Annotated in this window: 47 protein-coding genes and 2 pseudogenes (1 of these 49 only partly in view); 30 read left to right on the top strand and 19 right to left on the bottom strand. The window is 66.2% G+C overall.

Annotated elements, in window-relative coordinates:
* The 6 genes in view from QZL87_RS16885 to QZL87_RS16860 are tightly spaced (at most 44 nt apart) and all read left to right on the top strand, a layout consistent with a single transcriptional unit that may run on beyond the window.
* Positions 1-42: the end of a queuosine precursor transporter gene (locus QZL87_RS16885; RefSeq protein ID WP_295321558.1), read on the top strand. Its footprint begins 606 nt before the window's first position; only the last 42 of its 648 coding nucleotides appear in the window; the start codon falls outside the window, past its left edge; the stop codon is at positions 40-42.
* A complete protein-coding gene (gene argB, locus QZL87_RS16880) occupies positions 39-947 on the top strand; it encodes an acetylglutamate kinase (protein ID WP_295321557.1) in 909 nt (302 codons plus the stop codon). The genes QZL87_RS16885 and argB overlap by 4 nt, the downstream gene beginning before the upstream one ends.
* 44 nt (positions 948-991) lie before the next feature.
* Positions 992-1,291: a YggT family protein gene (locus tag QZL87_RS16875; RefSeq protein WP_295326997.1), complete on the top strand. Its 300-nt coding sequence runs from the start codon at positions 992-994 to the stop codon at positions 1,289-1,291.
* 1 nt (position 1,292) lies between these two features.
* Positions 1,293-2,201 (top strand): bifunctional methylenetetrahydrofolate dehydrogenase/methenyltetrahydrofolate cyclohydrolase FolD, encoded by a 909-nt coding sequence (gene folD / locus QZL87_RS16870; protein WP_295321556.1) that lies wholly within the window; start codon positions 1,293-1,295, stop codon positions 2,199-2,201.
* On the top strand, positions 2,201-2,869 hold the full coding sequence (locus QZL87_RS16865; protein WP_295321555.1) for a hypothetical protein: 669 nt from the start codon (positions 2,201-2,203) through the stop codon (positions 2,867-2,869). Before folD ends, QZL87_RS16865 begins: the two co-directional genes overlap by 1 nt.
* Positions 2,866-3,495, top strand: a complete 630-nt coding sequence (locus QZL87_RS16860; RefSeq protein ID WP_295321554.1) for a MarC family protein — start codon at positions 2,866-2,868, stop codon at positions 3,493-3,495. The genes QZL87_RS16865 and QZL87_RS16860 overlap by 4 nt, the downstream gene beginning before the upstream one ends.
* 132 nt (positions 3,496-3,627) lie before the next feature.
* Here the strand turns inward: QZL87_RS16860 and QZL87_RS16855 are convergent, their stop codons facing one another.
* The gene (locus tag QZL87_RS16855) at positions 3,628-4,317 is read right to left on the bottom strand and encodes an OmpA family protein (RefSeq protein ID WP_295321553.1); all 690 of its coding nucleotides are present in this window, start codon (positions 4,315-4,317) and stop codon (positions 3,628-3,630) included.
* A gap of 215 nt (positions 4,318-4,532) precedes the next feature.
* Here QZL87_RS16855 and QZL87_RS16850 point away from each other — a divergent pair, with 215 nt between their 5' ends.
* Positions 4,533-5,855, top strand: coding sequence for a hemolysin family protein (locus QZL87_RS16850; RefSeq protein ID WP_295321552.1), 1,323 nt, complete (start codon positions 4,533-4,535; stop codon positions 5,853-5,855).
* Positions 5,856-5,905: 50 nt separating this feature from the next.
* Here the strand turns inward: QZL87_RS16850 and QZL87_RS16845 are convergent, their stop codons facing one another.
* Positions 5,906-6,343 (bottom strand): hypothetical protein, encoded by a 438-nt coding sequence (locus QZL87_RS16845; RefSeq protein ID WP_295321551.1) that lies wholly within the window; start codon positions 6,341-6,343, stop codon positions 5,906-5,908.
* Between the two features lie 156 nt (positions 6,344-6,499).
* Here QZL87_RS16845 and QZL87_RS16840 point away from each other — a divergent pair, with 156 nt between their 5' ends.
* Complete coding sequence (locus QZL87_RS16840; RefSeq protein ID WP_295321550.1) at positions 6,500-7,330, top strand: alpha/beta hydrolase; 831 nt, start codon at positions 6,500-6,502, stop codon at positions 7,328-7,330.
* A gap of 38 nt (positions 7,331-7,368) precedes the next feature.
* Here the strand turns inward: QZL87_RS16840 and QZL87_RS16835 are convergent, their stop codons facing one another.
* Together QZL87_RS16835 and purD are read right to left on the bottom strand one after the other, a co-directional pair.
* Positions 7,369-8,184 (bottom strand): hypothetical protein, encoded by an 816-nt coding sequence (locus QZL87_RS16835; protein ID WP_295321549.1) that lies wholly within the window; start codon positions 8,182-8,184, stop codon positions 7,369-7,371.
* A gap of 251 nt (positions 8,185-8,435) precedes the next feature.
* On the bottom strand, positions 8,436-9,713 hold the full coding sequence (purD, locus tag QZL87_RS16830; protein ID WP_295321548.1) for a phosphoribosylamine--glycine ligase: 1,278 nt from the start codon (positions 9,711-9,713) through the stop codon (positions 8,436-8,438).
* Between purD and xseA the strand changes: the two are divergent.
* From xseA to QZL87_RS16810, 4 genes and pseudogenes are all read left to right on the top strand, one after another.
* Positions 9,712-11,209: pseudogene (xseA, locus tag QZL87_RS16825) on the top strand (exodeoxyribonuclease VII large subunit). The gene purD and the pseudogene xseA sit on opposite strands and share 2 nt — an antisense overlap.
* A gap of 293 nt (positions 11,210-11,502) precedes the next feature.
* Positions 11,503-11,715 carry a DUF2093 domain-containing protein gene (locus QZL87_RS16820; protein WP_295321547.1) on the top strand — a complete coding sequence of 71 codons (213 nt, stop codon included), beginning with the start codon at positions 11,503-11,505 and terminating at the stop codon, positions 11,713-11,715.
* Positions 11,712-12,656, top strand: coding sequence for a M23 family metallopeptidase (locus QZL87_RS16815; RefSeq protein WP_295321546.1), 945 nt, complete (start codon positions 11,712-11,714; stop codon positions 12,654-12,656). Before QZL87_RS16820 ends, QZL87_RS16815 begins: the two co-directional genes overlap by 4 nt.
* Before the next feature lie 318 nt (positions 12,657-12,974).
* On the top strand, positions 12,975-16,106 hold the full coding sequence (locus tag QZL87_RS16810; protein WP_295326990.1) for a TonB-dependent receptor: 3,132 nt from the start codon (positions 12,975-12,977) through the stop codon (positions 16,104-16,106).
* Between the two features lie 245 nt (positions 16,107-16,351).
* On the opposite strand, the gene QZL87_RS16805 is transcribed toward QZL87_RS16810, so the two are convergent.
* A complete protein-coding gene (locus tag QZL87_RS16805; RefSeq protein ID WP_295321545.1) occupies positions 16,352-17,377 on the bottom strand; it encodes a hypothetical protein in 1,026 nt (341 codons plus the stop codon).
* Positions 17,378-17,420: 43 nt separating this feature from the next.
* On the opposite strand from QZL87_RS16805, the gene QZL87_RS16800 reads away from it, so the two are divergent.
* The 3 genes from QZL87_RS16800 to QZL87_RS16790 all read left to right on the top strand — a co-directional run bounded on the left by QZL87_RS16800 (position 17,421) and on the right by QZL87_RS16790 (position 19,460).
* Complete coding sequence (locus QZL87_RS16800) at positions 17,421-18,605, top strand: aspartyl/asparaginyl beta-hydroxylase domain-containing protein (RefSeq protein WP_295321544.1); 1,185 nt, start codon at positions 17,421-17,423, stop codon at positions 18,603-18,605.
* A 121-nt stretch (positions 18,606-18,726) separates the two neighbouring features.
* Complete coding sequence (locus QZL87_RS16795) at positions 18,727-19,062, top strand: hypothetical protein (protein WP_295321543.1); 336 nt, start codon at positions 18,727-18,729, stop codon at positions 19,060-19,062.
* Between the two features lie 38 nt (positions 19,063-19,100).
* Positions 19,101-19,460, top strand: a complete 360-nt coding sequence (locus QZL87_RS16790; RefSeq protein ID WP_295321542.1) for a hypothetical protein — start codon at positions 19,101-19,103, stop codon at positions 19,458-19,460.
* A gap of 77 nt (positions 19,461-19,537) precedes the next feature.
* On the opposite strand, the gene clpB is transcribed toward QZL87_RS16790, so the two are convergent.
* Together clpB and QZL87_RS16780 are read right to left on the bottom strand one after the other, a co-directional pair.
* Positions 19,538-22,117: an ATP-dependent chaperone ClpB gene (clpB, locus tag QZL87_RS16785; RefSeq protein WP_295321541.1), complete on the bottom strand. Its 2,580-nt coding sequence runs from the start codon at positions 22,115-22,117 to the stop codon at positions 19,538-19,540.
* Between the two features lie 82 nt (positions 22,118-22,199).
* Complete coding sequence (locus QZL87_RS16780; protein ID WP_295321540.1) at positions 22,200-23,774, bottom strand: leucyl aminopeptidase; 1,575 nt, start codon at positions 23,772-23,774, stop codon at positions 22,200-22,202.
* A 146-nt stretch (positions 23,775-23,920) separates the two neighbouring features.
* Here QZL87_RS16780 and QZL87_RS16775 point away from each other — a divergent pair, with 146 nt between their 5' ends.
* From QZL87_RS16775 to QZL87_RS16755, 5 genes and pseudogenes are all read left to right on the top strand, one after another.
* Positions 23,921-26,077, top strand: coding sequence for an acylase (locus QZL87_RS16775; RefSeq protein WP_295321539.1), 2,157 nt, complete (start codon positions 23,921-23,923; stop codon positions 26,075-26,077).
* 96 nt (positions 26,078-26,173) lie between these two features.
* Entirely contained in the window at positions 26,174-29,155 is a 2,982-nt protein-coding gene (locus tag QZL87_RS16770) for a pitrilysin family protein (RefSeq protein ID WP_295321538.1), read from the top strand.
* Positions 29,156-29,181: 26 nt separating this feature from the next.
* On the top strand, positions 29,182-29,484 hold the full coding sequence (locus tag QZL87_RS16765; RefSeq protein ID WP_295321537.1) for a hypothetical protein: 303 nt from the start codon (positions 29,182-29,184) through the stop codon (positions 29,482-29,484).
* A 615-nt stretch (positions 29,485-30,099) separates the two neighbouring features.
* Positions 30,100-30,558: pseudogene (locus QZL87_RS16760) on the top strand (MFS transporter); the annotation flags it as partial.
* Positions 30,559-30,676: 118 nt separating this feature from the next.
* A complete protein-coding gene (locus QZL87_RS16755) occupies positions 30,677-31,393 on the top strand; it encodes a hypothetical protein (protein ID WP_295327166.1) in 717 nt (238 codons plus the stop codon).
* Positions 31,394-31,967: 574 nt separating this feature from the next.
* On the opposite strand, the gene QZL87_RS16750 is transcribed toward QZL87_RS16755, so the two are convergent.
* The 6 genes from QZL87_RS16750 to QZL87_RS16730 all read right to left on the bottom strand — a co-directional run bounded on the left by QZL87_RS16750 (position 31,968) and on the right by QZL87_RS16730 (position 42,943).
* Positions 31,968-33,506 (bottom strand): amino acid permease, encoded by a 1,539-nt coding sequence (locus QZL87_RS16750; protein ID WP_295321536.1) that lies wholly within the window; start codon positions 33,504-33,506, stop codon positions 31,968-31,970.
* A 105-nt stretch (positions 33,507-33,611) separates the two neighbouring features.
* Positions 33,612-34,682, bottom strand: coding sequence for a penicillin-binding transpeptidase domain-containing protein (locus QZL87_RS19270; RefSeq protein ID WP_362987822.1), 1,071 nt, complete (start codon positions 34,680-34,682; stop codon positions 33,612-33,614).
* A 20-nt stretch (positions 34,683-34,702) separates the two neighbouring features.
* A complete protein-coding gene (locus QZL87_RS19265) occupies positions 34,703-35,833 on the bottom strand; it encodes a transglycosylase domain-containing protein (protein ID WP_362987818.1) in 1,131 nt (376 codons plus the stop codon).
* A 165-nt stretch (positions 35,834-35,998) separates the two neighbouring features.
* A complete protein-coding gene (locus QZL87_RS16740) occupies positions 35,999-41,854 on the bottom strand; it encodes an MG2 domain-containing protein (protein WP_295321535.1) in 5,856 nt (1,951 codons plus the stop codon).
* 241 nt (positions 41,855-42,095) lie between these two features.
* The gene (locus QZL87_RS16735; RefSeq protein ID WP_295321534.1) at positions 42,096-42,473 is read right to left on the bottom strand and encodes a histidine triad nucleotide-binding protein; all 378 of its coding nucleotides are present in this window, start codon (positions 42,471-42,473) and stop codon (positions 42,096-42,098) included.
* A gap of 137 nt (positions 42,474-42,610) precedes the next feature.
* Positions 42,611-42,943, bottom strand: coding sequence for a phosphoribosyl-ATP diphosphatase (locus QZL87_RS16730; RefSeq protein ID WP_295321533.1), 333 nt, complete (start codon positions 42,941-42,943; stop codon positions 42,611-42,613).
* A 165-nt stretch (positions 42,944-43,108) separates the two neighbouring features.
* On the opposite strand from QZL87_RS16730, the gene QZL87_RS16725 reads away from it, so the two are divergent.
* The 4 genes from QZL87_RS16725 (at position 43,109) to QZL87_RS16710 (ending at position 48,450) form a co-directional block, all read left to right on the top strand.
* Entirely contained in the window at positions 43,109-46,198 is a 3,090-nt protein-coding gene (locus QZL87_RS16725) for a TonB-dependent receptor (protein ID WP_295321532.1), read from the top strand.
* Between the two features lie 337 nt (positions 46,199-46,535).
* A complete protein-coding gene (ung, locus tag QZL87_RS16720; protein WP_295321531.1) occupies positions 46,536-47,240 on the top strand; it encodes a uracil-DNA glycosylase in 705 nt (234 codons plus the stop codon).
* Positions 47,237-47,995, top strand: coding sequence for a sulfite exporter TauE/SafE family protein (locus QZL87_RS16715; protein ID WP_295321530.1), 759 nt, complete (start codon positions 47,237-47,239; stop codon positions 47,993-47,995). The genes ung and QZL87_RS16715 overlap by 4 nt, the downstream gene beginning before the upstream one ends.
* Positions 47,992-48,450 carry a YaiI/YqxD family protein gene (locus QZL87_RS16710; RefSeq protein ID WP_295321529.1) on the top strand — a complete coding sequence of 153 codons (459 nt, stop codon included), beginning with the start codon at positions 47,992-47,994 and terminating at the stop codon, positions 48,448-48,450. Before QZL87_RS16715 ends, QZL87_RS16710 begins: the two co-directional genes overlap by 4 nt.
* A gap of 146 nt (positions 48,451-48,596) precedes the next feature.
* On the opposite strand, the gene QZL87_RS16705 is transcribed toward QZL87_RS16710, so the two are convergent.
* Entirely contained in the window at positions 48,597-49,235 is a 639-nt protein-coding gene (locus tag QZL87_RS16705; RefSeq protein WP_295321528.1) for a glutathione S-transferase family protein, read from the bottom strand.
* 102 nt (positions 49,236-49,337) lie between these two features.
* Here QZL87_RS16705 and QZL87_RS16700 point away from each other — a divergent pair, with 102 nt between their 5' ends.
* A complete protein-coding gene (locus QZL87_RS16700; RefSeq protein WP_295321527.1) occupies positions 49,338-50,099 on the top strand; it encodes a competence/damage-inducible protein A in 762 nt (253 codons plus the stop codon).
* Here QZL87_RS16700 and QZL87_RS16695 read toward each other — a convergent pair.
* Positions 50,072-51,307 (bottom strand): MFS transporter, encoded by a 1,236-nt coding sequence (locus QZL87_RS16695; protein ID WP_295321526.1) that lies wholly within the window; start codon positions 51,305-51,307, stop codon positions 50,072-50,074. The two genes, QZL87_RS16700 and QZL87_RS16695, sit on opposite strands and share 28 nt — an antisense overlap.
* Before the next feature lie 72 nt (positions 51,308-51,379).
* Between QZL87_RS16695 and QZL87_RS16690 the strand changes: the two genes are divergently transcribed.
* A complete protein-coding gene (locus QZL87_RS16690) occupies positions 51,380-52,156 on the top strand; it encodes a transglutaminase family protein (protein ID WP_295321525.1) in 777 nt (258 codons plus the stop codon).
* Between the two features lie 325 nt (positions 52,157-52,481).
* Here QZL87_RS16690 and QZL87_RS16685 read toward each other — a convergent pair whose 3' ends face one another.
* The 3 genes from QZL87_RS16685 to QZL87_RS16675 form a co-directional block, all read right to left on the bottom strand.
* Positions 52,482-52,805: a helix-turn-helix domain-containing protein gene (locus QZL87_RS16685; protein WP_362987810.1), complete on the bottom strand. Its 324-nt coding sequence runs from the start codon at positions 52,803-52,805 to the stop codon at positions 52,482-52,484.
* Positions 52,806-53,241: 436 nt separating this feature from the next.
* Positions 53,242-54,162, bottom strand: coding sequence for an ImmA/IrrE family metallo-endopeptidase (locus tag QZL87_RS16680; protein WP_295321524.1), 921 nt, complete (start codon positions 54,160-54,162; stop codon positions 53,242-53,244).
* Complete coding sequence (locus QZL87_RS16675; protein WP_295321523.1) at positions 54,162-54,542, bottom strand: helix-turn-helix transcriptional regulator; 381 nt, start codon at positions 54,540-54,542, stop codon at positions 54,162-54,164. The genes QZL87_RS16680 and QZL87_RS16675 overlap by 1 nt, the downstream gene beginning before the upstream one ends.
* Positions 54,543-54,708: 166 nt before the next feature.
* Here QZL87_RS16675 and QZL87_RS16670 point away from each other — a divergent pair, with 166 nt between their 5' ends.
* Genes QZL87_RS16670 through QZL87_RS16655 form a run of 4 tightly spaced genes read left to right on the top strand, consistent with a single transcriptional unit; the run spans position 54,709 to position 57,249 of the window.
* Positions 54,709-55,065, top strand: a complete 357-nt coding sequence (locus QZL87_RS16670; protein ID WP_295321522.1) for a multiubiquitin domain-containing protein — start codon at positions 54,709-54,711, stop codon at positions 55,063-55,065.
* Between the two features lie 5 nt (positions 55,066-55,070).
* Positions 55,071-55,466, top strand: coding sequence for an E2/UBC family protein (locus QZL87_RS16665; protein WP_295321521.1), 396 nt, complete (start codon positions 55,071-55,073; stop codon positions 55,464-55,466).
* Between the two features lie 20 nt (positions 55,467-55,486).
* Positions 55,487-56,872 (top strand): ThiF family adenylyltransferase, encoded by a 1,386-nt coding sequence (locus QZL87_RS16660; protein ID WP_295321520.1) that lies wholly within the window; start codon positions 55,487-55,489, stop codon positions 56,870-56,872.
* Positions 56,869-57,249 (top strand): DUF6527 family protein, encoded by a 381-nt coding sequence (locus QZL87_RS16655; protein WP_295321519.1) that lies wholly within the window; start codon positions 56,869-56,871, stop codon positions 57,247-57,249. The genes QZL87_RS16660 and QZL87_RS16655 overlap by 4 nt, the downstream gene beginning before the upstream one ends.
* A 116-nt stretch (positions 57,250-57,365) precedes the next feature.
* On the opposite strand, the gene QZL87_RS16650 is transcribed toward QZL87_RS16655, so the two are convergent.
* Complete coding sequence (locus tag QZL87_RS16650) at positions 57,366-57,662, bottom strand: DUF2285 domain-containing protein (protein WP_295321518.1); 297 nt, start codon at positions 57,660-57,662, stop codon at positions 57,366-57,368.
* Between the last annotated feature and the right edge of the window lie 9 nt (positions 57,663-57,671).

Below are 57,671 nucleotides of genomic sequence, written 5' to 3'. Positions count from 1 at the left end.
GTCGCCATCGGCCGCAACCTTGATGCAAAGACTGCTGGATGACGCCCGTGACCGACCCCTCGAAAATGCCCGACCTGCTCGCCAAGGCCGAAACGCTCGTCGAGGCGCTGCCCTATCTGCAACGCTATGCCGGCGAGACCTTCGTGATCAAATATGGCGGCCACGCGATGGGTGACCCCGAGGCGCAGCGCGACTTCGCCGAGGACGTCGTGCTTCTGAAGGCGGTCGGGATCAACCCCGTCGTCGTCCACGGCGGCGGGCCGCAGATCGGCGCGATGCTGAAACAGCTCGGGATCGAATCGACCTTCGTCGGCGGGCTGCGCGTCACCGACGCGGCGACCGCCGAGGTCGCCGAGATGGTCCTCGCGGGCAAGATCAACAAGGAGATCGTCAGCTGGATCGCCGGGCTGGGCGGCCGCGCGGTCGGCATTTCGGGCAAGGACGCGAATCTCGTTCTCGCCGAAAAGGTCCGCCGCACCGAGCCTGACCCCAATTCGGGGATCGAGCGCCACGTCGATCTGGGCTTCGTCGGCGAGCCCGTCGCGGTCGACCCGACGATCCTCGTCAACCTGACCAACGACCATTTCATCCCCATCGTCGCCCCCGTCGCGCTTGGCGCCGACGGCGCGACCTATAATATCAACGCCGACACGATGGCGGGGGCGATCGCGGGCGCGCTCGGCGCAAAACGCTTCTTCCTGCTTACCGACGTCGCCGGGGTGCTCGACAAGTCGGGGGCGCTGCTTACCGATCTCGACCGCGCGGCGATCGACGGGCTGAAGGGCGACGGTACGATCACCGGGGGCATGATTCCGAAGGTCGAAACCTGCGTCGCGGCGGTCGATGCGGGGGTCGAGGCGGCGGTCATCCTCGACGGCCGCATTCCGCACGCGATGCTGCTCGAAATTTTCACCGCCAGGGGTGCGGGGACGCTCATTCACCGCTAAGACCAAGCTATCGACCTTTCGGCCGGAGACCTTCCTTGTATTTCATGCTTCTCGATATATTGTCGATCCTGCTCAACATCCTGTGGTGGATCATCATCGTCCAGGCGGTGATGTCGTGGCTGATCGCGTTCAACGTCATCAACACGCACAATGATTTCGTCGGGCAGCTCTGGCATGTGCTCGACCGGATCACCGAGCCGCTCTATCGCCCCTTCCGTCGCATCATGCCCGATTTCGGCGGCATCGACCTGACGCCGATGGTGGTGCTGATCCTGCTCATCATCCTCCAGGGTCCGGTGATGGCCTATCTCTACCGGCTCGGCATCCAGGCCGGGATGGCCTGACATGACCGCTTCGATTCCCGCGACCAAGATCATCGACGGCAAGACCTTCGCCGCAGGGCTGCGCGCGCGGATCGCCGAGGCGGTTCCGGCCTTCCGCGCGGCGACGGGACGCGCGCCGGGGCTCGCCGTGGTTCTCGTCGGCGACGATCCGGCGAGCGCGGTCTATGTCGGATCGAAGGGCAAGGCGACGGTCGCCGCCGGCATGGAAAGCTTCGAGCATCGCCTGCCCGCGACCGCCCGCCAAGAGGAGGTCGAGGCGCTGCTCGCCACGCTCAACGCCGACGAGGCGGTCGACGGCATCCTGCTGCAACTGCCGCTGCCCGGCCATCTCGACGAGCAGGCCGCGGTCGCGACGATCGATCCCGACAAGGACGTCGACGGCCTGACTCCGGTCAGCGCCGGGCGGCTCGCGCTTGGCATAGCAGGCATGGTGCCCTGCACCCCCTATGGCTGCCTGCTGCTGCTGCAGGACCGGCTCGGCGACCTGTCGGGCAAGGATGCGATCGTCGTCGGGCGGTCGATCCTGGTCGGCAAGCCGATGGGACAGTTGCTCCTCGGCGCCAATTGCACGGTGACGATGGCGCACAGCCGGACCCGCGATCTGCCCGATCTCGTCCGCCGCGCCGACATCGTCGTCGCCGCGGTCGGCCGCGCCGAGATGGTCAAGGGCGACTGGATCAAGCCCGGCGCGATCGTGATCGACGTCGGCATCAACCGCTTGCCGCCCGCCGAGGGCGCTGCGAAGGGCCGGCTCGTCGGCGACGTCGATTATGCCGATGCCGCGAACGTCGCGGACGCGATCACGCCGGTGCCCGGCGGGGTCGGCCCGATGACCATCGCCTGCCTGCTGCGCAACACGCTCGTCGCGGCGCATCGCCGCGCGGGGCTTGCCGATCCGGAGGGCTTTTGATGCGCCTGCCGCTCGTCGCCGCGCTTGCACTGACGCTCGCGGGCTGCGCGGGGTCGTCCGACGAGTTCCGCAACCGCCCGCTCGCCGCCAACCCCAGCGCCTTCATCGCCGCCGAAATCCGCTTCGCGCAGCTCGCGCAGGAAAAGGGGCAGTGGACGGCGTTCCGCGAAACCGCGCATCCCGACGCCGTGATGTTCGTGCCCGAGCGGGTGATGGCGCGCGACTGGCTGAAGTCGCAGAAGGATCCCGCCGAGGCGGTGCGGTGGCAGCCGCACGCCGTCTATGTCAGCTGCGACGGCAATAGCGGCGTCACCACCGGCGCCTGGCAGAAGGGTCCGGCGAACGGCTTTTTCACCACGGTCTGGACCCGCGATAAAAAGGGCCGGATCAGCTGGGTTCTCGACCATGGCGATGCGCTGGCGACGCCCCGCGAAGCGCCCGAATTCATCGCCTCGAAACTGGCGGCCTGCGGTTCGCGGCCCGCGGTGCCGATCGAGGCGGCGGGCGCGGGCGAGGACAGGGCGGTCGGCCTGTCGGCGGACCAGACGCTGAGCTGGACCTCGACCGTCCGCGCCGACAAGTCGCGCCGCGTCACGATCCGCCTGTGGGACGGCAAGGAAATGGCGACCGTCATCGATGACCGGGTCGCGGCGCCGAAACAGCCATGATCGACCTCTTCATCTCGGCCTTCGTCACGCTGTTCGTCGTCATCGACCCGCCGGGCTGCGCGCCGATCTATGCCAGCCTGACCACCGGCGCGAGCGCGGCGCAGCGCCGTTCGATGGCGATCCGCGCGACGATCATCGCGGGGCTGATACTCGTCTTTTTCGCGATGTTCGGCGAAGCCTTGCTCAGCTTCCTTCACATCGACCTCGACAGTTTCCGCATCGCGGGCGGGATCATGCTGTTCATCATTGCGATCGACATGGTGTTCGAGAAGCGCACCGAACGCCGCGAACAGCGCGCCGAAAAGGTGATGGCAACCCCCGAAATCGAGGATGTGTCGGTGTTTCCGATGGCGATGCCGATGCTGGCGGGGCCGGGGTCGATCGCCTCGGTGATGCTGCTCGTGTCGCAGAACAACGGGCTCGAGCGCGCCTTCGTCATCTTCGCCGCCTTGCTGCTCGTGCTGCTGCTCACGCTGGCCGCGCTGCTGTCCGCGGGGCCGCTGATGCGGCTGATCGGCAACAAGGGCGAGGCGGTGATCACGCGCCTGCTCGGCGTGCTGCTCGCGGCGCTCGCGGCGCAATTCGTGATCGACGGGCTGAAGGCGAGCTTCCCGAGTTTGGCATAGCCCGTCTTGCGAAAAGCCCTGCGCTCCCGCGAAGGCGGGAGCCCATCTCCGGTCGGTGCTATTTTGAACCCACAGGAGATGGGTCCCCGCCTTCGCGGGGACACACGGCTTTTTGCCGATGCGCGGTGATCGTCACTGCGCCGCGTTGACGTCGGCCTGGGTGACCGGCGCGATGCGGATTTCGACGCGGCGGTTGCACTGATAATCGGCTTCGCTCTGCTCGGGCGAGCATTTGAGCTGCGATTCGCCATAGCCGAGCGTCGCCATGCGCGCGCGCTGGATGCCGCGGCCGGCGAGATAGTCGGCGACCGACGCGGCGCGGCGTTCGGACAGGCCCTGGTTATAGCTGTCGCTGCCGGTCGAATCGGTGTGGCCGTAAACGTCGATATAGGTGCTCGGATATTCGGCGAGCGTCGAGGCGACATTGTCGAGCGCGCTGCGGAACTGCGACTTCACCATCGCGCTGTTGAGGTCGAAGGTCACGTCGCCGGGCATGTTGAGCACGAGCTGGTCGCCCTGGCGCTCGACGTCGATGCCGGTGCCCGCGGTGCGCTCGCGCAGCTTCTTTTCCTGCTGATCCATATAATAGCCGACGCCCGCGCCCGCGACCGCGCCGATGCCCGCCCCGACGATTTCCTCGGTGCGGCTGTTCCTGCCGCCGATCAGGTCGCCGAGCAGATAGCCGCCGAGCGCGCCGCCGACGCCGCCGATCGCGGCCTTCGAAATCTTTCTCTCGCCGGTCACCGGGTCGGTGACGCAGCCCGTCAGCGCGATCGCGCCGATGCTGGTGAGAATGGTGAGCTTGATCGTCTTGCTGTTCATTTTTCGCTCCCTTTATCCGGCGGATGCCCGATCTTCGGCATGCCGCGCCTGTGTGCCGATAACATATGGCCGGCGATCTGGTTCCCGAACAGGGCTGAACGGCGGCTGAGCGGGGAGCGGCCGTGCGCCATTGTGTAGTGCGGGGGCTTTCGCCTATAGGGAGGCATGACCGACGATGACAGGGGCCGGGCGCCGACGCGCCGATGGGCCGCCCAATGACCCCTTTTCCCTGGTCCGACGTTGCGATCATCGCGGTCCTCGTTGTCCTCAACGGCGTTTTCGCCATGTCCGAGCTCGCCATCGTCTCGTCGCGCGACCCGCGACTGCAGGCCGCCGAGAAGCGCGGCAGCCGGGGAGCCAGGATCGCGCGCCAGCTCGCCTCCGATCCCGGGCGCTTCCTGTCGACGGTGCAGGTCGGCATCACGCTGATCGGGGTGCTGACCGGCGCCTATTCGGGCGCGAGCCTGGGGCAACCGGTCGCCGACCGGCTCGCGGCCTGGCTGGGGCTCGACGCCGAAAATGCGCAGGCCGCGGGTTTCGCGGCGGTCATCGCGCTCACCACCTATTTCTCGCTGATCGCCGGCGAACTAGTGCCCAAGCAGTTCGCGCTGCGCGCCCCCGAACGGATCGCCATCATCGTCGCGCCGATGATGTACTGGCTGTCGCGGATCGCGGCGCCGCTCGTGTGGCTGCTCGACAATAGTTCGGCGGTCGTGTTCCGTCTGTTCGGCCTCAACCGCGAATCGGAGGACCGGGTGACCGCCGAGGAGCTGCACCTGATCGTCGCCGAGGCGTCGAAGTCGGGGGTGATCGAGGAAAGCGAGCGCGCGATCATCTCTGGCGTCGTGCGGCTCGCCGACCGCCCGGTGCGCGAGGTGATGACGCCGCGCAAGGATGTCGACTGGATCGACATCTCGCTCGATGCCAGGGGCGTGCGCGACAAATTGCTCGAAACGCCGCACAGCCGCCTGCCGGTCGCGCGCGGTTCGGTCGACGACATCGCCGGCGTCGTGCAGGCGCGCGACATCGCCGCGGCGCTGTTCAAGGGCGAGACGCTCGACCTCGAGCAGCTGATGCGCCCGGCGAAGGTCATCCACGACCAGATCGACGCGATGGATGCGCTCGAGGCCCTGCGCGCCGCCGAAGTGCCGATGTTGCTCGTCCACGACGAATATGGTCATTTCGACGGGCTGGTGACGCCCGCCGACCTGCTGTCGGCGATCGCCGGCGAATTCGCGTCGGACCAGGACATCGGCAGCGAACCCTTCGTCGTCGAGCGCGACGACGGCAGCCTGCTGATCGCCGGGTCGATGCCCGCCGACCAGATGGCCGAGCGGCTCGGCATCGAGCTGGGCGAGGACCGCGACTATGCCACCGCGGCGGGTCATGCGCTCGCGATCCTGAAGCATCTGCCGACCGAGGGCGAGGCGTTCAGCGACAAGGGCTGGCGATTCGAGATCGTCGACATGGACGGGCGCAAGATCGACAAATTGCTCGTCACCGAGGTCCGGGCCCCCAAGGACGACGAGGGCGAGTGACGCTGGGCCGATCATGGTCTTAAAGCGACAAAAGATACGGACGTACGCCGTCATTCTGTCTCCTTTGTCGCTTTAAGGAGATGCGGCGGCACGGCTTCGTCACGCAGCGCGGCGTGGACGACCGCCATGTCCGGGCCGCTGCTGACATCGACCGCGCCGCCTTTCAGGACGCGGACGATGGTGACGCCGTTGAGCGCCCGGTCCATCGCGATGCTGAACTGATGGGTGCGCCCCATCGTGATCGCGCGGTCCCATGCCGCGGCAAAGCTTGCCGCTTCGGGGCGTTCGCGGAGACGATAGGCGGAGGCGCGGCCCATGCCGACAGCGCGCGCCGCCTTGCCGACCGAGCCCATGGCCGCGAGCGCGCGGATGAAATTGGCCTGTATTTCAGGTGTCCAGCCATCGGCGCGGCGACGTTGCTGCGGCACGGGCTGGAAGGCGAGGCAGCTGTCGGCGAGGAGCGGAGCGGTGGGTGCGACGGGTTTCATCCGCCAGTTTGGAGCATAGCGGAATAAAGTAGGAAAGCGGTTTTTGCGCTTGGCCGGAGGCTGCAACGGGTGAGGCGCGGGAACGGAAGACCCCGGACATTGCCGGGAAGCGATTTTCATCGACTTTGGAAAGCTGCACGGGCAATTGCCGCAGCGATGAACAAGGTCGGAGAACGGCCGGGCGTGTGGATCAATGGCATCTGCCACGTCAACGGCATCGACATCCATTACCGCAGAACCGGCGGAGGCAAGCCTCCGCTGCTGGTTTTGCACGGGCTAATCGCGAGCGGCGCTTGCCTGTTGCCGCTGGTACATGGGCTGGAGGATCGCTTCGATGTGATTCTGCCCGACGCCCGGGGGCATGGGAACTCCAGCGCCCCCGAAACGGGCTATTCCTATGGCGATCTGGCCGCCGATGTTGCCGGGCTTATCCGGGAACTGAAGCTGGAGGCTCCGATATTGGCCGGCCATTCCATGGGCGGGATGACCGCCGCGGTTGCGGCCAGCGAACTCGGTGTGGCCGCGAGGGCCCTCATTCTGATCGATCCCACTTTCATCAGCCCGGCGTGGCAACGCGAGGTTTATGAAAGTGACGTTGCGGCAGATCATCGTCGATCACTTCAATCGACAAGGAATGAGTTGCTCGATCAAGCCCGTCTCAAAAATGCGAGTCGGTCGGCGGAGTTGATCGAACATCTGGTCGATGCCCGGCTTCATACCAGCTTGAGCGCGTTCGAGATCCTTACGCCGCCTAACCCGGACTGGCGCGAACTTGTCCGGAATATTCCGGTTCCCACACTTCTTCTGATCGGCGACGGCGGCGTCGTCTCGCTCGATACAGCCCGCGAACTGCACGGCCTCAATCCGCTGCTGCAATACGAATTGATCGCTGACGCCGGCCACGGCATGCCCTATGACAAACCCGCGCAGGTGAGCGGGGTCATGAGGGCGTTTTTGGAGCAAGCGATCATGGCGGGCGAGGCGTGAAGTCCGCCTGACGGCCACCCGCGACCGAAAGTTGCCTCTTAGAGCTCCCCGCCGAGCGCGCCATATTTCGCTTCGAAGCCGGCCTTGTCGCCGCGCGCGAGATAGCCGGCCTGATCGACGATATTGTCGCGTGCGATGCGGCCTTGGAAGGTTCCAAGCTCAGGATCGATCCGCGCGATGTCGGCGTCGGTCCAGTCGGCGATCTGCTGGAAGCTGGTGACGCCGAGGCCACCCAAAAGCACCGCGAGTTTCGGCCCGACGCCCTTCAGCAGTTGCAGATTGTCGGCGCCGGTTTTGGGTGCCGCAGGAGCGGGCTTTGCGGCGGGCGGAGGCGGAACTGTCGGCTCTTCGGGGATGGCCGCGGCGGCTTTGGCGGGCGCGGGTTTTTCGGCCTTTTTGGCCGCGGGCCTGGCAGCCGCCTTGGTTGCTGGCTTTGCGGCGGGTTTCGCTGCCGGTTCCTTGACTGTGGTTTTCTTCGCGGCAGGTTTTGCGGCGGCCTTCGGCTTCGCTGCGGGCGTGGGGGCCGGGGGTGCGGCTTCGGCAACGGGCGTGGGTTTCGGCGCGGGTGCGGGCTGAGGGGTCGGCGGCGCGGCCTTGGCGACGGGTTCGGGCGCGGGCGCCGGTGCGGCGGGCGCAGTGGGCGGCGCTTTGGGCTCGATCGGTTTGAAGCGGGCGGGCTCTGCGGCGATAATCTCGGGCTTCGCCGGCTCGAGCGGCTTGGCGGGCTTCGCCGGCTCGATGGTCGGTGGCGCGATCTCTTCGGGCTTCGCGCGGCCGAACAGCCACCACAACAGGACGACGGCCACGACAAGGCCGACGACCGCGATAATCCAGTTTTCCTGAAGCCAGGTCATGATCTTCTCCGCTTTTGGGTTTGGGCCAGCCTATGCGGGCTCGGAACCTATCTCAAGGGGCCGTCATCCAAATCCTCGTCATTCCCGCGAAAGCGGGAACCCAGCTTCCGTTCCTCTTGATTCTTCGTGCCTTTGCGCCTTTGCGTGAGATATTCAAAACCTCACGCAAAGGCGCAAAGGCACGAAGAAAAGGCTGGGTTCCCGCTTTCGCGGGAATGACGACCGGGATTGGGGCGATCCCGCGCCACCCCTTAGCCCGCTTCGCGCGCGACCTCTCTCCAGCCGATGTCGCGACGGCAGAAGCCGGTCGGGAAATCGAGCCTGTCGACCGCGGCATAGGCGCGCGCCTGCGCTTCGGTCACGCTCTTGCCCGTCGCGGTGACGTTGAGGACGCGGCCGCCCGCGGCGACGATCGCCCCGTCCGCCCTCGCGGTGCCGGCGTGGAAGACGCGCACACCGCCCGCCTCGGCATTGGCGATGCCGCGGATCGCGCCGCCCTTTTCGGGGGTGCCCGGATAGCCCTTCGCCGCCATGACCACTGTGAGCGCATAGTCGTGCGAAAAGGCCGGCGCTTCGGCTGTGGCGAGCGTCCCGGTCGCGGCGGCGTGGAGCAGCGCGGCGAAATCGCCCTTGAAGCGCATCATCAGCACCTGGCATTCGGGGTCGCCGAAGCGGCAATTATACTCGATCAGCTTCGGACCCTCGGCGGTCAGCATCAGCCCCGCGAAGAGAACCCCCACATAGGGTGTGCCTTCGGCGGCGAGCGTCGCCACCGTGGGGCGGATGATGCGGTCCATGACGGCGGCTTCGAGTTCGGCGGTGAGCACGGGGGCGGGGCTGTAGGCGCCCATGCCGCCGGTGTTCGGGCCGGTGTCGCCGTCGCCGACGCGCTTGTGATCCTGCGCGCTGCCGAAGGCGATGACGTCGGTGCCGTCGGAGAGGGCGAAAAAGCTCGCCTCCTCGCCGGTCATAAACTCCTCGATCACGACCTCGGCGCCCGCGCCGCCGAAGGCGCCGTCGAACATGTCCTCGATCGCGGCCTCGGCCTCTTCGCGCGTTTCGGCGATGATCACGCCCTTGCCCGCGGCAAGGCCGTCGGCCTTGATCACCACGGGGATTGAAAAGCCTTCGAGCACGGCGAGCGCTTCCTCGGCGGAGGTGCAGCGGACATAAGCGGCGGTCGGGATCGACGCGCGCGCGCAGAGATCCTTGGTGAAGCCCTTCGATCCTTCGAGCCGCGCCGCGGCGGCGCTGGGGCCGAAGGCGGGGATGCCGATGGCGCGCAGGCGGTCGGCGAGGCCGGCGACGAGCGGCGCTTCGGGGCCGACGACGACGAAATCGATCGCATGCGCCTTTACGAAGGCGATCAGCGCGTCGAGATCGTCGGCCGCGACGGGCACGCATTCGGCGTAAAGCTCGATCCCCGGGTTGCCCGGTGCGGCATAGAGCTTGGCGCAGCTTGGCGATTGTGCCAACTGCCAGCTGAGCGCATGTTCGCGGCCCCCCGATCCGACCAGCAGGATATTCATGGCAGTCCCTTTTCCCGATACGGCGTCCGACGATGGCACCGAAGCGCGGCTGTTAGCCGAGGCGGCGCCGGGGGACAATGCACCTGCCTTGTCGGTCAGCCAGTTATCGGCGGCGATCAAGCGCACGGTCGAGGACGGCTTCGCGCGCGTGCGCGTGCGGGGTGAGTTGTCGGGGGCAAAGCGCGCGGCGTCGGGGCATTTCTATGCGGCGCTGAAGGACGATAATGCGCTGATCGACATGGTGATGTGGAAGGGGCAGGCGGGACGCCTCGCCTTCCGCCCCGAGGACGGGATCGAAGTGATCGCGACCGGCAGGCTCACTACCTATCCGGGGCGCTCGAAATATCAGCTCGTCGTCGATACGCTCGAGGTCGCGGGCGAGGGCGCGCTGATGCTGCTCTTCGAAAAGCTGAAGGCGCGGCTCGGCGCCGAGGGGCTGTTCGACCGCGAGCGGAAATATGACCGGCTGCCCTATCTGCCGCGCACGATCGGCGTCGTGACCTCGCCGACCGGCGCGGTGATTCGCGACATTCTTCACCGGCTCGCCGACCGCTGTCCGACGCATGTGATCGTGTGGCCGGTGCTGGTGCAGGGCGACGGCGCGGCGGCGCAGGTCGCGAATGCCATCCGTGGCTTCGACGCGCTTGCCCCCGGCGGACCGGTGCCGCGCCCCGACCTCGTCATCGTCGCGCGCGGCGGCGGGTCGATCGAGGATCTGTGGGCGTTCAACGAAGAGGTCGTCGTGCGCGCGATCGCCGATTGCCGCATCCCGACGATCAGCGCGGTGGGGCACGAGACCGACGTGACGCTCGCCGACTATGCCGCCGACGTGCGCGCGCCGACCCCGACCGCCGCAGCGGAGATGGCGGTGCCGGTGCGCGCCGAACTGATGTCGCAGCTCGCGACGTGGAACGGGCGGATCATCGGCGCGGCGAACCGGCATCAGGCGCTGGCGGGCGAGCGGCTGACCGCGCTCGCCCGCCACCTGCCGGCCAGCTGTCATCAAACAATGGCGCCAGCTGGCCGGCGAAATCCGCGCGCTCGCCCGCCACCTGCCGAAGCGCGAGGCGCTCTATGCGCCGCAGCGCCAGCGACTCGACGATGCCGGCGAACGGCTCGATCGCAGCCAGCACCACCGGCTGACCATGATTTCGGAGCGGCTCGCGGCGCGCGGCGCGGCGTTGCGGCCCGCGCTGCTCGCGCGTCGCTGGGACCGCGACCGCGCGCTGCTCGAAGGGCTCGGGCGGCTGCTGGCGTCGCTCGACCCGCGCGCGCTCCTGTCGCGCGGCTACGCGATGGTGCGCGACGGCGGCGGCGCGATCGTCACGTCGGCGGGCAAGGCGAAGGATGCCGGGCATCTGCGGCTGCAATTCGCCGACGGCGACGTGCCGGTGCAGGTGACGGGCGGGGATGGCGTTCCGCCGCCGCCCGCGCCCAGGCCGCAGCGCAAGCCGCCGCCCGCCGAGCCGAAGCGCGGGCAGGGCGAGCTTTTCTGAGGCGATTGTTATCGGGACAGCGGCGTGATTGTTTTCGGCCGAAACTAGCCGTCGCCCCCGCGAAGGCGGGGGCCGCTGTCGGTTTACGCAACACCGCTGATTAAGGCCGCTGGCGGCCCCCGCCTTCGCGGGGGCGACGGTTATAGGCAACGTCCGCTCCCCACCCCAAAGCCGACCTGCTCCGGCGTGTTCGCAATCGATCCGATCGTCCGCCCCGGCGTCGCCGGGGGTGGCCGCGTCGCGCGATGCTGTTATAACCGGGCCATGACGTGCCGCCTTATGGATAGAGAATCATGCTGATCGCCAGCCGCAACCGCCTTGCCCGCCTCCAATATGGACCCAACGGCTTTCGCGTCCTCGCGCCCGGCGACCATGTGCTGTGCGCGGTGACCGGCGCGCCGATCGGGCTCGACGAGCTGCGTTACTGGTCGGTCGCGCGGCAGGAAGCTTATGCGAGCGCCGCATTGTCGGTGCAGGCCGCACTGGACGCCGCGCGCCAGGCATGAGGTCGAGGACGGCGGGCGAGCTTCGTCGGGGCGCGGTGCTGGCGCTGGCCGCGGTGCTGTCCGGCTGTGTGCCGTCGATCGATGCGGGAAGAGAGCCGGCGCCGCAGCCGCCGGCCCGTCCCGAACCCGCGCCGCGGCCCGCTCCGCCGCCGCCTGCGCCGCCTCCCTCGCCGGTGCGCGCCGATTTCGCGCTGCAGGGCATCGCCGAGCAGGGCGCGGCGATGGTCGGGCGGGCGCCCGACGGCACGCGCGCGCTGACCTTCGACGGCAAGGCGATTCCGGTCGCCGCCGACGGGCGCTTCCTGATCGCCTTCGATCGCGATGCGGGCCCCGAGGCGCGGCTCGTCGCGACGCTCGCCGACGGGCGCGCGGTCGAGCATGACATTGCGGTGGCGCCGGGCCGCTGGCGGCTCGAGCATATCAACGCACCTTATCGTGGCAGCGCGCGCAGCGACGCGGAATTTCAGCGCCGCCGTCCCGCCGAACTCGCGCAGATCGCAGCAGCGCGGAGCAAGCAGGTCGAATCGGACGGCTGGCGGCAGGCGTTCCGCTGGCCGGTGACCGGGCGATTGTCGGGTTTCTTCGGTTCGCAGCGCGTCTATCAGGGCAAGCCTGGCAGCTATCATAGCGGCACCGACGTCGCGGTTCCCGCGGGAACCCCCTTTGTCGCGCCCGCCGACGGGGTGGTCGTGCTCGCGGCGACTTCCCCTTTCACGCTCGAAGGCAATCTGCTCATCGTCGATCACGGCATGGGTTTGTCGAGCGCCTTTCTCCATTGCCAGCGCCTCGACGTGAAGCTCGGCGACCGCGTCGTGCAGGGCCAGCGGCTTGGCACGGTGGGCGCGACCGGGCGCGCGACGGGGCCGCATATGCACTGGGGCCTCAAGTGGCGCGACGCGCGCCTCGACCCGGGCAAGCTCGCGGGGCCGGTCGGCGGCTGAGTGTCCCCGCCCGGCGGCGCATTTCGTAACCGTTGAAACAAAATGTCGCGAATGACGCGATGCAGCATATTGTATTTCGCGGCTTTCCGAGTTTGTTGCAAATACGTCACAATGCGCCGCGAAACGCCCCTTTGCGGCGGGATTTAGCTTTACTCGACATGAACGAAGTTTCATCCCGCACGCTATCGGGGCATCTGCGCGTCGGCTTTGGCCGGTCGCGCCGGGGGTCCGGGTAATTTCAATCCACCAGTAGCAAGGGACTGCACTGTGAAGAAAACCCACTATTCCAAGCTGAAGCTGGGCGCTGCGCCGTTCGTGATGAGCGTCGCCCTGGTTTCGGCTCCTGCCTATGCGCAGGACGCAGCTGTCGAGGGCGCGGCGCCGGGCGAGGAAATCGTCGTCACCGGCACGCTGATCCGCAACCCCAACCTCGAACAGTCGACCCCGGTCAACGTCACGACCGCCGACACGATCGAACTGAAGCAGTCGAACGTCGCCGAAGAAGTCTTGCGCGAATTGCCCGGCGTGGTCGCCAACATCGGTTCGGCGGTCAACAACGGCAACGGCGGCGCTTCCTACGTCGACCTTCGCGGCCTCGGCTCGACCCGCAACATCGTCCTTCTGAACGGTAATCGCGTCGCTCCGTCGGACGTCAACGGCCGCGTCGACCTCAACAACATCCCGCTCGCGCTGATCGAGCGCGTCGACGCGCTGACCGGCGCGGCGGTGACCACCTATGGCGCCGACGCGATCACCGGCGTCGTCAACTTCGTCACCAAGCGCGATTTCGCGGGTCTTGAAGTCACCGCTTCGGAACAGCTGACCGAACAGGGCGACGGCAATATCTTCCGCATCGACGCCACGATCGGTGCCAACTTCGACGACGGCCGCGGCAATGCGGTGCTGAGCGTCGGTTACCAGCAGGCCGACGCCGTCTATCAGGGCGCGCGCCCCTTCTCGAACGACACGCTCGACAGCTATTCGAACACCTATCTCGGTTCGGGCACCGGTGTTCCGTCGCGCATCTCGGGCACTCGCGGCCTGACCAACGGCGTGCCGAACATCATCGCGCAATACGCCAACACGGGCGCAACTGTTCCGAACCCCAACTATGATCCGACCGACCCGGACAGCCCGGCGACGCTTCCGGTTCTCGCCCTGAATCCCGATGGTGCGGCAAATGGCGGCGTCCGTCAGGTCAATGCCGACGGTCAGGCTGTTGGCACGTTCGCGACCTACAACTTCAACCCGTTCAACATCTTCCAGACGCCGTTCGAACGCTTCAACATCTATGGTCAGGCCAATTACGAGGTCTCGGACGCGGTTGAAGTTTATACGCGCGGCATGTTCTCGAAGCAGACCGTGTCGACGATCATCGCTCCGTCGGGTTCGTTCGGTGGCACGGTGACGATCAACCTGAACAATCCGTTCCTGCCGGAGGCGCTACGTAACCAGTTCTGTGCCTTCAACACCGCGCCGGTCGTCAATGGCGTCGATGCCGACGGCAATCCGGTGTCGGGACAGACGGCATACACACCGTTCCTCGATGAGGCGGCTTGCGCCCGCGCAGCTGCGGCTACGGGGCGTGACGATCCTGATTATGAAGAAGTCACGGTCGCACTGAACCGCCGCACTCCGGAAGTCGGTCCGCGTATCAGCAACTATCAGACGACTTTCTTCGATTATCGCGTCGGCGCGCGTGGCGGCCTCACCGACACCATCGACTGGAGTGTCGAGGGCGCCTATGGCGAGTCGGAAAACATTCAGAGCATCAACGGCTATACGCTGCAGTCGCGTTTCCGCGAGGCCTCGCTGTCGGATGACGGCGTGACTTGCCAGAGCGGCAACTCGGCTTGCGTTCCGGTCAACCTGTTCGGCCCCGAAGGTTCGATCACGCCGGAAGCGGCTCGCTTCCTTTCGGAAAAGAGCACCTCGGTCAACCGGACCTCGCTGGCCCAGGTTCGCGGGATCATTTCGGGCGATCTCGGCTTTGCATCGCCGGGCGCGGTGCAGCCGATCGGCTTCGCTATCGGTGGCGAATATCGCAAATATACCGCGCAGCAGTCGTCGGACCTGCTCGCCAAGACCCCGGGCGAACTCGGCGGCGCTGGCGGTGCGGCGCCTGACATCGACGGCGCCTATGACGTCTACGAGGCTTATGCCGAAGTCGTCGCGCCGCTGATCGAGGACAAGCCCTTCTTCGAAAGCCTGACCGTCGAAGCCGGTGTTCGCTATTCGGATTACAGCATCAAGGGCGCGGGCGGTTACGACACCTGGACCTGGAAGGCCGGCGGCAGCTGGGAACCGGGTGCTGGCGTCAAGATCCGCGGCAACTACAGCCGCGCGGTTCGCGCTCCCAACATCGGCGAACTCTTCACGCCGCTGTCGGTCGGCCTGACCAACCTCGGTATCGATCCCTGTGCGGGCGGCGCTCCGCTTGGTGACGCCAACCTGCGCGCGATCTGTATCGCACAGGGCGCTCCGGCCGGGGTGATCGGTTCGATCACCAACCCGACCGCGGCTCAGGCGAACATCACTGCGGGCGGCAACCTGAACCTGCAGCCGGAAAAGGCGGACACCTGGACGCTCGGTGTGGTGCTCCAGCCGGACTTCCTGCCGCGCTTCAACCTGTCGCTCGATTATTACAACATCAAGATCAACAACGTCATCGGCGCCCCGCTGCCCGGCGACATCATCGAAGCCTGCTTTGGTGCGTCGGGTGCCAACAGCGCGACCGACCCGGCCTGTACGTCGATCCGTCGTAACCCGATCACGGGTGGCCTAGACGGCGATCCGGCGACGACCGGTGGCCTGTTCGGCCAGACCAACAATCTGGGCCGCCTGTACACTGACGGCTTCGACCTGCTGATGAACTGGGGCACCGACCTCGGCTTCGCCAGCCTCAACTGGTCGTTCGTCGGTAACTGGACGCGTCATTCGAAGTTCAATTCGAACGTCGCGAACCCGAACTCGATCAACCGCGAATGCGTCGGATACTACAGCGTGAACTGCTCGTTTACGGGTTCGATCCAGCCGGAATTCCAGTTCTCGAACCGCTTCACGCTCGGCTTCGATACGGTGGATCTGTCGCTGCTGTGGCGTTGGCAGGATGCGGTGTCGTTCGAACCCCTGCAGTTGCAGGCCGATATCGATGCGGCGCTGGACAATCCCGACGATTGCCCGGATCCGACGGGTGCGGACGGCGGCGGCTGCGTCGTCGATCCGCAGTTCCGCAAGATCAAGGCGCAGCACTATTTCGACCTGACGGCGCGTTTCAACGTCAGCGAGAATCTGGTGTTCACCGCGACCGTGCAGAACCTGCTCAACAACAAGCCGCCGATCGTCGGCAACTCGATCGGTTCGACCACCTACAACAGCGGCAACACCTTCCCGTCGACCTACGACGCGCTGGGCCGCCGTTACGCGGTGTCGGCGAAGCTGAAGTTCTAGTCGCTTCACGCTTCGGCAGGAATTGGGGGCGGACAGCGATGTCCGCCCCTTTTTCTATGCGGATGGCGAGGTTGGCTTGAACGACCGTTTTGGGGTGGAGAGCGGACGTTGCCTATAACCGTCGCCCCCGCGAAGGCGGGGGCCGCTGTCGGTATACGCAACACCGCTGATTAAGGCCGCTGGCGGCCCCCGCCTTCGCGGGGGCGACGACTGGTTTCGGCCGTAACCGGTCTTTCCGGAGGGTATCAGCGCACCGGTAACGGTCCCGGCAGGATCAGCGGAATATTCGCCTGCCCCGCAACGGCCTCCGCCCAGCCGGCCACCTGCGAAATCTCTTCGCCATAGGCGGCCTCGGCCGCGGCAAGGTCGCGCTGTCGCTCGCCTTCCGCAAACGCGGCGCCCGACTTGCTGTTGCGCGCCAGCGCCGGATGATCGGCGATCGCGGCGCGGTCGCCCGTGAGGTGCAGATGGTCCATCGCCGCCGCGATCGCTGCGGCGGGGCCCTGCGTCAATGTCTCGCTGTCGAGCGACGCGATCCGCGCGGGCGCCCAGTCGAGCAGCGCGGCGAAGGCCTGTTGCTGCGCGAGCCAGCCGGCCGCCGCGACCTGCAGGTCCGACTGGCGGAAATAATCGCGTGGTTCGAACCCCAGCTGAACATAGCCGTCGGCGAGATAGGATTCGAGCAGCTCGCGGCACCACAGGCGGCACCACATGCCCTTGCGCGCGACCGACAGCAGGAAGGCGCGGAGCGGCGCGTAGAGCAGGATCGCGCGCGCCTGGGGCCGCAGCATCAGCGCCCCGCGCGCGAGCGGGTTGAAGATGTTCGACGGCTTGACGACCACCGCCTCGCCCGGCGCGAAGCCGCGCCCGAGCATCGCGAGCGCGCCGTCCATCACGCGGCCATGATCGCGCGGATCGGCGCCGCGGCGGCGCCAGCCGACCATGTCGTTGAGCAGCACCGGTTCGGACAGGCTGGCGGCGACGCCCGGCTGGTCGAGGGCGTGGGTCAGCATCGTCGAAGCGCAATAGGCCGAATGGAAGATGAAGTGGAGCGGCGCGGATGCCGCGCCCGCCGCGCCGAGGCAGTCGCTCCGGCGCAATATCGCCGGCGCCGTCTCCTCGCCCAGATGCGTATCGGTGAGGAAGGGGGCCGCGCCGCGCGCCGGGCGCGGAACGCGGCGAAAATGGAAGGCGTCGTGCCCCGGATCATAGCGATGCGCGAGCCATTCGGCATCGTCGACGATGGCGGACACGGACGGGGCGGCGGTCATCAATCGACCTTGCCCATCCGCCTTGGCGATGGCAAGCACGGGCATGACCAGCACAGCTCCTCCTGTCTCGGCCGTCGAGGCGAACCGCCTCGGCATCGCGGCCTTGCAGACCGGCGACCATGAAGCCGCCGCGCGCCATTTCGGCGCGGCAGTCGCAGCCGATCCGCATTCGGGCGCGTTGCAGCGCAATCTCGCATCGGCATGGCGCGCGCTCGGCGACGAGGCGCGCGAACTCGCGGCGCTCGACGCCGCGATCGCGATCGATCGCCGCGACCTGATGGCGTGGATCCGCAAGGGCGAACGCCACGAGGCGCGCGGCGAAATGGGCGCGGCGCTCGCCGCGTGGAGCGCCGCGATCGCGCTCGGCGCGCAGCTCGATCCGGTGCCGCCGCCGCTCGCGCCGCTGCTCGCGCACGGCCAAGCCTTTGTTTCGGGCGCCACCGATACGATGTTCAAGGCGGCGTCGGCTGCCTTCGAAGGCATGCGCAGCGACCTGTCGGAAACGGAAGCGCGCCGAGGCGAGGCGTTCGTCGCGAGCGCGCTCGGCCGCCGCCGCGTCTATCGGAACGAATGCGCGGGGGTCTATTATCCCTTTCTGCCCGCCGACGAGTTCTTCGACCGCGGCCATTTCCCGTGGTTTCCCGAAATCGAGGCGCAGACCGCGGCGATCCGCGCCGAGTTGCAGGCGCTGCTCGACGACCCGGGCGAGGCGCTCCGCCCCTATGTGCGGATGGAGCCGGGGACGCCCGAGACGATCTGGTCGGGGCTCGACAACCGGCTCGACTGGGGCGCCTGCTTCCTGTGGGAATATGGCGAACCGAACCAGCCGGTGCTCGACCGCTGCCCCGCGACAGCCGCCGCACTTGCGGGGGTTCCGGGCGTGCATATTCCCGGCCGGGCGCCCAGCGCCTTCTTCTCGATGCTGAAGCCGCACACGCGCATTCCCCCGCACACCGGGGTCACCAACACGCGCGCGATCGTGCATCTGCCGCTGATCGTCCCGCCCGGTTGCGGCTTTCGGGTGGGGGGAGAGACGCGCGAGTGGGTGGAGGGCACCGCTTTCGCCTTTGACGATACGATCGAGCATGAAGCGTGGAATGACAGCGACGAACTGCGCGCGGTGCTGATCTTCGACGTCTGGAACCCGCATATAACCGCGGGCGAACGCGAGCTGCTGCTGCGCTATTTCGCGTCGGCCGATGCTTCGGGCTACGCTGTTCCACGCTAGGGTCAGGACCCTGGGACCGGGGCGCCTTTTCGTGGCCGAAATTCAGCTTTGCGAAAGCCCCGATGGTCAATAAGATGCGGGCCGTGAGGCTGCGGGTCATGCCCGCGGTAGGAGGACTAGCATGAACCGGATTTTGCCTGCTTTGGCGGCTGCCGCGCTATTGGCCGCGCCGGCGGCGCTCGCCGCTGAAATCGCCGCGCCCGCCGACCACGCGCCGCCGCCCAAGGCGCCCTCGGCGATGACGCCGACCGAGATCAAGGCGCATAATGAGGGGCTGGCGCAGACCCATCCGCTTTATATCAAATGCCGCAAGACGCTCGCCATCGGGTCGCTCGTAAAGAAGAACCGCGTTTGCCACACCAACGAACAATGGAAGGACGTGACCGCGCGCGGCAATCAGAATGCGCGCGACACCGCCGAAGCGATGGTGGGCAAGGGATTGAACTCGTCGAACTGATCCTTCACTCGCGCTTTTAGGGTCCTAAGGGGAGACAGGTGCGGACGGGTATCGTCAGCCTTGCGGTCATCGCCGGCCTCGCCGCGGGGCCGGCCGGAGCACAAGAGAGCGAACCCCGCCTCGCGCGCGCGCCGTCGGACATGTCGGGCGCCGAAATCGACGCCTATAACGAAGGACGGATGACGAGCGATCCAGGCTATATCCGCTGCCGCCGGATCGAGCAGATCGGCTCGCTCGTCAGGAAACTCCGCGTCTGTAACACCAATGCCGAGTGGAAACGGATCGGCGACAAGGGCAATCAGGACGTGCGCGATTCGATGGAATCGCTCGCGCGCGGGTGGAGCGTTTCGCAGGAACCGCAGGACCAGCTGGTGCGGACGCCGAACCGGCCGCAATGACCCGGCGTGTGCCGGGCACACCCGTACCCGTCCGTCACGGCAATTGATCCGCGCCGCGGTGGGCGCGGCCGAACCCGCTAGGCCGGGGTCAGAGCCAGCGCGCCATCGCCTTCGTCGACCTTCACCGTCGATCCATCCTTGACCTCGCCCTTCAGGATCAGGTCGGCGAGCGGGTCCTGCAGATATTTCTGCACCGCGCGCTTGAGCGGCCGTGCGCCATAGACCGGATCATAGCCGACGCGGCCAAGCCAGCTCCGCGCGGCGTCGGTGAGGTCGAGCGTCACCTTGCGGTCGTCGAGCAATTTCTGGACGCGCGCCACCTGGATGTCGACGATCCCGCCCATATGCTGCTGCGCGAGGCGGTGGAACAGCACGATCTCGTCGAGCCGGTTCAGGAATTCGGGCCGGAAATGCGCGCGCACCACCTCCATCACCGCGGGCTCGGCCTGTTCGACCGGCGCGTCGTCGGGAAGCGCGGCGATCGCCTGGCTGCCGAGGTTCGAGGTCAGGATGATCAGCGTGTTGGTGAAGTCGACCGTGCGCCCCTGCCCGTCGGTGAGGCGGCCGTCGTCGAGCACCTGCAAGAGGATGTTGAACACGTCCGCATGGGCTTTTTCGACCTCGTCGAACAGCACGACCTGATAGGGGCGGCGGCGCACCGCTTCGGTGAGCGTGCCGCCCTCCTCATAGCCGACATAGCCCGGGGGCGCGCCGACGAGCCGCGCGACGCTGTGCTTTTCCATATATTCGGACATGTCGATGCGGACCATCGCATTGTCGTCGTCGAACAGGAAACGCGCGAGCGCCTTGGTGAGCTCGGTCTTGCCGACGCCCGTCGGGCCGAGGAAAAGGAACGAGCCCAACGGCCGGTTCGGATCCTGCAGCCCCGCGCGCGCGCGGCGCACTGCGGTCGAGACGGCGCGGACGGCCTCGTCCTGGCCGATCACGCGCTGGCCCAGCGTCTCTTCCATGCCGAGCAATTTCTCGCGCTCGCCTTCCATCATCCGGTCGACGGGGATGCCGGTCCATTTGCTGACGACCGCGGCGATGTCGTCGGCGGTGACTTCCTCGCGCAGCATCGCATTGCCTGCGGCGGCCTGCGCCTCTTCGAGCCTTTTTTCGAGGCCGGGGATGGTGCCGTAGCTGAGCTCGCCCGCCTTGGCGAGATCGCCCGCGCGCTGCGCCTGCTCGAGCGCCGAACGCGCGGCGTCGAGCTCTTCCTTGATCTTCGCCTCGGCGTGGATCTTGTCCTTCTCGGCCTGCCATTTCTGCGTGAGCTCGGCCGACTGCTGCTCGAGATTGGCGAGTTCGGACTGGAGCGTGGCGAGCCGGTCCTTCGACGCGGCGTCGCTTTCCTTGCCGAGCGCGGCCTCCTCGATCTTCATCTGGATGATGCGGCGGTCGAGGCTCTCGATCTCCTCGGGTTTCGATTCGACCTCCATGCGGATGCGGCTCGCCGCCTCGTCCATCAGGTCGATCGCCTTGTCGGGCAGGAAGCGGTCGGAGATATAGCGGTTGGACAGCGTCGCCGCGGCGACGATCGCGCCGTCGGTGATCCGCACGCCGTGGTGCAGTTCGTATTTCTCCTTGATCCCGCGCAGGATCGAGATCGAATCCTCGACCGTCGGCTCGCCGACGAACACCGGCTGGAAGCGCCGCTGGAGCGCGGGGTCCTTTTCGACATGCTTGCGATATTCGTCGAGCGTCGTCGCGCCGATGCAGTGCAGCTCACCGCGCGCCAATGCGGGCTTCAAAAGGTTCGACGCGTCCATCGCGCCTTCGCCCTTGCCCGCGCCGACGAGCGTGTGCATCTCGTCGATGAACAGGATGATCTCGCCCTCGGCGGATTTCACATCGTCGAGTACGCCTTTCAGCCGCTCCTCGAACTCGCCGCGATATTTGGCGCCCGCGATCAGCGCGCCCATGTCGAGCGCGAGCAGGCGGCGGTCCTTGAGGCTGTCGGGCACGTCGCCGTTGACGATGCGCAGCGCGAGGCCCTCCGCGATCGCGGTCTTGCCGACGCCGGGCTCGCCGATCAGCACCGGGTTGTTCTTGGTCCGGCGCGCGAGGATCTGCACGGTGCGGCGGATCTCCTCGTCGCGGCCGATGACGGGATCGAGCTTGCCCTCGCGCGCGACGGCGGTGAGGTCGCGGGCGAATTTCTGCAGCGCGTCGTAGCGATCTTCCGCCGAGGCCGTGTCGGCGGTGCGGCCGCCGGTCAGCTTGGCGATCGCGGCATTCAAGGCTTCGGGCTTCACGCCGGCGTCGGCGAAGGCCTTGCCCACCGGCGTGCCGCTGCCAAGCACCATCGCGAGCAGGATATTCTGGACGGCGACATATTCGCTGCCCGCTTTCGCGGCGATCTGTTCGGCCTGATCGAGCAGGCGCACGGCGTCATTGTCGAGGCCGGGCGTCGCTTGCGCGCCCGATCCCGACACGGCGGGAACCTTGGCGAGCAGCGCGTCGATGCCCTGCACCGCGCGTGCGGTGTCGCCCCCACTATTGGCGATCAGGCCCGCGGCCATGCCCTGATTGTCTTCGAGCAGCGCCTTGGCGATATGCTCAGGGCTTATCCGCTGATGGTTCATGCGGATCGCGATCGTCTGTGCGGCCTGCAAAAAGCCCTTGGCGCGGTCGGTGAATTTTTCGAGGTTCATTCCGGATAAGCCCCTTTCTCACCGGGCAAGATAGTGTTGCACTTGTGCAACACAAGGGGGCGTTGCGAGGTTCCGCAAGGCTCTATTCGCCGCCCCGCGCGAGCTGGTCGAGCAGCCGCACCCCGAAGCCGGTCATCCCTTTGGGAACGAGCGGCGTCGCTTTGTCGGCCTGATTCACCCCCGCGATGTCGAGATGCGCCCAAGGGGTCGCCTCGTCGACGAAGAATCCGATAACGTGCGCGCCGAGGCTGGCGCCCGGTCCCTGGCCCGGCGCGATGTTGCGGATGTCGGCGATGTCGGATTTGAGCTTCTCGGCGTAATTTTTGTGGAGCGGCATCCGCCACAGCTCCTCGCCGCTTGCGGCGCCGGCGGCGAGCAAGGCGTCGGCGAGCTTTTCGTCGCGCGCGAAGAGGCCGGCATATTGGTCATCGAGCGCGCCGACGATCGACCCGGTGAGCGTCGCGATATTGACGATCGCGCGCGGCTTGTAGGTCGCCGCGACATATTCATTGGCATCGGCAAGGACGAGACGGCCTTCGGCGTCGGCGTTGAGCATCTCGATCGTCTTGCCCGACATGGTGCGCGTGATGTCGCCGGGACGCTGGGCGTTGCCGTCGGGCATATTTTCGGCCAGCGCGGCCACCGCGACAACATGGACCGGCGCGCGCGATTTCGCGAGCGATAGCGCCGCGCCGACGACCGAGGCGGCGCCCGACATGTCGCCCTTCATGTTCCACATGCCGTTTCCGGGCTTCAAGGAAATGCCGCCCGAATCGAAGGTGATGCCCTTGCCGACGAAAGCGATCGGCGCGGCGGGCGCGCCCGCGCCGCGATAGCGCACCGCGAGCAGGCGCGATCCGCGCGGGCTGCCCTGTCCGACGCCGACGAGGGTGCCCATGCCGAGCTTGCGCATCGCGGCTTCGTCGAGAACTTCGATGCCGACCCCGGCGGTTCCGGCAAAGGCTTCGCGGACGCGCGCGACGAAGCTTTCGGGATAGATGATGTTCGCAGGCTCGTTCGCGAGGTCGCGCGACAGGCGCACGCCATCGACAAGCGGCTTCCAGCGGCTGGCAAAGGCGGTTTCGGCGGCGGGGCCGGCACCGACGAACGTGACAGCGCCCGTCGCCGGTGTCTTTTTGTCGACGGTCTTGTACCGGTCGAAGCGATATTGGCCGAGCGCGAAACCATAGGCGACGTCGGCGGCCGAGGCGTCGCCATAAGCGCCGGCGATCGCCACCGGATGCGCTTCGCTCTTGAGTTCCTGCGCCGCTTTGCCGCCCGCTTCGGCGAGCGCGAGCGATGAGGGCGTGGCGCCCGCACCGACGAGCAGGATGCGCGGAAACGCGCCAATGCCGCGCAGCGACAGCGTCGATCCGGCCTTGCCGTCGAAGCCCGCCGCCGCGATCCCCGCGGCGATCGCTTGGCGATCGGCGACGCTCAGCGTAACGCCGTCGAGCGGCGGCAGCGTGGCGTCGGTCATCACGACGACCAGCGCCGCGTCTGCTGGCGCCGTCGCGGCAAAGCCGATCGCGCGCTCGGCGCTGTTCGAGGCGGCCGCCGGGACGACGCCCGACCCGATGACGGTCTGCGCCATCGCTGCGGGTGCGGGCGCCAGCGTCAGGCAGGCGGAAAGAAGCAGGCTCTTGATGCGTATCATTCGAAATTCCCCGTTGTTCAAAGACCTGCATCCTGCATAGCGGCGCTCTGCCCGCCCGCAAATCCGCCTCGACGAACGACAGCCGCTTGCCATCGGACGACATGACGGTCACAGATGCGCGCGGATCGGCCACGAAGGGACCAACGATGCTGCGACGGATTTTTCTGGGCTTGCTGGCTCTGGCCGTCGTTGCCGCCATATCGCTCGCCGTCTGGGAACCGCTCACCGCCGAAGCGCCAGCGGCGCTGGCGTTCAAGCCCGCCGATGTCCGCATCGCACGCGACGGCTTCGGCGTGCCGCATATCTTCGGCAAGACTGACGCCGACGTCGCCTATGGCGTCGCTTTTGCGCATGCCGAGGATGATTTTGCGACGCTGCAGGAAGTGCTCGCGATGACGCGCGGGCGCGCCGGCGCGATGCTTGGGCCGGACGGGGCGAAGGTCGACTATGCCGAGGCGCTGCTCGGCGTCCGGGCGACGGCGAAGCGCGACTGGCCGCGGCTGCCCGACGATGTGAAAAAACTGTTCACCGCCTATGCCGCCGGGCTCAACCATTATGCCGACAAGCATCCGGGCGAAGTGCGCCTGTCGCGCCTGTTCCCGGTGACCGGTGAAGATGTCGTCGCGGGCTTCGTGCTGCGGTCGCCCTTTTTCTTCGGGCTCGATTCGGTGCTCGGATCGCTGACCGAAGGCGCCGAGATCGGGCGCGAAGGCGGCCCCGCGCTCGACAAGTCGGGCAAGCTCGTCCCGCGCGAGCTGACGCCGGTCGGCCGCGATCCGGCCGACAACGGGTCGAACGGCATGGCGGTTGCCCCCGCACGGTCGAGCGACGGCGCGACGCGGCTCGTCTCCAACTCGCATCAGCCGTGGACCGGCGGCGTCGCCTGGTACGAGCTGGTCGTCCATAGCGAAGAGGGCTGGGATTTCGCCGGCGCCAACTTCCCCGGCTCGCCTTATCCCTTCCTCGGCCATAATAAATATCTCGGCTGGACCAACACGGTGAACCGGCCCGACCTGATCGACGTCTACAAGCTGACCCTCGACGACAGGGGCGAAAATTACCGTTTCGACGGGCAGTGGCGCCCGCTCGAGAAAAAGCGCATCTGGTTGAAGGTCCGGTTCGGGCCGTTCGTGCTGCCGGTGCCGCGCACCATCTGGCGCTCGGTTCACGGGCCGGTGGTGAAGAATGAAAAGGGCGCCTTCGCGATCCGCTACGCCGGACAGGACCAGGCGAATATGGTCACCCAATATTATCGGCTCAACAAGGCGCGGAATTTCGCCGAATGGCGCGCGGCGATGGCGGGGCAGGGCGTGCCCGCGACCAATTTCATCTACGCCGATGCGAAGGGCAATATCGCGATGTTCTACAACGCCATGTTCCCCGACCGCCCGGCGGGGTTCAACTGGCGCGGGCTGTTGCCCGGCGACACCTCGGCGGATCTGTGGACGAAGACGCTGCCGTTCGACCGCGTGCCCGCGCTTGTCAATCCGCGTTCGGGCTATGTGATGAACGCGAACAACACGCCGTGGGTCGCGGCGGGGCCGGGCGACGAACTCGATGCGGCGGCCTTCTCGCCCTTGCTCGGGATCGAGGACGATATGACCAATCGCGCGGCGCGGCTGATCGAATTGTTCGAGGCGTCGGGGCAGATCGACGAGACGCGGCTCAAGGCGATCAAATATGACACCGCCTATGCGAAGACCGGCTATGCGAAGGCGTGGATCGACCGGCTGCTTGCGCTCGACACGAAGGGCGATCCGGCGCTCGCGCGGGCGCAGCAACTGCTGCGCGCATGGGACTGGAATCTCGACGGCCGGGGCAAGGGCGACGCGCTCGCGCTGATGCTGCTGCGCCCGGCGAACGGCCGCCATTACCAGCGCCGCGCCGCGCCCGATCCGCGCACCGTGCTGACCGAGACGGTCGCGCATCTGCAGGATCATTTCGGCACCCTCGACCCAAAGCTCGGCACCGTGCTGCGCCTCCGCCACGGCGAGGGACCGAATCGCGTCGACTTGCCGCTCGACGGCGGCAACGACACCGTGCGCGCCTCGACGCTGTGGGACGAGGAGTCTGACGGGCGGCTGAAGGTGCGCCACGGCGACAGCTTCATCATGTTCGTGACGTGGGACCGGAACGGCCGCGTCCGCTCCGAATCGATCCAGCCGTTCGGCGCCGCGACGACGCGCCCCGACAGCCCGCATTACAACGATCAGGCGCCGCTGTTCGTCGCACATAAATTAAAGCCCGTGCTCTTCGATCCGGCGGCGCTGAAGGCGAGCGGGGCGCGCTTCTATCGGCCTTGAAAGCTGCCCCTTGCTGTCCTAAGCCATTGATACAGTGCCGTCCGGCACCCGCTTTTGGGCAGGCGCGCGCCTGCATGAATTGATCTGGGGGATTTCATGGTCCGTTTCCGTCGTTTCGCCGTCGCCCTTGCCCTGTCGATCTCGCTCGTCGCCGCCGCTCCGGCGCTCGCCAAGGCCAAGGCCGCGGCGCCCGCGCCGACCGCCGACCTCGTCAAGGCGGTCGATATTCCCTACGAAGCCTTCACGCTCGACAACGGGCTGCGCGTGATCGTGCATGAGGATCGCAAGGCGCCCGTCGTCGCGGTGTCGGTGTGGTACCGTGTCGGGTCGAAGCACGAGCCCGCGGGCAAGACGGGCTTCGCCCATCTGTTCGAGCATTTGATGTTCAACGGCTCCGAAAACGCCCCCGACGATTTCTTCGAGCCGCTGCGCCAGGTCGGCGCGACCGATTTCAACGGCACCACCTTCCTCGACCGCACCAATTATTTCGCCAGCTCAGGTACCACTTCAGCGTGTCGGGGTGAATTTTCGCGGCGCGGCCTGCAGGCCAACGGCTCGACCTCGGCCGACCGCACCAATTATTTCGAGACGGTGCCGACCGGCGCGCTCGACCTCGCGCTCTTTCTCGAAAGCGACCGCATGGGGCATCTGCTCGGCGCGGTGACGCAGGAAAAGCTCGATAACCAGCGCGGCGTCGTCCAGAATGAAAAAAGGCAGGGCGACAACAATCCCTATGGCCTGCTGCGCTACGAGATTTTCGAGAATCTCTTTCCCAAGGGCCACCCCTATCACCACAGCACGATCGGCTCGATGGCCGACCTCGACGCGGCGAGCCTCGATGACGTGAAAAAGTGGTTCACCGACAATTACGGCCCGAACAACGCGGTGCTCGTCCTTGCGGGCGATATCGACGTGCCGACCGCGAAGGCCAAGGTCGGCGAATGGTTCGGCGACATTCCGCGCGGTCCCGAGATCAAGGCGCCCGCAACCTCGCTGCCGACGCTGCCCGCGCCGCTCGCGAAGGAGGTCAAGGACCTGATCCCGACGACGCGCATCTATCGCATGTGGACGATGCCGGGGCTCAACGACGCCGAAGCGGTGCCGCTCCAGATGGCGATGTCGGTGCTCGGCGGGCTGTCCTCGTCGCGGCTCGACAATGCGCTCGTGCGCAAGGACCCGGTTGCGGTCAGCGTCTCGGCGGGCGCGTCGCCGTTCGAGGATGCGGGGATCGTGCTGGTCCAGGCCGACGTCAAGCCGGGCGTCGATCCGGCGCATGTCGCGAAGAGGCTCGACGAGGAAATCGCGGCCTTCCTCGCGAGCGGGCCGACCGCCGACGAATTGCAGCGCGCGACCGCCAGCTATCTTGGCGGCGCGATCTCACAGCTCGAATCGGTCGGCGGCTTCGGCGGCAAGGCGGTGACGCTCGCCGAGGGCGCGCTCTATTCGAACGATCCCGCCCACTACAAGGTCGAGCTTGAGCGGCTCGCCAAGGCGACGCCCGAGCAGGTGAAGGCGGCCGCGAACAAATGGCTGTCGCGCCCGGCCTTTTCGCTGACCTATACGCCCGGCGAACGCACCGAGGGCGGCGAGAATCGCGGCGGCGCGGTTATCGCGGCGAAGGGCGCTCCGGCGGTTCAGCCCGACCGCTACTGGAACCCGGCGCTCGGCGACGTCGGCCCCGACAGCGGGATCGGCGCCGCGACCGCGATCGCCGACCGCTCGCAATTCCCCGCCGTCTCCGGCCTCAAGGCGCTCGAATTCCCCGATATCGAGCGCGCGAAGCTCAAGAACGGCATCGAGGTCGTCTTCGCGCGCCGCGCGACGGTGCCGACGGTCAACGTCCAGGTGAGCTTCGACGCCGGCTATGCCGCCGATCCGCACAGCGCGCTCGGCACCCAGTCGCTGATGCTCAGCCTGATGGACGAGGGCACGACCAGCCTCGACTCGATCGCTTTCGCCGAAGCGAAAGAGCGGCTCGGCGCGCAGACCTATGGCTATGCCGACGCCGACGAGACCGCGCTCGGGCTGTTCGCGCTCAAGCCGAATTTGCGCGCGTCGCTCGCGCTGCTCGCCGACTATGTGCGCAATCCGGCGTTCGACGCGAAGGAACTCGAGCGCGTGCGCGCGCAGCAGCTCAACCGGCTGAAGGCCGAACTCAACGAGCCGCGCGCGATCGCGCAGCGCGTGCTGATGCCCGCGCTCTACGGCGCCGAGCATCCCTATGGCATTCCGCCCTCGGGGCTCGGCAACGCCAAGGCGGTGACCGAAGCGACGCGCGACCAGCTCGCGGCCTTTCATTCGGCGTGGATTCGCCCCGACAATGCGCGGATCTTCGTCGTCGGCGACACGACGCTCGCCGAGGTGAAGAAGGAACTCGACGCGGCGTTCGGCGACTGGAAAGCGCCGGCGACGGCGAAGCCGGTGAAGCATTTCGAGATCGCGGTTCCCGCGCCGCAGTCGCGCATCCTGCTCGTCGACCGGCCCAAATCGCCGCAGTCGGTGATCCTCGCGGGCAAGGTGCTGGACGTCAAGGGCGGCGACGGGCTGGAAGTGCTGCGCGCGGCGAACGACATTTTCGGCGGCAATTTCCTGTCGCGCTTCAACATGAATTTGCGCGAGACGAAGGGCTGGTCCTATGGCGTGCGCACCAGCGTGACGGGCGAAAAGGACCGGGTGAGCTGGATCGCATCGGCGCCGGTGCAGGCCGATCGCACCGGCGATTCGATCAAGGAGCTGCAAAGCGACCTCAAGGCTTTCCTCGGCGACAAGGGGGTGACCAAGGAGGAGTTGCAGCGCACCGTGAACGGCAGCGTCCGCGAACTGCCCGGCAGCTTCGAAACCTCGAGCGACGTGCTCGGCGGGCTGCGCGCGATCGCCAAATTCGATCGTCCCGACGATTATTACGAGAAACTGCCCGCGACTTATGAGGCGATGACGCCCGAAGCCCTCGATGCGGCGGCACGAAACGCGCTCAGCACCGACGATCTCGTCTATGTCGTCGTCGGCGACGCCGCCGTGGTGAAACCGCAGCTTGACGGATTGGGTCTGCCGGTGGAAACGGTGTCCCTCGATAACTAACATCAGTTTCAGTAAGGAGAGCCGCAATGTCTCAAGTCGATGGCAGCTATGATTGCGTCACCAAGTCGCCGATGGGCGATCAGAAGTCGGTCTTCACCGTCACCAGCGACGGCGACAGCTTCACCGGTCAGAATGCCGGTGCGATGGGCTCGCTCGATGTCGAAAATGGCAAGGTCGACGGTAACAAGCTGACGTGGACCATGAACATGAAGGTGCCGATGCCGATGACGCTCGAATGCGAAGCGACGATCGACGGCGACACGCTGACCGGCACGATCAAGGCCGGCGCCTTCGGCTCGATGGCGATGACGGGCACGCGCCAGGGCTGAGGTTCGTCCGCCTGCGAAAGGGAAGGGCCGTCCGGATCGGGCGGCCCTTTTCGCATGGTGCGTCTTGACGAGGAAAGTCGGCTTTTGGCGGTGGGGAGATGCCATTTCCGATCCTCCCTGTGGCGAAGCCATGGGGAGGGGGAGTGAGCGGGATAAAAGGAACGCGCGGGGCGCGTTGCTTCCCGCGAGGCGCCGCAGGCGATGGTGGAGGGGCGGCGACGTCGCGTCATCGCCCCTCCGTCAGCGCTTCGCGCTGCCACCTCCCCATCGCTGCGCGACAGGGAGGATCATGGCAGCTGCCGGTCGGTTTCAGCCCCTCGTCATCCCGGGCTTGACCCGGGATCCCGCTTTTTGGGGCGTCGACCGGTCTTCGGCATCAAGCGGGACCCCGGATCAAGTCCGGGGTGACGAATAAAGAGACGGCAACTATCGGCCGTTAGCTGCCCCGAACTCCTCCCTGTCGTGCAGCGGCGGGAAAGCCGCCGCCCGCAGATTCCCGCTGTTATCCCCTCCCGCCTGCGGGGAGGGGAGATGAACGGCCGCGTCCGCCCTTGCATAGCTTTTCGTCGCCGGGGGGCTATCCAAAGCGGCGGTGCGGGCGCATAGGCTGCTGCGATGCACAAGCCGGCCCAATCCCCCCAACGGAGCCTGCCGGGCGACCGTGAAATGGTGGTCATGATGGCGATGGTCATGGCGCTCAACGCGCTCGCCATCGATTCGATGCTGCCCGCGCTGCCAGCGATCGGCGAGACGCTGGGCGTCACTGTCGCCAATGACCGGCAGCACGTCATCTCGATCTATCTGCTCGGGATCGGTTTCGGGTCGCTGCTTTACGGACCGCTGTCGGACCGCTTCGGGCGCAAGGGCGTGCTCGTCCCGGCGCTCTTCGCCTATCTGGCGCTCTCGATCGGCTGCGGACTGGCGACGAGCTTCGCGATGCTGCTGGCGCTGCGCTTCATCCATGGGCTGGTCAGCGCCGCGCTCGGCGTGATCGTCGTCGCGGTGATCCGCGACCTGTTCGCGGGCGACGCGATGGCGAAAAGGCTGTCGCTGATCTTCCTCGTCTTCATGATCGTACCGATCATCGCGCCGACGATCGGCGCGGGCATCGCCGCGGTGGCGGGCTGGCGCGCGAGCAGGTCGGCTACCTGGTCAATTTCCGCCAGGCCGGCGCCCTTGATGCGAATGCTGAGTGCTCGCGGTGATGTCGATCGTGATGCTGCTCTGGCTGCGCCGCCTGCCCGAAACGCTCGACCCCGCCGACGTGCGCCCGCTCGACTTCGGGACGATGGTCGCGGGCTGGGCGACGGTGACGCGCCACCGCCGCGCCGCGGGCTATATGATCGCGTCGGGCATGATGCAGGGCGCGCTCTATGGCTATCTCAACAGCAGCGAGCAGATCATCGCCGAGGTGTTCGGGGCGCGGGCGCTGTTCCCGCTGATCTTCGCCTGCGTCGCGGTCGGCATCGCGATCGCCAATTTCTCGAACGCCGCGATCGTCGAACGTTTCGGCGCGCGCCGCGTGTCGCAGTCGGCGGTCCTCGCCTTCATGGCGACGTCGATTCTGCAGATCGTCGCGGCCTTGAGCGGCGCCGAGACCTTGTGGATGTTCACCGCGCTGATGATGGTCAACGTCGGGCTCGTCGGCTTCATCGGCAGCAATTTCGGGTCGATCGCGATGGAGGATTTCGGGCATATGGCGGGCGTCGCCTCGTCGTATCAGAGCTTCGCCAAGACGCTGCTCGCGGCGACCGTCGGCGCGACGATCGGCCAGCAATATGACGGCACGACGCTGCCGCTGGCCTATGCCTTCCTGATCTCGGCCGTCGTCGGCCTTGCGCTCGTTTTCTGGGCCGAACGCGGCAAGCTGTTCACCCGCCCGGGAACGGCGCCGCGCACGCCCTTCTGACGCGACGGACTGTTGCCGATAAGTGGCGGCTCTGGGGTGGAGAGTTGCCATAGCTCTCCTCCACTTCCGTCATCCCGGGCTTGACCCGGGATCCCGCTTTGGGGCGTCGACCGGTCTTCGGCATCAAGCGGGACCCCGGATCAAGTCCGGGGTGACGAATAAAGAGACGGCAGCAATCCGTCGGCAGCGGATGTTCCCTTGTTCCGTTCGTGTCGAGCCCTTCGACTGCCTTGGCAGGCGCTCAGGATAAACTTCGACCTTTGGTCGAAGTCGAGACACCCATCGATGTAGCGCCTGGCCCGAGGGGCATCTCGACTTCGCTCGATGCGAACGGATATTTTAAAGCGCAATGTCCGCTACCGGTCGGTTTCAGCCCCTCGTCATCCCGGGCTTGACCCGGGATCCCGCTTTTTGGGGCATCGCCGGTCTTCGGCATCAAGCGGGACCCCGGATCAAGTCCGGGGTGACGATGAAACATAGGTCCGCTCCCAGTGGATTGCTGCCATCGTCTCATCGGATACAGCTAAAAAGAAAGGAGGCCGAAGCCTCCTTTCCCGTATGATCATTCGAACCGTCAGTTGAACGACGGTGCCGGCGGGACCGGCGGCGGCGGGGCGTCGGCGTCGTCCTCATGCACCTCGACATGGCCCAGGCCGACATGGCTGCGCCTGCGGCTGTAGACGAAGTAGACGACCAGGCCGACCGCGGCCCAGATCAGGAAGAGGTTGATGCTCTTCTGGTCGAGGTTGAAGAAGAGATAGATGCAGCCCGCGATCGCGATCGGCGCGGTGACATAGATCATCGGCGTGCGGAACGGGCGGTGACGGCCCGGATCGGTGCGGCGGATCACCATCACCGCGATCGACACCGCGGCAAAGGCGAAGAGCGTGCCCGAGTTCGAGATGTTCGCCAACTGCCCCACCGGGAAGAAGGCGGCGAACAGCGCGACCGCGATGCCGGTGATGATCGTGATCACGTGCGGCGTGTTGAACTTCGGATGGATCTTCGAGAAGGCCTGCGGGAGCAGGCCGTCGCGGCTCATCACGAAGAAGATGCGGGTCTGGCCGAACATCATCATCAGGATGACCGACGGCAGCGCGAGACCGGCGGCGAGGCCGATGAGGTTGCCGATTTGCGGCCAGCCGATCTCGCGCATCGTCCACGCGAGGGCTTCCTTCGAGCAGACCACCGCCTGGTCGCCGATCGCGCCGCACGCCGCGGCAAGCTCGCGGCTGCCGGGTTCGAGCGCATGGCCCGTCGCGGCGTCGATGCCGACCGGCTGCGCGCCGACGGTGCCGATGACGCCCGCGGCGACGAGCAGGTAGAAGATGGTGCAGATCGCGAGGCTGCCGATCAGGCCGATCGGCATGTTGCGCTGCGGGTTCTTGGTTTCCTCGGCCGCGGTCGAAACCGCGTCGAAGCCGACATAGGCGAAGAAGATCGACGCCGCGGCGGCGCCGATGCCCGCGATGCCGAGCGGGGCGAAGGGCTCGAAGCTCTCCATATTCATCACCGGCACGGCGAGGATGATGAAGAGGGTGAGCGCGGCGACCTTGATCACGACGAGGATCGCATTGACCGTCGCCGATTCGCGCGTGCCGATGACGAGCAGGAAGGTCACCAGCCCCGCGATGAACATCGCGGGCAGGTTGATCATGCCGCCGTCGAACGGCCCGAGGACGAATTTCGCGGGTATGTCGAGCCCGAAACTATGCTCGATCAGCCCGACGACATAGCCCGACCAGCCGACCGACACGGCGCCCGCGGCGACCGCATATTCGAGGATCAGCGCCCAGCCGACCATCCATGCGATCAGCTCGCCCATCACGGCATAGCTATAGGTATAGGCCGATCCCGACACCGGGACCATCGAGGCCATTTCGGCGTAACAGAGCGCGGCGAAGGCGCAGACGAAACCGGCGATGATGAAGCTGACCATCATGCCGGGGCCCGCCTTTTGCGCGGCTTCGGCGGTCAAAACGAAAATACCCGTCCCGATCACGGCGCCGATCCCCAGCATCGTCAGCTGAAAGGCGCCGAGCGTGCGCGTAAGCGATTTCTTTTCCGCTGTCGCCAAAATGGCGTCCAACGGCTTTACGCGGTCAAATAGCATATTCTTCCCCTTTGGAGCGGCTGAGCTGCCGCCCGTCTCTCATGGCGGGGCAGACTAGCCTTTCCGCAGGTCAGCGCAACTTAATTTCAGTGAGGGTAACCCAACTTACCGTACCGTAAAGCGCACGCGGTCGATCGTCCGGCCGCCGGGGTCGACCAGCGCGAGCATATGGCTGCCCGGGCGGGGCAGGATCTGCTGCCCGGCATCGGCGTCGCCGAGCGGCTTTTTGTCGAGGATCAGCCGGTATCCGGCGACCGAGCCGCTGACGATCACCGCGAGCCGCTGGCGATCGAGCGGGATGTCGGGGTCGAGCGCATAGACGCTGCCGCTGACCGGGCTGGTGATGCGCGGGCGGCGCGCGGCCTCGGGCGCGGCCGCCACTTCGCGCTGCGCGGTGCCGGCAAGGAAATATTCGCGGCGCGGCGGCTCGCGCGTGCCGGGGAGGCGGACCTGCCGCACCTCGACGCCTTCGGGCATTTCCGGCGGCTTGCCGGGGTTGCCCGCGTGGAGCGCCATCATCACGTCGCGCCAGACCGGCGCGGCGCCCGAGGTGCCCGAGACGGCGCGCATCGAATCGCCCTCGAGATTGCCGACCCACACCGCGACGGTGAAGCGGTCGGTGAAGCCGACGCACCAATTGTCGCGCATCCCCTTCGACGTTCCCGTCTTGGCGGCCGCCCAGAAGGGGAGGCGCAGCGCGCTGTCGGCGCCGAAGGCGTCGGCGCGCGCCGAGGCATCGGCGAGGATGTCGCCGACGATGAAGGCGGCGGCGGGGCTCACGATCTGGCGCGCTTCGCCGTCATCGCTGCGCGCACCGGTGTAACGGACGGGTGAATATTTACCGAGATTCGCCAATGTCCTGAAGGCGTTGGCCTGTTCGACGAGCGACACTTCGGCCGAGCCCAAGGCAAGCGAGAAGCCGTAATATTCGCCATCCTCGACGATCCCGTGATAGCCTAGGGCCCAGAGGCGGTCGCGGAATTGCTGGACGTCGTCGATGACGAGCGCGCGCACCGCCGGGACGTTGAGCGATGCGGCGAGCGCGTGGCGCACGCTAACCGGCCCCTTGAAGCTGCGGTCGTAATTTTTGGGGACGTAGAGCCCCGAGGCGGTGTCGAGCTGGACCGGGCTGTCGTCGAGGATCGAGGCGGCGGTGAGCCAGCCATGCTCGATCACCTGCGCATAGAGATGCGGTTTCAGCGTCGAGCCCGCCTGCCGCCGCGCGTTGGCGCCGTCGACCTGCGCCGCGGTCGAGTCGAGGCCGACGCCGCCGAAGAGGCTGTGGCGCTAACCCGCGCCGAGCCGCGCTGGTCGAGGCCGACGCCGCCGACATAGGCGAGCACCTCGCCGCTCGCGTTGTCGAGCACGACGACCGCGCCGTCGCGAACGCGGTTCGCGCCGAGTCCCGAAAGCTGACGGCGCAGCGCGACGATCGCGGCGGTCTGGATGCGGCGGTTGATCGTCGTCGTGACGCGCTTGCCGGGCTTGTCGAGCAGACGCACCGCGAGGTGCGGCGCGAGGCCGGGGTCGAAGCGCGCGGCATGCTCGCCCGAGACGAGCGTCGCGGCGGCGGCGCGGATCGCGGTGCAATCCGTCGCGCCTCTTTCGCTATTTTGCGCGATCCGGCAGGCGCGACGGCCGAGGGCGTCGGCGCTCGCGGCGGGGTTGGGGAGCAGGCCCGCGAAGAGCGCGGCGTCGGTGCGGTTCATCTGGGCGGGCGTCTTGCCGAACAGGCTCTGCGCGCCCGCGCCGATGCCCTGCGCCTCGCCGCGCAGGGGGACGAGGTTGAAATAGGCCTCGAGCATCTGTTCGTGCGACCATGCGGAGGCGAGCGCCTGTCCGGCGCGCATCTGGCGCAGCTTGGCACGCCAGTTGCGCTGGCCCGGCTGTGCGAGGGTCGGATCGAGGAAGGCCGCGAGCTGCATCGCGAGCGTTGAGGCACCGCGCGAGCGGTCGCCGGCCCCCGCCCTTGTCAGGCGCGCGCGGACCGCGCTGGCGACCGCGAGCCAGTCGACGCCGCCGTGCGACCAGAAGCGCCGGTCCTCGGCGCGGACGACCGCGTCGCGCACCGCTGGGCTGATGTCCTTGAGCGGCACCCACGCGAGGCGGCGGCGCGCGAAATCGACGCGCTCGCTGTCGAGCAGGCGGCCGTCGCGGTCGTAGAGCCAGGCTTCGCTGGAGCGCCAGTCGGCGCGCACGGTGGCGAAGTCGGGCATCGCGGGCGGTTTCGTCGCGAGGTGCGCGATGGTGGTGAGGATCAGGAGGGCGAGCGCGAGCCATGCGAGGGCGTCGCGGATGCGGGATCGCGGGAAACGGTCGTCCGGCATAATAAGCCCCTCCCCTTCAGGGGAGGGGTTTGGGGTGGGGGCCACCGGCCTCGCGCAAGGACGATAGCCCCCACCCCGCTGCGACTAGCGGGCAAAGCCCGCAAGTCTCGCTGCCCCTCCCCTGAAGGGGAGGGGTTTGATTCTTGTCCTTCAAGGCTGGAACCTTCACGATCCCACGCTCGCCACCGTCAGCGGCGCATTCGGCCACTGGCCGCGGATCGCGGGCGAATACATCGCCTCGACGCGCGTCGGGGGCAGGGTGAAGCGGCCCGAGCCGTTGAGGCGCACGACATATTCGACCGTATGCGTGCCCGCGGGCATCCAGCCGAAATAGCCGCGCCATGCGTCCTTGCCGCGTTCGACATAGCTCGGCTGCGCGCCCGATCCGTTCGCCTGCGCGCCCAGCATTTCGGACTGGCCGCCGAGATTGCCGACGATCGTCGCGCCGGGGGCGATGGGATCGTTGATGACGACCCAGGTGCGTCCGGCGGCCGCGACGACCTCGATCCGCACCTTGATCACGTCACCGCGCGTCAGCCGGTCCTTGTTCGCCGCCTTGACGATGCTGACCGAGCGCTTGATCCGGTAGCCCGCGTTGAGCGGTTCCTTCAAGGGCACCGCGGCCTTGACGCTGACGGTCGCCCATGGCGCGCCGGTGCCTTGGTGGCTGAGGCTCATCGTGGCCGCGTTCAGCGCGACGCGGAGCGGCGAGACGGGTTCGGACGGCAGCGGCCAGCTTTGCGACGCGCTATCGCCCGCGAGGCCGATGTTGGTGACGCCGGTGATCGCGCTCGCCGGATAGAGGGCGGCGAAGCGGCGGACGGTGACCGCGCCCCAGGCGTTGGCGGGGGTGGTGTCCCAATGCCCCTTGCGCTGGCGCTGCGCGACGCCGACCATCAGCTTGCCCGCGTCATCCTCCCAGCCTTTGCGGCCGAGCACGGCTTCGAGCGCCTTGATCGCCATTTCGTCGCCGCTCGTCATCATCCACCACGGCGCTTTCGCATCGTCGACGAGGTCGAGGCGCGTGCCTTCATAGACGAGGCGCTTCCTGAGTTCGGCTTCGGCGGCGGTGCGCAGGCCAGCGGCGTTCCGCACGCCCGGCGTCTTTTCGAGCGCGACGAGCCAGTCGGCGAGCGTGCCCGTCGCCATGTCGGCGGGCGCGACGTCGATCGCGGCGACGAGGCTTGCGCTCGACGCCTTGTTGCGCGCGAGCGCCGCCAAGGCCGCGATGCGCACGGGGCGGATATCCCACGGACCATAGCCCTTGCGCGTGAGGCGCCCTTCGACGACCGCCTGCAGCGCCTTCGCCATCTTTTCTCTCGATGCCTCGGGGATCGCGAAGCCGTTGGCGGCGGTGACGCTCATCACATAGGCGGTGAGCTCGATCGACCCGGTCATGCGCTCGTTCGGCCAGTAGCGGAGCAGCCCGTCGTCATCGAGATAGGTCGGCATCGCGCCCGCGAGCGCCTGCCAGCGCCCGATGTCGCCCAATGCCACGGCGCGCGACGTCTGCTGTTCAAAGCAGGTGTAGGGATAGGCGCTCATATAGTCTCGCACCCCGGTCAATGGCGGTGCGAGCGTGCCCGCGAGCGCGACATCGACATAGCCGCCGGGAAGCGCGCCCGCGGGGATCGCGATCGGCAGCGTCGTATTGGGGCCGACGCGGAAAAGGCTCGCGGCCCAGGTCTCGATCGGCACCGCGGGTTCGATTGTCTGTTCAAAGACGAGGCGGTCGCGCGCCTTGCCGTCCTTTGACGCCGCCTCGACGGTCCATTCGATCGGGCCGGTCCGGTCGGGCGCGGTGATCGACCAGCTGATCGGCACCGCGCCGCCCGCCGGGATGGTAACGGTGAGCGGCGGCGCTGTCGCGACGGCGGGCGACAGCGCCGCCGTCGCCGTGACCTCCATCGCCTTGTCGGTGCCGTTGCGCAGCGTGAAGCGCGCGTCATAGGTGTCGCCGGTGCGCACCAGTTCGGGCATGCCGGCAAAGACGCCGAGATCCTGCACGGTGCGGACGGTCGTTTCGCCGGTGCCGAAATATTGCGATCCGTCGGTCGCGATCGCGACGAGGCGGAAGCCCGAGAGATTGTCGCTGAGCGGGACGTCGATGCTTGCGCGGCCCTTCGCATCGAGCGGAACATGGCCCTTCCACAAGAGGACGGGGCGGAAATCCTCGCGCGTCAGGCCCGACAAATCGCCGCCACCGCCGCCGCCGGGTTCGAGCGCCTTGCGGCCGTAATGGCGCTTGCCGACCACCTGCATCTGCGCGGTCGAGGTGAGCACGTCGAGCGTGCGTTCGCCCATCATCGCTGAGAGGATTTCCCAGCTTTCGTTGGGCGCGAGCTGGAGCAAGGCTTCGTCAACCGCGACGAAAGCTACGTCGGCATTTTTCGGCGCCTTGCCGCCCGGGGTCTTGACCTCGATGCCGACCTTCGCGGTTTCGCGGACCGCATATTTCTCCTTGTCGGCCTTGACCTTGACGCCGAGCTTATGGCCTTCCCAGCCGACCTTGATCCGCGCGATGCCCATGCGGTAGGCGGGTTTGGCGAGGTCGACCAGGGCGGTCGGCGGCGCGCCTTCGCTATTCTCGATCTTGAAGCCGGCCGCGCGCTTCAGCTTGCGGAACCAGCTTTCGCCGCCGGTGACGCGCCCGCGCACCGCCATCACCGAGACATAGACGTCGGGAGCATAGGTCGCGGGCAGCTTGACCTTGACGACGGGGTTGGTGCCCTTCAGCGGCACGACGAAGCTGGAGAGGACGCCCTCGCGCTCGACGGTGACGAGCGCGGTCGCTTCGCGGAAGGGCATGCGGACCTGGAATTTCGCGGTGTCGCCCGCGTCATAACGCGGCTGTTCGGCGATCACGTCCATGCGGTCGCCATTGTCGCCGCCGAACCACCAGTCGTCGTCGCCCGCGAGCCAGACCGAGCGCACCGCGCGCGCTTCGTTGCCGTCGGCATCCTGCGTGGTCGCGACGACAGTGACTTCGCCCGAAATACCGGGCGCCATCGCGCAGCTCGCGCGGCCGAGCTTGTCGGTCGTCGCCGTGCAGGCCGCATCGAGGCGCGTCGTGCGCATCTGATTGTCATAGGCGTAGAAACCGCCGATCAGGCGGCGCCGCGCCGTGATGATCTCGCGGTTGTAGAGCGCGACCGCGACGCGCTGGCCGCGGATCGGCTTGCCGTCGAGGTCGAGCGCGATGAAATTGAGGCGGAGGTCGTTGTCGCGCATCAGCCAGCCGTCGGTCTTGAGCCCGAGCCGGACCGCCGAGGGATAGAGAGTGATGCGGCGGCTCGAGGTCAGCGTCTCGCCATTCGCATCCTCATAATCCATTTCGGCGGACATCAGCGTCGGTTCGGTGATCGGCTGATCGACGGTGACGCTCGTCGTCGCGCTGCCGTTCGCGTCGAGGGTGAACGGGACCGAGCGCGCGAGCGGCAGCTCGGCCGATGGCGTATCGCCGCTGTCGTCGAGCTGGACAATGCCTTCCTTGACCGGCTGGCCGTCGAAATCCCAGTCGCGATAATCCTGCGGCGGCGACCAGCTCGACCGGAAATTGGTGCGGAGTTCGACCGGGATATTGGGCGCGGGGCCGCCCGAAAGATAACCGACGAAGAGGTTGAGCGGCACCGCGGCGGGGCGGACGAGCGTGCTTTTCGGGCCCGTGATCGTCGCCTTCATCGTCGGCAGGCGATATTCGTCGACGCGGACCGACTGGCCGGGCCAGATGCTCTTGTCCTCGCCCTTCTCGTCCTTGGTGACGAAGACGAGCTCATAATCGCCCATCGGCGCCGAGGCGGGGACGTTCCAGACGCTCTCGCCGCTGCCGCTCGCCGCGATGCTGAACGGCATCTCGAATTCGGTGTCGGAGCCGCGATGGACGAGGCGGAGCTTGCCCGCGAGCGGTTCGGGGGTGCGGAAGCCGAGCCCGGCCGGGCGGCGCAGGATATGCTTCATATGCACCGTCTCGCCCGCCTTGACGAGCGCGCGGTCGAAGACGGTGTGGAGGATGTCGGCGCGCTCCGACCAGCCATAGGGCAGGTCGAAGTCATAGGGGCGGATGCCGCGGCCCCAGTCGGTGAGGGTGAAGCTGAAATCGTCGCCCGAGCGCGCGCTGACCATCAGGGCATGGCCTTCGCTTTTCGCCATATCGGGATTTTCCTCGCAGCTCGACCAGGTTTCGGGTTCGGGCAGGCCGGAGGGGAAGGCGAGGCGGCCCGCCTTGTCGGCGGCGCCGCGCGCGAGCAGGCGGCCGGTGCAGCTGTCGGTGACGCGGATCTCGGCGCCCGAAACAGGCAGACCGGTGTCGAGCGCGGTCACCCAGGCGAGCGAGCTTTCGCGGCCCCATTTGAAATGCACCGCCATATTGGTGACGAGCGCGGCGGTCGCGACATAGCGCGTCGCCTTGCGTCCGAGCAGCGCGGCGCCCAGCTCGGGACTCGCGATCTCGACGACGTGGAAGCCCTTTTCGGCGAGCGGAATGCCGACGACCTCGAACGCCTTGCCGCCGCCCGGCGGGGTCAGTTGCAGGTCGCGGCGTTCGCCGCCCGCCGGGGCGCCGACGAACACCGACTTGGTGCCGGTGTAGTTGACGGTGACGTCCTTGCCGGCGGCGTTTTTTTCCTCGCGATAGTCGCTGTCGTCGGCGTCGTCGACGCGGCGGAGCCAGCGCGCGATCGCGGCATCGTCGTCGCCGACGCGGAGCGCGGCCACGGGCATTTTGAGGTTCGACTGGACGAGGCTCGCTTCGACCCCGCGCACGGTGACGGGCAGCACGCCGCCTTCCCCCGCTTCGAGGATGCCGAATTCGGCGGCGAATTTGACCAAAGGCGGGGCGCGGTCGATGTGGAATTTCAGCGGAAAGTTCGTCTGATTCTGCAGCTTGCGGCCGCTCTGGTCGGTGACGTTGGCAGGGAGACGAAGCGTCGCGTCGACATTCTGCGGCAGCGGCCCGGCGAAGCGCACGGTCGTGAGCCAGGGGTCATTGCGGTCGTCGTCGTCGATCTTGGGTGTCAGGCGCTTGCCGTCGGCGGTTTCGAGCGTCGCGGCGAGGATCGTCTCGCGCGATACCGGCGATGCGAAGCTCAGCACGACGTCCTTGATCGGGTTGCAGCCCGCCTGCGGATTGACGCGGCTGCACGCCATTTTGGCGGTGAAGGCGGGGCGCACGTCATAATCGAAACGCTGGTCGCGGCCCGCGGTGCGGCGGGGCACCCCGGCTTGCGAAATGCGCGCGTCCCAGACGAGCGCCATCTCGCGCCCCGGGGGCAGCGGACGGCGGCATTTAAGCGCGACGATGCGGTCGAGCGCGGCCTCGCGGTCGGCGCCCGCGGCGGGGAAACGCTGCGGCAGCCCGGCGTCGTAAGTGAAGGACTGGCGCGACCAGCTATTGTCGCCGAGCCCGGTCAATATCTCGGTCGCGGTTTCGCGCGGCAGCACGTCGAGCGGAATCTTCTCGCCGATGCCGTCGACCGCGCAATAGCCGTAGCGGCCGACCGAAGCGCGGTCGGCGGCGACATTGGTCGCGACGAGGAAAATCTGCTCCTCCTCGATCCCGCCGCCCCCATTTCCATAGCTGCCGCCGACGAGCACCGCGCGCGCCGAGGGACCGCCGGTGTCGAGCGCGAAGCGGCTGTTGCCCGCGACCGCGACGCCGCGCGCGGTGGTGAGCCCGTCGCGCAGCTCGACGTGGCAGGCGAGCCCGCCGGGAAGCGGTTTATCGAATTCGAGCACCCAGGTGCGCGTGTCGACCCAGCGGGACGACGATGGAAGCTTGCAGTCGTTGGTGGCGGGCGCGGGGGCGCGCGGGTCGCCGAGCGGGACCATGTCTTCGGAGAAACGCAGCGTGAAGCGCGTGATCGTGCCGTCGCCAGTGCCCGAGCTGCCCGGTGTCGCGAGCGTGACCTGCGGCACCGTGTCGGCGGTGGCGGTCGCGGCCATCGCGAGGGTGAGCGGCAGGATCAGCGCCAGTTTCGCCTTGCCGGCCAGCCATGCCCCCAGCGCGCGCCATGCCTTGCCCATCGCTTCGTCTCCCCGTTCTGCCCGGACGCCTATCCTGCTGGAAACAGGGAACAGAGTCCACCCGTCGCCGCGCATCGCGCACGGTTAATCGCGGGCTGCGGAAATGCTGTGAGCGGGGTCACAGACAAGCAGAGCGTCGCCCCCGCGAAGGCGGGGGCCGCTGTCGGTTTACACAACGCTGCCGGGCAAGACCTCCCGCGGCCCCCGCCCTCGCGGGGGGCGACGATCATCTTTCGCGGCCTTATCGCGCCAGCATCGGGCCGAGGGGTTGCCCGGCGAAGATATGGACGTGGAGGTGCGGGATTTCCTGGTGGCTGTCGAGGCCGGTGTTCGCCAGCAGGCGGTAGCCGGGGACGACGAGCCCCTGATCGCGCGCGACCTTGCCGACGGCGCGGACGAAGCCCGCGATTTCGGCGTCGCTGCCGCGCTCCGAAAAATCGTCCCAGCTGACATAGGCGCCCTTGGGGATCACGAGGATATGCAGCGGCGCCTGCGGGTTGATGTCGTGGAAGGCGAGGGCATATTCGTCCTCGTAGACCGTCTTCGACGGCAGCTCGCCGCGCAGGATGCGCGCGAAGATGTTGCTGTCGTCATAGGGAAGCGTCGCGTCGATTGGCATGGGAGAATTCCTTTATCCTCTATGTCATCCCGGCGAAGGCCGGGAACCCGCCGGTGGGTTTTGGCGACAGGGTGAGATCCCGGCCTTCGCCGGGATGACGGATTGAGTGGGTGATCGGTCCCGCATTGTCGAGAGACCTATTGCTGGCGGCTGGCTTTTTCGGCGTGGCCCGAGGTGCCGTGGCGGCGGTCGAGTTCGGCGGCGATCATGTCCCACGACAGGCCGCGCTCGGCGAGCAGGATCGAGAGGTGAAAGATAAGGTCGCTCGCCTCGCCGATCAGTTCGGGATCGTCTTCGCCGACAGCGGCGATGACGGCCTCGACGGCTTCCTCGCCCAGTTTCTGCGCGATCTTGCCGCGGCCCTTGGCGGCGAGGCTCGCCACATAAGAGGCTTCGGCCTCGCCTGCCGCGAGCCGGTCGTGGATGACCGCCTGCAGCCGCCCCAGCGTTTCGCCCATCGCCTTGCTCATCGCCCGTTCCTTTCGGATGCGTGCCTAGCCGCGCCGCGCGGCCGCGACAAGCGTGGCGGCCACCCGAAAACTTACCGCCATGTAAACCATATCGAAACGCCTTTTGGCGTATTTCCGGCGCGCCGGGGGGCGAGATCAACTTCTGTTCGAACAAGGATAATGAAAATGGGCACCCGCTCCCCGGTGTTTCTGACCCCGGTGTTTCTGGCCGTAACGGCTTCGGCGATCGCGCTGTCGGCAAGCCCGGCTATGGCGCAGGACGAAGGCGAGGCGATCATCGTTACCGGCTCGCGCATCGCCAAGAGCGAGTTCACCAGCGCCGACCCGATTCAGGTGATCGACCCCGAGACGGCGAAGCTGCAGGGGCAGGTCCAGCTTGCCGATATGCTGCAGTCGGCGCCGGTGGCACAAGGATCGATCCAGATCACCTCGGCGATCTCGAACCGCTTCATCGCGAACGGCGGCAATGATGTGCAGACACTGTCGCTGCGCGGCCTCGGTGCCGAGCGCACGCTCGTGCTGATCAACGGCCGCCGCGCGGGCCCCGCGGGTATCCGCGGTTCGGTCGCGCCCTTCGACCTCAATGTGCTGCCGCTGTCGGTGGTGCGGCAGGTCGAGATTTTGAAGACCGGCGCTTCATCGATCTATGGTTCCGATGCCGTGGCAGGCGTGGTCAACATATTGACCCGCGACGATCTCGACGGCTTCGAAGCGGGCGGCTTCTCGTCGATCACCGAACATGGCGGCGGCGAAAGCTATGGCGCCGATGCGAGCTTCGGCAAGACATTCGAACGCGGGCATTTTTTCGCGACGGTCGATATTTTCCGCCAGCAGAATCTGACGCGCCGCGACCGCGGCTTCCTCTTCTGCTCCGAAGAATATCTGAAGCGCGAGGCCGATGGCAGCCGCGCCGACATCGTCGATTTCCGGACCGGGCGCCCGGCGTGCAGCAGCACGCAGGCGAATATGATCGTGTTCAGCGATTTTTCGGGGGTCGACGAAAATGGTTTCCCGACTTTCGGTCCCGGGCTGATCGCGCCGAACGGGCAGGCGATCTTCGCGGGCCAATATGGCGCCGAGTTCGCGGGCGTCGGCATTCCGATCAATAGCTATAATCCGATCGGCGTGTTCGGCCCCGCCGATTTTTTCGGGGTCAATTTCGATGGCCCATCGACCGGCGCGCTCAACCAGTTCGAGCCGGCCGAGCAGGATTCGGACGTTTTCTCGGGCGTGCGCCGGGTCAGCGCCTTCGCGGAGGGCGCCTATGACGTCTCCGACGGCATCACCGCCTATGGCGAGTTTCTGTTCAGCAACCGCAAGTCGCACAACGATGGCGTCCAGCGGATCGAGCTTCAGCAGTTCACCGGCGCGTCGATGCTGCCTTTCTTCCTCTGCGACCCGACGGCATATAATTGCGATCCGGGTGACATGGGCGATCCGCTCAACGCCGAGTTCGGCGGCAATCTGATCCTGCGCCCGCGCGTGCTGGTGAAGTCGGAAAGCCGGGCCGACGTCGATTATTATCGCGGCGTGCTGGGCCTGCGCGGCGATTTCGGGGCGGGATGGAAATGGGACGTCCACGGCCAGCACAGCCGGTCGGATGCGAGCTATACGCAGGACGTCATCTATCAGGACGCGCTCGCGTCGCAGACCTTGCGCACGCGCTCGTGCGCGGGGACGGTGACCGCAATCCGCGGCGTCGAGTGCATCGACATCGACTTCACCGACCCGCGCGTGCTGCGCGGCGATTTCACGCCGGAGGAGCGCGCCTTCCTGACGGGCCGCGAGACGGGGCGGACCTTGTTCAAGCAGAGCTCGGCCGAGGCGCTGGTGACGGGCAAGCTTCTGACGCTTCCGGCCGGGCCCGTCGGCGTCGCGGTCGGCGCGAATATCCGCCGCGACGAGATCGACGACATGCCGGGCGAAGCGACGCGCGCGGGCAATGTCGCCAATTTCACGACCTCGGGTGTCACCGCGGGGCGCACCGTGTCGAAAGAGGTCTTCGGCGAGGTGGAAGTGCCTTTGCTCGCAGGCGTGCCGATGATCGAACGGCTGACGCTGTTGGGCGCGGCGCGCTACACCCATGTCGAGGCGACGGCGCGCGGCGGTGCGCAGGACAGTTTCAGCGATACGACGTGGAAGGTCGGCGCCGACTGGGCGGTGACCGACTGGCTGCGTTTCCGCGGCACCTGGGGCACTTCGTTCCGCGCGCCCGCGCTGTTCGAACTCTTTCTTCAGGACCAGACGGGCTTCCTCGGCCAGTCCGACATCGATCCGTGCATCCAGAGTGCGGCGCGGCTCGCGGCGGGCGCGATCAGCCAGCGCATCTTCGACAATTGCGCCGCCGCCGGCATCGCGCCCGACTATGCCGGCGGCATCGCCCCGGCGACGATCACCTCGGGCGGCGGGCTCGGCCGGCTCAAGCCCGAAACCTCGACCGCGAAGACGGTGTCGGTCATCCTGACTCCCGACCTTTCGGGGGCGCTGTGGGGCGGGCTCAGGACGCGGCTCGCGGTCGATTATTTCGACATCGAGGTGAAGGACGAGATCGCGCTGCTCGGCGCGGGCAACATCCTCACCGGCTGCTATGATTCGGAAAATTTCGCCAGCGAAGCCTTCTGCGGCCTGTTCATGCGGACGGCCGCGGGCCCCGACGCGCAGAGCGTCGCGGCGGTGACCGATCGCTATGTCAACATCAGTCGCCAGCGTAATCGCGGCGTCGACCTATCGCTCGCGGTCGACCAGGACCTCGGCAATCTGGGGTCGCTGGCGTTCCGCGCGCAGATGACGTGGCAGGTCGAGGACAAGGTCGAGCTGTTCCCCGGCACCGAGATCGACGACAATGGCAAGATCGGCAATCCGAAATGGGTCGGCGATTTCAACCTCGGCTGGACCAAGGACAAGTGGACGCTCTTCTATGGGCTCGACGTCACCGGTGCGGCTTCGAACGAGGAGGATCTGCTCCGTGCGCAGGGCGGCGATGCCTGCCGCAGCTCGAGTTTCCGGCCCGGCGGGCGCTTCTGCCCCGATGTCAGCGTGCCCGCGACCTTCACTCACTCGCTGTCGCTGAGCCGCGACATCGCCGATCGCTTCCGCATCACGCTGGGCGTCGCCAACCTGTTCGACACCCCGCCGCCGCGCGTCTCGACCGTCGTCACCGCGACGCCGCCGGTCATCGGGCAGGCGCCGGCGTTCGGGACGCAATATGATTATCTCGGCCGGCGCTTCTTTCTGGGCGTGCGGGGGAGGATTTAGGGTTTGGCGGCTTTGGGGTGGTGAGCGGACGTTGCCTATCTTCGTCATTCCCGCGAAAGCGGGAACCCAGTGCGGGATCAGCCTACGCGCGCTCTGGGTCCCCGCTTTCGCGGGGATGACGATGTAAGAGGCTGCAACCGGTCGGTTTCAGCCCCTCGTCATCCCGGACTTGACCCGGGATCCCGCTTTTTGGGCATCGACCGGTCTTCGGCATCAAGCGGGACCCCGGATCAAGTCCGGGGTGACGAATAAAGAGACGGCAGCTTCCGGTCGTTTGCTGCCATTTCCAGGGCGACGGCACTGGACAAGGCCGCGCCGCTCTGGTGAAGCGATGGGCATGGCCGAGGTCAAACTGCATCCCGACTGGCTCGCCCGCATCGGCGGCGAGTTCGAGCAGCCCTATATGGCGGCGCTCAAGCAATATCTTGCGGATGAGCGCGCGAAGGGCAAGGCGATCTTTCCGCGGCCGCGCGACTGGTTCGCGGCGCTCGATGCGACGCCGCCGCAGGAAGTCCGCGTGGTGATATTGGGGCAGGACCCCTATCACGGGCCGGGGCAGGCGCACGGGCTTTGCTTCTCGGTGCAGCCGGGCGTGCGGACGCCGCCGAGCCTCGTCAACATCTACAAGGAAATGCAGGCCGACCTCGGCATTCCGCCCGCGCGCCACGGCTATCTCAAGCATTGGGCGGAGCAGGGCGTGCTGCTGCTCAACAATTGCCTGACGGTCGAAAGCGGCATGGCCGCGTCGCATCAGGGCAAGGGGTGGGAGCGTTTCACCGACGCCGCGGTCGCCGCGGTCGCCGCCGATCCGGCGCCCAAGGTCTTCATCCTGTGGGGCAGCCATGCGCAGAAGAAGGCGGCGAACGTGCCGGGGCTGGGGCCCGATGGCCCGCACCTGATCCTGCGCGCGCCGCACCCCTCGCCGCTGTCGGCGCACAATGGCTTTTTCGGGTCGCGGCCGTTCAGCCAGGCGAACGCCTTTCTGGAAGCGAAGGGGCGCGGCGCGATCGACTGGCGCTTGCCGGAGAAGCCCGAAGCGTGAGCATATTGGCCGATCCGGCGACGCTGGCGATCCTGGTCGTCGCGGTCGTGCTGCTCGGCATGGCGAAGGGCGGGCTCGCCGGGGTCGGTGCGCTCGCGACGCCGCTCGCCGCCCTTATGCTGCCGCCGGCGACCGCGGCGGCGCTGCTGCTGCCGGTGCTGATCGTGCAGGACGTGATCAGCGTCTGGTCGTTCCGCAAGACGTGGGACGGCTGGATCATCGGCTGGATGCTGCCCGGCGCGGCGCTCGGCGTCCTCGCGGGGTGGTATTATGCCGAACGGGTGAACGAGGCGCAGCTGATGGCGGCACTGGGCGCGATCACGCTCGCCTTCGGGCTTTATCGCCTGTGGGTCGAGCGCGGCGGGCGGATCGTCGCCGCGTCGCAGTCGCCGGGCTGGGTCGGCAGCCTGTTCGGTTTCGCGACCGGGCTGACGAGCCAGATCGCGCACGCCGGCGGCCCGCCGTTCCAGATGTGGGTGACGCCGCGCCGCCTGCCGCATCTCGTCTTCATCGGGACGAGTTCGGTGCTCTTCGCGCTGATTAACTGGATGAAGGTGCCCGCCTATCTCGCGCTCGGGGCCTTTCCGCACGAGGTCGTCGTCGCGGCGTTGCTCTTGATGCCGCTCGCGATCGTGTCGACGCTGCTGACGGTGCGCTGGATGAAGCGGATGAATCCCGAACGCTTCTATGTGCTCATCTATGTGCTGATGGTGTTGCTCGGCGCCAAGCTGCTCTGGGACGGACTCGCGGGATGAGCGCGCCGGTGATCCTCGTCGATGCCGACGCCTGCCCGGTGAAGGACGAAATCTATCGCGTCGCGTGGCGGCACGAGGTGCCGGTGAAGGTCGTGAGCAACAGCCGGCTGCGCGTGCCCGAGCATGTGCTGATCGAGCGCGTGGTCGTCTCGGACGGCTTCGACGCCGCCGACGATTGGATCGCCGAAGCGGCCGATGCGAAGAGCATCGTCGTCACGGCCGACATATTGCTCGCCGACCGCGCATTGAAAGCAGGCGCGACGGTGCTCGCGCCCAATGGCAAGCCCTTCACGGCGGCATCGATCGGCCCCGCGATCGCGACGCGCGCGATCATGGCCGACCTGCGCGCGGGCATGGACGGACGGGTCGGCGGACCGCCGCCTTTCTCGAAGGCCGACCGGTCGCAGTTCCTGCAGGCGCTCGATACAGCGCTGGTGCGGTTGAAGCGGGGGTAGGACTGTCCCGTCCAAAATGACGCATCCTTAGCCCCTTCAGGGGAGGGGGTGGGGGCCATCGGCCTTGCGCAAGGTTTCGAGCCCCCACCCCAACCCCTCCCCTGAAGGGGAGGGGCTTGATTCCATTTGCAGCCGACTCCGGATATTCATCCCGCCGTGCCCGCCGCCTGCATTTCGGCGATCAGGCCGTTGTCGATCTCCTTCGCGCGCTGGTAGGCCGAACGTTCGCGAAGGGGCTCCACATAGGCCTCGAACGCCGGGCGCGGGGCGATGGTGCCGAATTGCAGCCCCCAGTCGATCTGGCTGCCGACATAGACGTCGGCGGCGCTGAAGCGGTCGCCCGCGACGAAGGCCTTGCCCGCAACCGCGCTTTCGAGCGTGTCGAGCGCCGCGGCGAGCGAGCCGAAGCCGGCCATGCGCTGCTGGTCGGCGTCGGGCTCGATCCCGAAATGCTTGGCGGTGATCGCCTGTTCGACGGGGCCCGCGGTGAAGAAGAGCCAGCGATAATAATCGGCGCGGTCAGCCGGGTCGGGAGCGAGCCCGGCTTCGGGAAAGGCGTCGGCGAGATAGGCGCAGATCGCGGCGCATTCGGTGACGGTCTTGCCATTGTGGACGATCGCCGGAACCTTGCCCATCGGGTTTACCTTCAGATAGGCGGCATCCTTCATTGTCGTGCCATAATCGAGGATGCGCGGTTCATAAGGCGCGCCGACCTCTTCGAGCATCCAGCGCGCGATCTGTCCGCGCGACATGGGGTTGGTATAGAAAATCAGGTCGTCGGCCATCGCGCTTCTCCCATGGGTTTCGATTCGCATTAGAACATACCAGGAACATTATCGGGCTGCCAGTGGGCTTGTTTTGTCACCGTTCGCGGCTAAGGCAAGGGGATGAGCGACGAACGCATCTGGACCGCCGCCGTGCTGGTGATCGGCGACGAGATTCTCTCGGGCCGCACGCAGGACAAGAATGTGTCGCAGATCGCGACCTGGCTCGACGTGCAGGGGATTCGCCTCCGCGAAGTGCGCATCGTCCCCGATGTCGAGGATGAGATCGTCGATGCGCTGAACGCGATTCGCGCGCGCTACGACTATGTCTTCACCACCGGCGGCATCGGCCCGACGCACGACGACATCACCGTCGACGCGGTGGCGAAGGCGCTCGGCGTCGGCGTCATCGTCCATCCAGAGGCGCGCGCGATCCTCGAACGCTATTATACGGCGCGCGGCGGCGAGCTGACCGAGGCGCGGCTGCGCATGGCGCGCACCCCCGACGGCGCCGAGCTGATCCCCAACCGCATGTCGGGGGCGCCCGGCATCCGCATCGGCAATCTCTTCGTGATGGCCGGGGTGCCGCACATCACCGCGGGCATGCTCGACGCGCTGACCGGCGAGCTCGAAGGCGGCAAGCCGCTCGTCGCGCATACGATCGGCGCCTGGGCGCCCGAAAGCGAGATCGCCGACCTGCTCCGCCTCGGCGAAAAGGAGCATCCGGGGGTCGCGATCGGCAGCTATCCCTTCTTTCGCGATGGCAAGGTCGGGGCGAATTTCGTCATTCGCTCGACCGATGGTGAGCAGGTCGCAGCGTGCGTGGCGATGCTGGTCGCGGGCTTCGAGGCGCTCGGCTATGCGGTGACCGACGGCGGCATCTGATCGGCGGGCTGCGCGCGCGGCAGGCGGCGGAGCATGGCGATCGCGAGCAGGCCGAAGATCGCCGCGACGATGAAGGCGGCACCGGGGAAATGCACCGGGGCCTTGTCGGCGGTGAACCAGGCCATCGTGCCCGTCAGCAGCAGCGGCGCGACGAGCTGGCCCAGCCCCATCGCCATCGCCGAAATCCCCTGCACCTCGCCCTGCGTTTCGGGCGTCGCGCGGCGCGACATCATCGCCATCAGCGACGGCTGTACAGGCGCCTGCAGCGCGACGGGGATCAGGAGCAGGAAAGCGCCGATCGTCGAGGTGGTGAAGGCATAGCCGACATAGACGAGGGTCGCGACGAGGATGCCGAGCGTCGCCGCATCGCGCTCGCCGAAGCGCGCGACCGCGGGACCGACGACGAACACCTGCCCGAGCGCGATCATCACCCCGACCGCGGCGAGGCTCGCGCCGATCATGCCGGGGGTCCAGCCGAGCTGCGCGATGCAGTAAAAGCTCCACGTCATCGGATAGACGAGGCTCGCGATCTGCCACAGCACGAGCACCGCCGCGACGCCGTCCATGCCGGGCAGCGCGCGCATCGTCTGCCACGCGCCGAGCGGATTGGCGCGGCGCCAGTCGAAGGCGCGGCGGCGTTCGGGCGGCAGCGTTTCGGGAAAGATGAACAGGCCGTAGAGCATGTTCGCGGCGGCGAGGATCGCCGCGGCGACGAAGGGCGCGCGCGGGCTCATCTCGCCGAGGAAGCCGCCGATCGCCGGCCCGGCGACGAAGCCGATCCCGAAGGCGGCTCCGACGAAGCCGAAGTTGCGCGCGCGCTCCTCCGGCGCGGTGATGTCGGCGATCGCCGCCTGCGCCGCGGCATAGCTGCCGCCGAAGATGCCCGACAGCGCGCGCGCGACGAACAGCCAGGGCAGCGTCTCGACGATCGTCAGCAGCGCATAGTCGGTCGCGAGCCCGCCCAATGCGAGCAGCAGCACGCGCCGCCGCCCGAACCGGTCGGAGAGGTTGCCGAGGACAGGCGAGGCGAGGAAGGTCGCGACCGCCATGACGAGGCCAATCCACGCGCCGACCTCGATCGCGTGGGGCAGGTCGATCTCGCCGACCTCCATCACCAGCTGCGGCAGCACCGGCATGATGATGCCGAAGCCGATCGCGTCCATGAAGATCGTCGCGACGATGAACGGGATGATCCGCGCCGGCGTCACTTGTTCTTTTCCTTTGTCCCGGCCTTCGTCCTATTAAGCGCCACCGAACCCTCCTTCATGCGTTGCCGATAGATGAAACTCGAAATCTCCGCCTCCCTAAATTATCGCCTGCCCGAACCCGTCGACCTGATGCTCCAGGTCGAGGCGGCGAACGGCGGCGGCCAGCGGGTGCAGCGTGCCTCGCTCGACCTCGGCGCCCCCGAATATATGGCGCGCGTCCCCGCCGCCGCCGGGGTCTGCGAGCCGGTCTGGCTGCGCGCGGAGGGCGCGCTCAGGGCCGAATATCGCGCGACCGTCGCGGTCGAGCGCCCCCACGCCGATCTCGCCGCGCTCGCCGAAATGCCGCTGCACCGCCTGCCCGCCGAAGCCATCCCCTATCTCAACGAATCGCGCTATTGCCCGTCGAACAAGTTCCACGCCTTCGTCGAGCGCCGTTTCGGCGAGTTCGAAGGCGGCGCGAAGATCGCGCGGATGCGCGACTGGATCGAGAGCCGCTTCACCTATGTCGCGGGCACCAGCGACGTCGATACCGGGGCGCTCGACAGCTTCGTCGAGCGGCGCGGCGTGTGCCGCGACTATGCGCATGTGATGATCGCGCTCGCCCGCGCGGCGCACATCCCGGCGCGCATGGCGAGCGTCTATGCGCTCGGCGTGGAACCCATGGATTTCCACGCGGTCGCCGAAGTCTATCTCGCGGGTGACTGGCGCATGGTCGACGCGACGGGGATGACCCGGCCCGATGAATGCGCGCGCATCTGCGCCGGCCGCGACGCCGCCGACATTGCTTTCCTGACCGCCTATCGCGAGATCCAGCTGGTCGAGCAGAAGGTGACGGTGGAAAGAGCTTAGGGCGGTCCGGCGTGGCAAAGCCACGCCGTCGATCCTCGCTGCGCGAGGTCGGCCGAGCTTTGGCTGATCGCGATTTCGCTCCGCTAAATCGCTGTGAAAGCTGGAGGTGAAGGGAATCCAAGGTGATTGCTAGGCATTGGATTTATTGGAATTTCTTCGACCAGCCGTGCCGCACTGCCCCCAATCTGGCCCCCATCAGTCGCCGTGGGTAGGGTTCGGTTCCCGTAGAGGGAAGGCTGCAAATCGACTTTTGGGCGAGTTTCGCGCGACGAGTCGATGGACCGCCTTTACCATTGTGATCGCGACATGACCATGCCCGCGAAGCCTATTCTCGGTCAAAGAGCCGCTTGAGACTGGCGTAACGGATAAAGGTGGACCGACCGACTTTTACGGCTTCGATTTCACCGGCTCCGATGAGTTCGTAGAGCGTCGATCGACTGATGCCGGTCAGCTTCACCGCGACCGGAACACGAACGCAGATCGGCTCGGCGGGCAGTGTGCCAAAGACGTCCTGAACGGAAGAAGGCGAACCGTCTCGCTCGCTCCAAATTGCGTCGTTCATATGCGAGCCGATTTTGCGTGGGTGCGGCCTGCTGCCCCTGTCGTCAAGGCGGCCAGACGCTGGCTTGGAATCGTCTTCGCTGGGCATGATTGACACCTTCGGTGGTAGGGAAGCCCCAACCATGCGCGCGATCAGAAAACATGAAAATCGGTGCCGCTAAATGGGCCGGAAAACCGCCATTTTTCAGCCTTCTGGCACTGTCGCCGCTAAAGCGGCACCGTTTCGGTTCTTATAAAAAGGATGTGCAGACAATAGCTTAGTCCTGTTCGCGCGGTCGGACAGTGTCGTAGCTTTATATCTTGCCTTACCGATAAATCCTTGAATCTGCGCCAATTCCTTCCGAGAATCATCTCTCGATCTGACGAATCGCCTACGAAGAACATCCGCCGCGATCGCGTAAAACTGGTCGCAAAGCGCAGTCTGCTTTCAGGCTGACGTCTGAGAGAAGCCGACATCACCGGATGGGACTACGTGACTGTAGACTCCGGGTACGCAGCGTCCAAGGGACGAGCCGCAGGCAACGCTAGTTCTTGCTGATGCCTGGCATAATAATGGGACTGCTGGTGAGGGTGCTCACCGCATGGATGAGGATGAAAACCTGATAGGTCTGGGTGAATGCCTCAGCGATGCATTCGTGAGTGTCGCCGTTTCGATCCTTAAGGGAGATCATCTGTTTGCCAGACATCTTCCGTCCGTTGATCGGGATCATCGCACCGACGGGATGATCGGGCGTAAAAACCAGCGGCCAATTGATCTCGCCGAATATCTCGGTGAAACGCGGCGATGAGCAATGCCGTCGAAGCGAGGCCCGGAACCCATCACCGCGGATGAGTTCCGGGGGGTTAAGCACAACGACAGTACAAGCCCGCCAGTTGTGCGAGACATACCGGCGCACCGACGAATATATGGATGCTCCATATTTTTTGCTGAGATTGACGGGCACCAAAATGCCGAAGGTCTTTTCTTCCGCCTCCTTTGTGAACCCATCGAGCTGGAAAACGACCTCGGATGCAAAGACATTCGCCTCGCGATCAAAAAGATCAGCGGTTGCGGGCTCGATGGTCTGGTCGCAATCTTCCACCACTGCGTAAAGGTCGCGTTGCCACGCCATGAAGGCATGGCCCGTTTCATGCAGCTTCACAAAGGTCTGCTTTACCACGTGCAACGTGCGGTCGATGAAGACCAGCCGCGCTTTGGCATCGAACAGGCCAATCACTTTACTGAGCGCAGATTTCAATGCTCCGCTGGCTTCCCTACGAAGTTTGGCGATGAAGCTCTCGTTGAGAACATCTTCCTTCACCTCCTGCACATTGGCCGCGGCCATGATGTCATCAATCGGTGTCGGAAAACGACCAAGCGCGCCTGCCAGTGACAAGGCGCGCTCGGCTTCGGATCTTACCTTTGCATATTGAGCCGGTGTCAGGTGGCTATCGTCTGGCTTCATCAAGGTTTTGCCTTCTGTCGAACAAAGGAAAGATACTGCAGTAGCTCTTTTTCTTCTTCTAACGTCAAGTTGTCGATCGAAAATGTTGCCGCTCTACCATGTTTAGCTGTGTCCGAGCTTCTCGCATTCGGAGATATATATCCAGCTCTCTCCATAAGTTTTGCATACGACACCTTATATACACTCGCTAGCGAGTGCAGAACATTTGGTGAGGGCTTTGCTATCTTCCCGTTCTCTAACTGGCTCAGATACGCATTCGACACATCCTTTCCGGTGGCATCTTCCACCTCTCTGAGGGTTAGCCCCGTCCCCGACCGAAGGCTCTTGAGATAGATCCCCAATGCCTCGCCCTTTCTCCCCACGTCAGTTTCATCGCTCATCGTTCCTCCTAGCTAAGGGTGAAGGCGGAATCCGCCGCAGAAATCATACTCTTTTTGCTAAAATCGTCAAGCATGCTAAGTCTTGCTTGACATACTTAGCACGCCTCCTATTTTGAGCGCGCAGGCAATGAGGCCCGCAACAATATGTCAGTCCATGGAGGTTCTGATGGATAACGAAGAAAAGGCGGACGTCTCTGCCGATGAATTGGTTGAAGCGATCCGTGAAGAAATCTCGGAAGAAATTGCGGATTTGGAGGATTACGCCCGCCGTGGCGAAGCACCGCCTCACTGCCGGGGATACAAGATCAAGGTGAATGGCGACCCGTTCGTCGTCCATGATCGCTACATCACCGGCCGCGAAGTCCTTGAACTCGCCGGTTTGACGCCGCCGAAAGACTACACGCTGCGCGTGAAGGTTGCCGGTCAGCGTCCGCAGAAGGTTGACCTCAACGAGAAGGTCGATCTGCGCCAGCCCGGTATCGAGAAGTTCAAGGCGTTGCCGCGCGATCAGACGGAGGGCTAACGGCAATGCGTCGGCAGTTCGATCTGTTGCCCGAAGATGAGCAACTCCTCAACGATTACGGCCTGCCTTGGGAAACGGTCGTGGATGGATCCCAATGGGTTCTCATCCACGACTTCCCCACACAAGAAGGCTACAACCACAAGACCGTCATTGCGGCGATCAGGCTGGAAACGGGCTACCCCAACACGCCGCTGGATATGGTCTATTTCCATCCTGCGCTCGCCCGCACCGATGGTCGCCCCATTGGCGCGACGGAAGCGGTGCAGCAGATCGCGGGGATTTCCTACCAGCGCTGGTCACGTCACCGCACAGCGCAAAATCCCTGGAGGCCCACTATCGACAGCCTCGGCACGCACATCGTGTTGATCGAAGATTGGTTGCAGCGGGAATTCGAGAAATGAATCCGCCAATCACCTTGAGCATGACGGACGATCAGCACCGCCGTCTGCATACGCATCTTTTTCCCGGCGACGGGAAAGAAGCGGTTGCCATCCTTCTCTGCACACATCGGAGCGGGGACCGGCGGCATCGCCTCCTCGTACGATACATCGAGGAGATTCCGCACGCGCAATGTGAACGAACTGCAGTGAGCGTGACTTGGCAGACAGAAATCATCGAAGACATTCTCGACCGCGCGGAAGCGGAAGGGTTGAGTTTCATCAAGATTCACAGCCATCCGAACGGCTATCCCGCTTTTTCGCCGACCGATAACAAAAGCGATGACCTCCTGCTGCCGATGGTCCGCGACTCAACCGAGATCGATGCCCCTCATGGCAGTGCCATCATGCTGCCATCCGGTGAGGTATTCGGACGCGTTCTGATCCAAGATGGATTGATTCCCATCGAATGCGTCAATGTCGTCGGCGATGATTTGCAGTTTTGGTATCCGGCGGGTGGCGACAAATCCGTCCCGAGTTTTGCGGCGTCTCACGCACAGATTTTCGACGAGGGCACGATCGAACGGTTGCGCCGCTTGTCGGTTGCCGTGGTTGGCTGTTCGGGAACCGGCAGCCCCGTCATCGAGCAGCTTTTCCGTTTGGGTGTTGGCGAAATTGTTTTGGTCGATGACGATCATATCGAAGATCGCAACGTCAACCGCATCCTCAACTCAACCATGGAAGATGCCGCGAAGAAGCGTCCTAAACCGGATGTAATCGGCGATGCCATCGACCGCGCCGGACTTGGCACGCTAGTTGTCCGTATCACCGGCAATCTCTGGTCGCCTGAAGTCGTGCGCGAGGTCGCGCAATGCGATGTCGTCTTTGGATGCATGGATACCGTTGACGGGCGTTACCTGCTGAACACTCTCGCGACGTTCTACATACAACCCTATTTTGACATTGGCGTGCGCCTCGACGCAGTGCGCGAAGGGCCGAACAAGGGTAAGATACGGGAGGTGTGCGGCACGGTTCACTACCTACTTCCCGGCAAGTCTAGCCTCATGACGCGCGGCCTTTTTACGATGAAACAAGTGGCGGATGCCGGATTGCGTCGCACCGATCCTGCCGCCCACGCGCAGCAAATAGAGGACGGCTATATTGCCGGTGTTCAGGGCCACCGGCCAGCGGTCATCAGTGTGAACATGTTTGCGGCGTCTCTTGCGGTAAACGAGTTACTTGCCAGACTTCACCCGTTCAGGGAGGAATCGAATGGTGAATATGGATCGGTCACCTTTAGCTTGGCGAGCATGGAACTGATGTACGAGCGCCACAGCGAACCGTGTGAGATACTTGAACCACACATCGGCAAAGGCGACATGCGGCCGTTACTGCGGCTCACTGAACTTTCTGAAAAGCCAAAACCATGAAGTGGCTCCTGATAGCTTGGCATTGGCTCCTCCGGCTTTTTGTCGGTGGACGCTATGGTCAGAAATCGAAGCCATACCGCGTCGTTATTGCGGATGAGGCACTTCCAGCGCAGCTCGCTGCCGACACGCTCTACGTCGTCGATGACGATGGCTTTTTAGAACAAGCGGCGATGCTCTGTCCGTGCGGTTGCGGGCGCATACTGCATATGAACCTTCTGCCAGACGAGCGGCCATGCTGGCAACTCACTCAGCACGCGGATGGCACGGCAACGCTGTATCCGTCGGTATGGCGGAAAAAGGATTGCGGTTCGCATTTCTGGTTCCGGCGAGGCCAAGTGCTTTGGTGTGCCGACGAATCTTTCAGCGACGCATACTGACGCTGCCAATTGCCAATCGCGCCCAAGGTTGGGGCGGCTCTCGAGATTGCCGCTGGTTCAACGGCCGGTACGGCTTAGATGAGGCGCAAACCTGACAAACCGCCGCGCCTTTCAACTCAACGCTCGCACTGCTTCCCGTCGCCCGCGAGGAAGAGCGGTAGCCCTTCGCTGATGATCCAGCGCGCCCGCGCGACGTGGGCGTCCCAGCAGCGGCGCGCGGCGGGTTCGTCCTGGTCGGGGTTGCATCCCAGGATGATGATGCTGGCCTCGCGCCAGTCGCGGCCGTCGATGATGTCCCGTCCCTCGGCAACATCGAGAACGCGCGCATAGGTCAGGATATTGGCGCGATCATAGGGTAAGATGGTGTCGGGGAAATCGAGGTTTTCGGGACGCGGCGGCGGCGTTACGGTCATGTCCATCGC

This window comes from uncultured Sphingopyxis sp. (assembly GCF_900078365.1).
Taxonomy (GTDB): domain Bacteria; phylum Pseudomonadota; class Alphaproteobacteria; order Sphingomonadales; family Sphingomonadaceae; genus Sphingopyxis.
Note: the sequence above shows the minus strand (reverse complement) of the source record. Positions and strands in the feature narration are given on the sequence as shown.

Excerpts from the sequence above, each read along its gene's own strand:
- QZL87_RS16805 (WP_295321545.1), bottom strand. The coding sequence starts at position 17,377 with ATGACCGCCGCCCCGTCCGTGTCCGCCATCGTCGACGATGCCGAATGG.
- QZL87_RS16680 (WP_295321524.1), bottom strand. The coding sequence starts at position 54,162 with ATGAAGCCAGACGATAGCCACCTGACACCGGCTCAATATGCAAAGGTA.
- ung (WP_295321531.1), top strand. The coding sequence starts at position 46,536 with ATGGCCGAGGTCAAACTGCATCCCGACTGGCTCGCCCGCATCGGCGGC.
- QZL87_RS16750 (WP_295321536.1), bottom strand. The coding sequence starts at position 33,506 with ATGCTATTTGACCGCGTAAAGCCGTTGGACGCCATTTTGGCGACAGCG.
- folD (WP_295321556.1), top strand. The coding sequence starts at position 1,293 with ATGACCGCTTCGATTCCCGCGACCAAGATCATCGACGGCAAGACCTTC.
- QZL87_RS16730 (WP_295321533.1), bottom strand. The coding sequence starts at position 42,943 with ATGAGCAAGGCGATGGGCGAAACGCTGGGGCGGCTGCAGGCGGTCATC.
- QZL87_RS16840 (WP_295321550.1), top strand. The coding sequence starts at position 6,500 with ATGAACAAGGTCGGAGAACGGCCGGGCGTGTGGATCAATGGCATCTGC.
- QZL87_RS16815 (WP_295321546.1), top strand. The coding sequence starts at position 11,712 with ATGAGGTCGAGGACGGCGGGCGAGCTTCGTCGGGGCGCGGTGCTGGCG.
- QZL87_RS16845 (WP_295321551.1), bottom strand. The coding sequence starts at position 6,343 with ATGAAACCCGTCGCACCCACCGCTCCGCTCCTCGCCGACAGCTGCCTC.
- QZL87_RS19265 (WP_362987818.1), bottom strand. The coding sequence starts at position 35,833 with ATGCCGGACGACCGTTTCCCGCGATCCCGCATCCGCGACGCCCTCGCA.
- QZL87_RS16740 (WP_295321535.1), bottom strand. The coding sequence starts at position 41,854 with ATGGGCAAGGCATGGCGCGCGCTGGGGGCATGGCTGGCCGGCAAGGCG.
- QZL87_RS16820 (WP_295321547.1), top strand. The coding sequence starts at position 11,503 with ATGCTGATCGCCAGCCGCAACCGCCTTGCCCGCCTCCAATATGGACCC.
- QZL87_RS16710 (WP_295321529.1), top strand. The coding sequence starts at position 47,992 with ATGAGCGCGCCGGTGATCCTCGTCGATGCCGACGCCTGCCCGGTGAAG.
- QZL87_RS16690 (WP_295321525.1), top strand. The coding sequence starts at position 51,380 with ATGAAACTCGAAATCTCCGCCTCCCTAAATTATCGCCTGCCCGAACCC.
- QZL87_RS16810 (WP_295326990.1), top strand. The coding sequence starts at position 12,975 with ATGAGCGTCGCCCTGGTTTCGGCTCCTGCCTATGCGCAGGACGCAGCT.
- QZL87_RS16765 (WP_295321537.1), top strand. The coding sequence starts at position 29,182 with ATGTCTCAAGTCGATGGCAGCTATGATTGCGTCACCAAGTCGCCGATG.
- QZL87_RS16705 (WP_295321528.1), bottom strand. The coding sequence starts at position 49,235 with ATGGCCGACGACCTGATTTTCTATACCAACCCCATGTCGCGCGGACAG.
- QZL87_RS16675 (WP_295321523.1), bottom strand. The coding sequence starts at position 54,542 with ATGAGCGATGAAACTGACGTGGGGAGAAAGGGCGAGGCATTGGGGATC.
- QZL87_RS16775 (WP_295321539.1), top strand. The coding sequence starts at position 23,921 with ATGCTGCGACGGATTTTTCTGGGCTTGCTGGCTCTGGCCGTCGTTGCC.
- QZL87_RS16655 (WP_295321519.1), top strand. The coding sequence starts at position 56,869 with ATGAAGTGGCTCCTGATAGCTTGGCATTGGCTCCTCCGGCTTTTTGTC.
- QZL87_RS16685 (WP_362987810.1), bottom strand. The coding sequence starts at position 52,805 with ATGCCCAGCGAAGACGATTCCAAGCCAGCGTCTGGCCGCCTTGACGAC.
- clpB (WP_295321541.1), bottom strand. The coding sequence starts at position 22,117 with ATGAACCTCGAAAAATTCACCGACCGCGCCAAGGGCTTTTTGCAGGCC.
- argB (WP_295321557.1), top strand. The coding sequence starts at position 39 with ATGACGCCCGTGACCGACCCCTCGAAAATGCCCGACCTGCTCGCCAAG.
- QZL87_RS16725 (WP_295321532.1), top strand. The coding sequence starts at position 43,109 with ATGGGCACCCGCTCCCCGGTGTTTCTGACCCCGGTGTTTCTGGCCGTA.
- QZL87_RS16875 (WP_295326997.1), top strand. The coding sequence starts at position 992 with ATGCTTCTCGATATATTGTCGATCCTGCTCAACATCCTGTGGTGGATC.
- QZL87_RS16865 (WP_295321555.1), top strand. The coding sequence starts at position 2,201 with ATGCGCCTGCCGCTCGTCGCCGCGCTTGCACTGACGCTCGCGGGCTGC.
- QZL87_RS16700 (WP_295321527.1), top strand. The coding sequence starts at position 49,338 with ATGAGCGACGAACGCATCTGGACCGCCGCCGTGCTGGTGATCGGCGAC.
- QZL87_RS16650 (WP_295321518.1), bottom strand. The coding sequence starts at position 57,662 with ATGACCGTAACGCCGCCGCCGCGTCCCGAAAACCTCGATTTCCCCGAC.
- QZL87_RS16735 (WP_295321534.1), bottom strand. The coding sequence starts at position 42,473 with ATGCCAATCGACGCGACGCTTCCCTATGACGACAGCAACATCTTCGCG.
- QZL87_RS16850 (WP_295321552.1), top strand. The coding sequence starts at position 4,533 with ATGACCCCTTTTCCCTGGTCCGACGTTGCGATCATCGCGGTCCTCGTT.
- QZL87_RS16795 (WP_295321543.1), top strand. The coding sequence starts at position 18,727 with ATGAACCGGATTTTGCCTGCTTTGGCGGCTGCCGCGCTATTGGCCGCG.
- QZL87_RS16800 (WP_295321544.1), top strand. The coding sequence starts at position 17,421 with ATGACCAGCACAGCTCCTCCTGTCTCGGCCGTCGAGGCGAACCGCCTC.
- QZL87_RS16670 (WP_295321522.1), top strand. The coding sequence starts at position 54,709 with ATGGATAACGAAGAAAAGGCGGACGTCTCTGCCGATGAATTGGTTGAA.
- QZL87_RS16860 (WP_295321554.1), top strand. The coding sequence starts at position 2,866 with ATGATCGACCTCTTCATCTCGGCCTTCGTCACGCTGTTCGTCGTCATC.
- QZL87_RS16855 (WP_295321553.1), bottom strand. The coding sequence starts at position 4,317 with ATGAACAGCAAGACGATCAAGCTCACCATTCTCACCAGCATCGGCGCG.
- QZL87_RS16665 (WP_295321521.1), top strand. The coding sequence starts at position 55,071 with ATGCGTCGGCAGTTCGATCTGTTGCCCGAAGATGAGCAACTCCTCAAC.
- QZL87_RS16770 (WP_295321538.1), top strand. The coding sequence starts at position 26,174 with ATGGTCCGTTTCCGTCGTTTCGCCGTCGCCCTTGCCCTGTCGATCTCG.
- QZL87_RS16780 (WP_295321540.1), bottom strand. The coding sequence starts at position 23,774 with ATGATACGCATCAAGAGCCTGCTTCTTTCCGCCTGCCTGACGCTGGCG.
- QZL87_RS16660 (WP_295321520.1), top strand. The coding sequence starts at position 55,487 with ATGACGGACGATCAGCACCGCCGTCTGCATACGCATCTTTTTCCCGGC.
- purD (WP_295321548.1), bottom strand. The coding sequence starts at position 9,713 with ATGAATATCCTGCTGGTCGGATCGGGGGGCCGCGAACATGCGCTCAGC.
- QZL87_RS16835 (WP_295321549.1), bottom strand. The coding sequence starts at position 8,184 with ATGACCTGGCTTCAGGAAAACTGGATTATCGCGGTCGTCGGCCTTGTC.